53 protein-coding genes, 1 tRNA gene and 1 riboswitch (2 of these 55 running past the window's edge) are annotated in these 56,779 nt (G+C 71.1%); of the genes, 29 read left to right on the top strand and 25 right to left on the bottom strand.

Going from position 1 to position 56,779, the window contains the following annotated elements; translation table 11 throughout:
* From CRM89_RS22595 to CRM89_RS22610, 4 genes are all read right to left on the bottom strand, one after another.
* On the bottom strand, positions 1-351 hold the 5' portion of the coding sequence (locus CRM89_RS22595) for a ferritin (protein WP_011206657.1). The gene continues 198 nt to the left of window position 1, outside the view; the window shows 351 of its 549 coding nt (coding positions 1-351); its start codon is at positions 349-351; its stop codon lies off the left edge, out of view.
* 9 nt (positions 352-360) lie between these two features.
* Positions 361-1,689: an LCP family protein gene (locus tag CRM89_RS22600; RefSeq protein ID WP_172964560.1), complete on the bottom strand. Its 1,329-nt coding sequence runs from the start codon at positions 1,687-1,689 to the stop codon at positions 361-363.
* 62 nt (positions 1,690-1,751) lie between these two features.
* Positions 1,752-2,543 carry a CPBP family intramembrane glutamic endopeptidase gene (locus CRM89_RS22605; RefSeq protein WP_098086118.1) on the bottom strand — a complete coding sequence of 264 codons (792 nt, stop codon included), beginning with the start codon at positions 2,541-2,543 and terminating at the stop codon, positions 1,752-1,754.
* 69 nt (positions 2,544-2,612) lie between these two features.
* Positions 2,613-3,374, bottom strand: coding sequence for a DUF2470 domain-containing protein (locus tag CRM89_RS22610; RefSeq protein ID WP_060593874.1), 762 nt, complete (start codon positions 3,372-3,374; stop codon positions 2,613-2,615).
* A 135-nt stretch (positions 3,375-3,509) separates the two neighbouring features.
* On the opposite strand from CRM89_RS22610, the gene CRM89_RS22615 reads away from it, so the two are divergent.
* The 3 genes from CRM89_RS22615 to CRM89_RS22625 all read left to right on the top strand — a co-directional run bounded on the left by CRM89_RS22615 (position 3,510) and on the right by CRM89_RS22625 (position 5,612).
* Positions 3,510-3,935, top strand: a complete 426-nt coding sequence (locus CRM89_RS22615) for a hypothetical protein (protein WP_011206661.1) — start codon at positions 3,510-3,512, stop codon at positions 3,933-3,935.
* An 85-nt stretch (positions 3,936-4,020) separates the two neighbouring features.
* Positions 4,021-4,935: a prephenate dehydratase gene (gene pheA / locus CRM89_RS22620; RefSeq protein ID WP_011206662.1), complete on the top strand. Its 915-nt coding sequence runs from the start codon at positions 4,021-4,023 to the stop codon at positions 4,933-4,935.
* Complete coding sequence (locus CRM89_RS22625) at positions 4,932-5,612, top strand: histidine phosphatase family protein (protein WP_060593873.1); 681 nt, start codon at positions 4,932-4,934, stop codon at positions 5,610-5,612. Before pheA ends, CRM89_RS22625 begins: the two co-directional genes overlap by 4 nt.
* Positions 5,613-5,690: 78 nt before the next feature.
* On the opposite strand, the gene CRM89_RS22630 is transcribed toward CRM89_RS22625, so the two are convergent.
* From CRM89_RS22630 to CRM89_RS22650, 5 genes are all read right to left on the bottom strand, one after another.
* Entirely contained in the window at positions 5,691-6,524 is an 834-nt protein-coding gene (locus tag CRM89_RS22630; protein ID WP_060593872.1) for an ESX secretion-associated protein EspG, read from the bottom strand.
* Positions 6,521-7,678, bottom strand: coding sequence for a PPE domain-containing protein (locus tag CRM89_RS22635; RefSeq protein ID WP_060593871.1), 1,158 nt, complete (start codon positions 7,676-7,678; stop codon positions 6,521-6,523). Before CRM89_RS22635 ends, CRM89_RS22630 begins: the two co-directional genes overlap by 4 nt.
* 40 nt (positions 7,679-7,718) lie before the next feature.
* Positions 7,719-8,042, bottom strand: a complete 324-nt coding sequence (locus CRM89_RS22640; protein WP_011206666.1) for a PE domain-containing protein — start codon at positions 8,040-8,042, stop codon at positions 7,719-7,721.
* A 101-nt stretch (positions 8,043-8,143) separates the two neighbouring features.
* Positions 8,144-8,494, bottom strand: coding sequence for a metallopeptidase family protein (locus CRM89_RS22645; protein WP_011206667.1), 351 nt, complete (start codon positions 8,492-8,494; stop codon positions 8,144-8,146).
* 12 nt (positions 8,495-8,506) lie between these two features.
* Positions 8,507-9,646: a septum formation family protein gene (locus CRM89_RS22650; protein WP_371392070.1), complete on the bottom strand. Its 1,140-nt coding sequence runs from the start codon at positions 9,644-9,646 to the stop codon at positions 8,507-8,509.
* A gap of 110 nt (positions 9,647-9,756) precedes the next feature.
* Here CRM89_RS22650 and serS point away from each other — a divergent pair, with 110 nt between their 5' ends.
* The 5 genes from serS to CRM89_RS22675 all read left to right on the top strand — a co-directional run bounded on the left by serS (position 9,757) and on the right by CRM89_RS22675 (position 15,981).
* The gene (gene serS / locus CRM89_RS22655) at positions 9,757-11,019 is read left to right on the top strand and encodes a serine--tRNA ligase (protein WP_098086121.1); all 1,263 of its coding nucleotides are present in this window, start codon (positions 9,757-9,759) and stop codon (positions 11,017-11,019) included.
* A gap of 220 nt (positions 11,020-11,239) precedes the next feature.
* Positions 11,240-13,003: a bifunctional diguanylate cyclase/phosphodiesterase gene (locus tag CRM89_RS22660; RefSeq protein WP_228786790.1), complete on the top strand. Its 1,764-nt coding sequence runs from the start codon at positions 11,240-11,242 to the stop codon at positions 13,001-13,003.
* A gap of 156 nt (positions 13,004-13,159) precedes the next feature.
* Positions 13,160-14,539 (top strand): MFS transporter, encoded by a 1,380-nt coding sequence (locus tag CRM89_RS22665; protein ID WP_098086123.1) that lies wholly within the window; start codon positions 13,160-13,162, stop codon positions 14,537-14,539.
* A 49-nt stretch (positions 14,540-14,588) separates the two neighbouring features.
* Positions 14,589-15,548, top strand: coding sequence for a DMT family transporter (locus CRM89_RS22670; protein WP_229434810.1), 960 nt, complete (start codon positions 14,589-14,591; stop codon positions 15,546-15,548).
* 41 nt (positions 15,549-15,589) lie between these two features.
* Positions 15,590-15,656, top strand: a riboswitch (guanidine-III (ykkC-III) riboswitch).
* 10 nt (positions 15,657-15,666) lie between these two features.
* Entirely contained in the window at positions 15,667-15,981 is a 315-nt protein-coding gene (locus CRM89_RS22675) for a multidrug efflux SMR transporter (RefSeq protein ID WP_011206673.1), read from the top strand.
* Here the strand turns inward: CRM89_RS22675 and CRM89_RS22680 are convergent, their stop codons facing one another.
* The gene (locus tag CRM89_RS22680; protein WP_011206674.1) at positions 15,982-16,593 is read right to left on the bottom strand and encodes a LysE/ArgO family amino acid transporter; all 612 of its coding nucleotides are present in this window, start codon (positions 16,591-16,593) and stop codon (positions 15,982-15,984) included.
* Between the two features lie 82 nt (positions 16,594-16,675).
* Here CRM89_RS22680 and CRM89_RS22685 point away from each other — a divergent pair, with 82 nt between their 5' ends.
* Positions 16,676-17,578, top strand: coding sequence for a LysR family transcriptional regulator ArgP (locus CRM89_RS22685; protein ID WP_098086126.1), 903 nt, complete (start codon positions 16,676-16,678; stop codon positions 17,576-17,578).
* A gap of 24 nt (positions 17,579-17,602) precedes the next feature.
* Here the strand turns inward: CRM89_RS22685 and CRM89_RS22690 are convergent, their stop codons facing one another.
* Together CRM89_RS22690 and CRM89_RS22695 are read right to left on the bottom strand one after the other, a co-directional pair.
* Complete coding sequence (locus tag CRM89_RS22690) at positions 17,603-19,138, bottom strand: MBL fold metallo-hydrolase (RefSeq protein ID WP_011206676.1); 1,536 nt, start codon at positions 19,136-19,138, stop codon at positions 17,603-17,605.
* Between the two features lie 86 nt (positions 19,139-19,224).
* Entirely contained in the window at positions 19,225-20,049 is an 825-nt protein-coding gene (locus CRM89_RS22695) for a hypothetical protein (RefSeq protein WP_229434812.1), read from the bottom strand.
* 217 nt (positions 20,050-20,266) lie between these two features.
* On the opposite strand from CRM89_RS22695, the gene CRM89_RS22700 reads away from it, so the two are divergent.
* The 3 genes from CRM89_RS22700 to CRM89_RS22710 all read left to right on the top strand — a co-directional run bounded on the left by CRM89_RS22700 (position 20,267) and on the right by CRM89_RS22710 (position 21,920).
* On the top strand, positions 20,267-21,019 hold the full coding sequence (locus CRM89_RS22700) for a 1-acyl-sn-glycerol-3-phosphate acyltransferase (RefSeq protein ID WP_098086131.1): 753 nt from the start codon (positions 20,267-20,269) through the stop codon (positions 21,017-21,019).
* A gap of 17 nt (positions 21,020-21,036) precedes the next feature.
* Positions 21,037-21,777 (top strand): 1-acyl-sn-glycerol-3-phosphate acyltransferase, encoded by a 741-nt coding sequence (locus tag CRM89_RS22705; RefSeq protein WP_098086133.1) that lies wholly within the window; start codon positions 21,037-21,039, stop codon positions 21,775-21,777.
* 67 nt (positions 21,778-21,844) lie between these two features.
* Positions 21,845-21,920 (top strand) — tRNA-Gly (locus CRM89_RS22710).
* A 9-nt stretch (positions 21,921-21,929) separates the two neighbouring features.
* Here CRM89_RS22710 and CRM89_RS22715 read toward each other — a convergent pair.
* Entirely contained in the window at positions 21,930-23,711 is a 1,782-nt protein-coding gene (locus CRM89_RS22715) for a thiamine pyrophosphate-requiring protein (RefSeq protein WP_060593864.1), read from the bottom strand.
* Between the two features lie 243 nt (positions 23,712-23,954).
* On the opposite strand from CRM89_RS22715, the gene CRM89_RS22720 reads away from it, so the two are divergent.
* Genes CRM89_RS22720 through CRM89_RS22730 form a run of 3 tightly spaced genes read left to right on the top strand, consistent with a single transcriptional unit; the run spans position 23,955 to position 27,252 of the window.
* Complete coding sequence (locus tag CRM89_RS22720) at positions 23,955-25,190, top strand: PP2C family protein-serine/threonine phosphatase (RefSeq protein ID WP_170916142.1); 1,236 nt, start codon at positions 23,955-23,957, stop codon at positions 25,188-25,190.
* Complete coding sequence (locus CRM89_RS22725) at positions 25,187-26,812, top strand: CHASE3 domain-containing protein (protein ID WP_098086135.1); 1,626 nt, start codon at positions 25,187-25,189, stop codon at positions 26,810-26,812. The genes CRM89_RS22720 and CRM89_RS22725 overlap by 4 nt, the downstream gene beginning before the upstream one ends.
* The gene (locus CRM89_RS22730; protein WP_011206683.1) at positions 26,809-27,252 is read left to right on the top strand and encodes a response regulator; all 444 of its coding nucleotides are present in this window, start codon (positions 26,809-26,811) and stop codon (positions 27,250-27,252) included. The genes CRM89_RS22725 and CRM89_RS22730 overlap by 4 nt, the downstream gene beginning before the upstream one ends.
* Before the next feature lie 18 nt (positions 27,253-27,270).
* Here CRM89_RS22730 and CRM89_RS22735 read toward each other — a convergent pair whose 3' ends face one another.
* Positions 27,271-27,636 (bottom strand): STAS domain-containing protein, encoded by a 366-nt coding sequence (locus tag CRM89_RS22735; protein ID WP_011206684.1) that lies wholly within the window; start codon positions 27,634-27,636, stop codon positions 27,271-27,273.
* A gap of 224 nt (positions 27,637-27,860) precedes the next feature.
* Between CRM89_RS22735 and CRM89_RS22740 the strand changes: the two genes are divergently transcribed.
* The 4 genes from CRM89_RS22740 to CRM89_RS22755 all read left to right on the top strand — a co-directional run bounded on the left by CRM89_RS22740 (position 27,861) and on the right by CRM89_RS22755 (position 30,442).
* Positions 27,861-28,298: an anti-sigma factor gene (locus CRM89_RS22740; RefSeq protein ID WP_011206685.1), complete on the top strand. Its 438-nt coding sequence runs from the start codon at positions 27,861-27,863 to the stop codon at positions 28,296-28,298.
* Complete coding sequence (locus CRM89_RS22745) at positions 28,291-29,091, top strand: RNA polymerase sigma factor SigF (protein ID WP_011206686.1); 801 nt, start codon at positions 28,291-28,293, stop codon at positions 29,089-29,091. Before CRM89_RS22740 ends, CRM89_RS22745 begins: the two co-directional genes overlap by 8 nt.
* A gap of 146 nt (positions 29,092-29,237) precedes the next feature.
* Positions 29,238-29,672 carry an ATP-binding protein gene (locus CRM89_RS22750; RefSeq protein ID WP_172964561.1) on the top strand — a complete coding sequence of 145 codons (435 nt, stop codon included), beginning with the start codon at positions 29,238-29,240 and terminating at the stop codon, positions 29,670-29,672.
* Between the two features lie 59 nt (positions 29,673-29,731).
* Complete coding sequence (locus CRM89_RS22755; protein ID WP_011206688.1) at positions 29,732-30,442, top strand: PAS and ANTAR domain-containing protein; 711 nt, start codon at positions 29,732-29,734, stop codon at positions 30,440-30,442.
* Positions 30,443-30,469: 27 nt separating this feature from the next.
* Here the strand turns inward: CRM89_RS22755 and CRM89_RS22760 are convergent, their stop codons facing one another.
* The 10 genes from CRM89_RS22760 to CRM89_RS22805 all read right to left on the bottom strand — a co-directional run bounded on the left by CRM89_RS22760 (position 30,470) and on the right by CRM89_RS22805 (position 43,137).
* On the bottom strand, positions 30,470-32,722 hold the full coding sequence (locus tag CRM89_RS22760) for a cation-translocating P-type ATPase (RefSeq protein ID WP_098086141.1): 2,253 nt from the start codon (positions 32,720-32,722) through the stop codon (positions 30,470-30,472).
* A 38-nt stretch (positions 32,723-32,760) separates the two neighbouring features.
* Positions 32,761-33,687, bottom strand: coding sequence for a hypothetical protein (locus CRM89_RS22765; protein WP_098086144.1), 927 nt, complete (start codon positions 33,685-33,687; stop codon positions 32,761-32,763).
* A 52-nt stretch (positions 33,688-33,739) separates the two neighbouring features.
* Positions 33,740-34,396 (bottom strand): sterol desaturase family protein, encoded by a 657-nt coding sequence (locus tag CRM89_RS22770; RefSeq protein WP_098086147.1) that lies wholly within the window; start codon positions 34,394-34,396, stop codon positions 33,740-33,742.
* A complete protein-coding gene (locus tag CRM89_RS22775; protein WP_098086150.1) occupies positions 34,393-35,160 on the bottom strand; it encodes a FadR/GntR family transcriptional regulator in 768 nt (255 codons plus the stop codon). Before CRM89_RS22775 ends, CRM89_RS22770 begins: the two co-directional genes overlap by 4 nt.
* Positions 35,161-35,243: 83 nt before the next feature.
* On the bottom strand, positions 35,244-35,996 hold the full coding sequence (locus CRM89_RS22780; protein WP_229434814.1) for a hypothetical protein: 753 nt from the start codon (positions 35,994-35,996) through the stop codon (positions 35,244-35,246).
* Complete coding sequence (locus CRM89_RS22785; RefSeq protein WP_098086153.1) at positions 35,993-37,657, bottom strand: ABC transporter family substrate-binding protein; 1,665 nt, start codon at positions 37,655-37,657, stop codon at positions 35,993-35,995. The genes CRM89_RS22780 and CRM89_RS22785 overlap by 4 nt, the downstream gene beginning before the upstream one ends.
* 22 nt (positions 37,658-37,679) lie before the next feature.
* The gene (locus CRM89_RS22790; protein ID WP_098086156.1) at positions 37,680-39,350 is read right to left on the bottom strand and encodes an ABC transporter family substrate-binding protein; all 1,671 of its coding nucleotides are present in this window, start codon (positions 39,348-39,350) and stop codon (positions 37,680-37,682) included.
* 10 nt (positions 39,351-39,360) lie between these two features.
* A complete protein-coding gene (locus CRM89_RS22795) occupies positions 39,361-41,226 on the bottom strand; it encodes an ABC transporter ATP-binding protein (protein WP_098086159.1) in 1,866 nt (621 codons plus the stop codon).
* A complete protein-coding gene (locus CRM89_RS22800) occupies positions 41,223-42,140 on the bottom strand; it encodes an ABC transporter permease (RefSeq protein ID WP_011206697.1) in 918 nt (305 codons plus the stop codon). Before CRM89_RS22800 ends, CRM89_RS22795 begins: the two co-directional genes overlap by 4 nt.
* A 19-nt stretch (positions 42,141-42,159) precedes the next feature.
* The gene (locus CRM89_RS22805; protein ID WP_011206698.1) at positions 42,160-43,137 is read right to left on the bottom strand and encodes an ABC transporter permease; all 978 of its coding nucleotides are present in this window, start codon (positions 43,135-43,137) and stop codon (positions 42,160-42,162) included.
* Between the two features lie 210 nt (positions 43,138-43,347).
* Here CRM89_RS22805 and CRM89_RS22810 point away from each other — a divergent pair, with 210 nt between their 5' ends.
* The gene (locus CRM89_RS22810) at positions 43,348-44,148 is read left to right on the top strand and encodes an HAD family hydrolase (protein WP_371392071.1); all 801 of its coding nucleotides are present in this window, start codon (positions 43,348-43,350) and stop codon (positions 44,146-44,148) included.
* Between the two features lie 74 nt (positions 44,149-44,222).
* On the opposite strand, the gene CRM89_RS22815 is transcribed toward CRM89_RS22810, so the two are convergent.
* Positions 44,223-46,496 (bottom strand): N-acetylmuramoyl-L-alanine amidase, encoded by a 2,274-nt coding sequence (locus CRM89_RS22815; protein WP_098086161.1) that lies wholly within the window; start codon positions 46,494-46,496, stop codon positions 44,223-44,225.
* A 186-nt stretch (positions 46,497-46,682) separates the two neighbouring features.
* Between CRM89_RS22815 and CRM89_RS22820 the strand changes: the two genes are divergently transcribed.
* The 9 genes from CRM89_RS22820 to zomB all read left to right on the top strand — a co-directional run.
* The gene (locus tag CRM89_RS22820) at positions 46,683-48,164 is read left to right on the top strand and encodes a SpoIID/LytB domain-containing protein (RefSeq protein ID WP_098086163.1); all 1,482 of its coding nucleotides are present in this window, start codon (positions 46,683-46,685) and stop codon (positions 48,162-48,164) included.
* 99 nt (positions 48,165-48,263) lie between these two features.
* Complete coding sequence (locus CRM89_RS22825) at positions 48,264-49,037, top strand: TipAS antibiotic-recognition domain-containing protein (protein WP_060593850.1); 774 nt, start codon at positions 48,264-48,266, stop codon at positions 49,035-49,037.
* Positions 49,038-49,147: 110 nt separating this feature from the next.
* On the top strand, positions 49,148-49,687 hold the full coding sequence (locus tag CRM89_RS22830) for a hypothetical protein (RefSeq protein WP_086838562.1): 540 nt from the start codon (positions 49,148-49,150) through the stop codon (positions 49,685-49,687).
* 126 nt (positions 49,688-49,813) lie between these two features.
* The gene (locus tag CRM89_RS22835; protein ID WP_098086165.1) at positions 49,814-50,413 is read left to right on the top strand and encodes a hypothetical protein; all 600 of its coding nucleotides are present in this window, start codon (positions 49,814-49,816) and stop codon (positions 50,411-50,413) included.
* Between the two features lie 127 nt (positions 50,414-50,540).
* Positions 50,541-51,770, top strand: coding sequence for a UDP-galactopyranose mutase (gene glf, locus CRM89_RS22840; RefSeq protein WP_011206705.1), 1,230 nt, complete (start codon positions 50,541-50,543; stop codon positions 51,768-51,770).
* Positions 51,771-51,807: 37 nt separating this feature from the next.
* Positions 51,808-53,742: a glycosyltransferase gene (locus CRM89_RS22845; protein WP_060593847.1), complete on the top strand. Its 1,935-nt coding sequence runs from the start codon at positions 51,808-51,810 to the stop codon at positions 53,740-53,742.
* Between the two features lie 56 nt (positions 53,743-53,798).
* Positions 53,799-54,302, top strand: a complete 504-nt coding sequence (locus tag CRM89_RS22850) for a phosphatase PAP2 family protein (protein ID WP_371392072.1) — start codon at positions 53,799-53,801, stop codon at positions 54,300-54,302.
* 76 nt (positions 54,303-54,378) lie between these two features.
* Entirely contained in the window at positions 54,379-55,311 is a 933-nt protein-coding gene (locus CRM89_RS22855; RefSeq protein WP_060593846.1) for a decaprenyl-phosphate phosphoribosyltransferase, read from the top strand.
* Between the two features lie 7 nt (positions 55,312-55,318).
* Positions 55,319-56,779, top strand: the 5' portion of a protein-coding gene (gene zomB / locus CRM89_RS22860) for a flagellar motor control protein ZomB (protein WP_098086168.1). Its footprint extends 483 nt past the window's final position; only the first 1,461 of its 1,944 coding nucleotides appear in the window; its start codon is at positions 55,319-55,321; its stop codon lies beyond the right edge, outside the window.

Below are 56,779 nucleotides of genomic sequence, written 5' to 3' on the forward strand. Positions count from 1 at the left end.
GTCCGCCGAATCCCGGGCGGCGGCGGTCAGCGCGGTCACCTCGTCGGTGTAGGCGCGCTCGGCGGCGAGCAGCAGCGCGACCGCCTCCCGCTCGGAGTCGAAGTCGGACTGCACACCGTCGAGCCCGCCGACCCGGACGGGCAGGTCGCGGTCGAGCAGGTACTGGACCATCCGCAGGGCGTGCCCGCGGTGGTGTTCGTGGCGCAGATAACAGTGGCCGGCCAGCCGGGGCAGTCGGCGGACGTCGAAGTAGACCGCGCCCGCCAGGTACTGCTGCGCGACGGTGAAACCGCGCCGGATCTGTGCGTTCAACAATGCCGGAAACGCCTCGGCGACTTCACTTCCGCTCATGCTCCGACGCTACCGCGTGAGCAGGTCGTCCGGAATCTGCCTGTCGTCGGCGAGTGCCTCGAAGAACGCCCCGGCCCGGTTCTTGTCCCACAACACCACGTTGCCGCTGCCGGAGACGTCGTCGAAGCCGCCGACGGGCACGGTGGTCGCCACGGTGTCGCCCCGCATCGCCCAGCCGAGCCTGCCCAGATCCCACAGGTGATCGCCCTCGTCGACCTTCAACGACCGCGCGATGTCCGACGCCAACGGCCACAGCGTGAACGGGTTGGCCAGGGTCGAGGCGCTGGTGGCCTTCTCCAGCAGGGCGGACATGAACAGGCGCTGGTTGTTCATCCGGTCGATGTCGGCCAGCGCGGTGGCGCGGGTGCGCACGAAGCCGAGCGCCTGCGGCCCGTCGAGCTCCTGGCAGCCCGCAGGCAGATCGATGCCCGCCAGCGGATCGTCGATCGCCTGCGGCAGGCACACCTCGATGCCGCCGAGGGTGTCGACCACGTTCGCGAAACCGGCGAAGCCGATCTGCGCGTAGTGGTCGATGCGCAATCCGGTCGCGATTTCGACGGTCTGCACCAGCAGCTGCGGGCCACCGAGCGCGAACGAGGCGTTGAGCTTGTCGCGGCCGTGGCCCGGGATGCTCACGTAGGAGTCGCGCGGCAGGCTGACCAGGGTGGTCTTCCCGGAGCGGGGGATGTGCACCAGCATAATCGTGTCGGTGCGCTCCGGGCCCACCTCGCCACCGGTGGCCAGCTCCTGTTCCTGTTCGGCGGTCAGTCCGCCGCGGCCGTCGGAGCCGACCAGCAACCAGTTCGTGCCGGGGGTGTCGCCGACCCGATCGGCATACCCGGCGAGCGCGTCGATCCTGGTGAGTTTGCCGTCCAGGTGGATGACACCGGCCACGGAACCGATCACCAGCACCAGCAGGAAGATCAGGAACCAACGGAACGGGTGCCGCTTGCGGCGCGGGCGCGGCGGGCGCGGCGCCGGGTCACGCCTGCGCGGCGGGGCGGCCGGCGGTGGCGGCGGGACGGGCCTGCGCGGCGGCCGGTGCGCGCGGGGATCCTCGAAGGGCTCCGGCGTCTGCGTGGGCGCGTGGTCGGTCCGGCGCAGCCGGGGCGGCGGTTCCTGGGGTACCTGCGAGTACGCCAGCGGTTGGTGCGGCGCGGCGTCGCGGTACAGCTTCTTCGTCGGCTCGACGGGGCGCGGCGGGGGAGCGGGCCGGTGGCTGGGCGCGCCGTGGCCCGGGTCGGCCGCGCGCGGATCACGCTGGTGCGGCATGCCGGGGCGGCCCTGCGGCGGCGGCACCCGGCGCGTCCGCGCGTTGCGGGGGTCGTCGCCGTTCATCACCCGTCGACTCTACTGTCCGGCGGTGCGGAAAGGGGACTGGTCGCAGACCGCCCGCCCGCTCACGGCAGCCAGCCCACACGTCCGCGCAACGCCACGTATCCGAGGTAGGCCACCGCGTCGATGGTGGCGTGCGCGATCACCAGCGGCCACAGCTTGTTCGTCCGCTGCCAGTAGCGGCCGAAGATCAGGCCCATCACCAGGTTCCCCAGCCCGCCGCCGAGCCCCTGGTAGAGGTGGTAGCTGCCGCGCAGCAGTGCCGAGGCCAGCACAGCCGAGTTGGCCGACCAGCCCAGCTGCCGCAGCCGGGTCAGCAGATAGCCGACGACCAGCACCTCCTCGGCGACCGAATTCGCGCAGGCCGACAGCAGCAGCACCGGCAGCCGCCACCAGTGCTCGTCCAGGGAACTCGGCACGATGGTCACGCTGACCCCCATCGCGTGCGCGACCAGGTACAGCCCGAGCCCGGGCAGCCCGATGACCGCCGCCAGCACCAGCCCCGGCGGCAGATCGACGCGCGGTCGCGGGCGGCCGAGCCCGATCAGCTTGGGTCCGATCCCGCTGCGCCACAGCAGATACAGCCCGAGCGCCGCCCACGCGGCCAGCCGCAGCACGCCGACGAGCTGGAAGAGCAGGTCCAGCAGGGAATTGCTCGAGCGAGAGGCATTGAGCGCCACCGTCCGGCCGCCGAGGCCCTCCGGGGAGAGGGCGCTGTCCAGCAGCGCGAGCGCCGCGCCGAATCCGCTCAGCCCGAAGGTGACCACCAGGACGATCGCGATTTCCAGGCGGATCGCCGACCGCTCCCGATCGGTGGGCTCGGACTCCTCGCGGCGGGCGGGCGACTCGGCTGGCATGCCCCCGAATCTAGGCGGCGCGGAATCCGGGCGGCGCGGCAAGTCGGGGCCGCGTGCCCGGTGCGATGGTCAGATCCGGCGCAATCCGTTGAGGAAGGGGCAGCCGGCCAGCGCCCGCACCGCCCGGCTCAGCGCCTCGACGTCGTCGACGGGCGCGGTGAACGGCAACCGCACGTCGTGGTCGCCGTCGTGGCCTTCGACGCGCAGGGTCAGGCCGTAGCGGTCGATGGCCAGCGGGTGCACGGCGCCGGTCTGCAGCCGCGGCGGCAGGTGCCGGGCCAGTTGCTCGAGGATGTCGGGGTGGTCGGCGTCGAGGTGTTGCAGCCAGGCCGACTCCATCTGGCAGAACGGATCCGGCTGGGCCGAGCGGAGTTCCTCCACGCGCACCGATTCCGCGCCGGTCGCGTCGGCCATCACCGCGGTGTCGATCACCAGCCGCAGCAGGGTGGCGCCGTGGCCGACGTCGAGCAGTTCCGGGTGCGGGAACTCCTTGGCGACCTCGCCGGCCAACGCCCGCTGCGCCGACTGCGGCACCGTGCGCACCGCACCGCGCAGCCAGACCAGCGCCCGCACCGGCTCGCGCAGCGGCAGCGGCGCGTGATCGGTGAGCTCGAGCACCGCCGCGGCGCCACCCGGCCCCGAGTTCGCCGTCAGCACGGCGGCCACCGACCCCGCGGGCACGGCGATCACCACGTCGCCGCACTGGCGCAGGTGATGCACCGAGGTCGGCGTGGGGTCGATGCCGGGCAGGGCGAGCACGGCCTGTTCCGCGTGTGCGCAGGCGCTGCGCACCCGTTCGGCAGTGCTCGGCGCGAGGACGGGATTCGGCATGCGGACCTCCGGAAGGATGCGGCGGCGATTTAGGTAAACCTAAGCTAAGTGAGGAAGGTGTGATCTGCAACCCTTACGCGCGGCCGCGTCCGCACCGCCGCCGAGCGGCGACGCCGCGGGGGATACCGTGGCCGGGTGGCCGATGCACCGACTCCCGCAGGTAACCCGCCGCACGAGCCCGTCCTCGTCACCCTCAGCACCCCGGCCCGTCGCAGCCTCGTGGCGGGACTGGTCCGCCCGGTGACGCCGCGACCGGAGGCTCCCGTTCTGCACGCCGACGGCAGCGACGCCGAGGTCGCCGACTTCCTCGCCGCCATCGCTCACGCCGAGACCGGCTACCTCGCCCGCACCGACAGCGGCCCGCGCGCGCTGGCCGTGGTCGCCGCCACCGCCGCCGCACTGTGCGGAGAGGACATCCGCGCCGCCCTCGCCGCGCCGGACCTCGCCTTCCTGACCGCCCTGAAACCGCCCGCGATCGAGGCGGTCCGCGGCGTGTTGCTGGCGGTGGAGACCGAGCAGCCCGAGGCGGTCCGCGCCGCACTCGCGGTCCTGGAACCCTGACCGGAAGCGCGCGAACGCGGCCGTTCGCGGCCCGGTCGCGGAAAGCGGGGGCGCGCGGTCACAGAAATTCAATACAGTCGTAGTCGTGCCGCGTATCGCCTACTTCGGACCCACCGGAACGTTCACCGAGATGGCCCTGGCCGAGCTCGAATCCTCCGGCCATTTCGATGGCCCCGTCGAGCGGGTCGCCGCCCCGTCGCAACCGGCGGCGCTGGATCTGATCCGATCCGGCGCCGTCGAGGGCGCCGTGGTGCCGATCGAGAGCTCGATCGAGGGCTCCATCTCGGCCACCCTCGATTCGCTGGCGATCGGCCCGCGGCTGCAGATCGTGGCCGAGACCGAGCTGGAGGTCAGTTTCGAGATCCTGGCCAGGCCGGGCACCACGCTGGCCGACGTACGCACGCTGGCGGCGTTCCCGGTGGCGGCGGCGCAGGTGCGGATGTGGGTCGAGCGCACGCTGCCGCAGGTGCGGATGTACACCTCGGCGTCCAACGCGGCGGCGGCCGAGGACGTGGTGGCCGGGCACGCGGAGGCGGCGGTGTCGACGGCGTTGGCCGGCCAGCGGCTCGGCCTGGTGGCGCTGGCTTCGAAAGTGGTCGACTACGAGCAGGCGGTGACCCGCTTCGTGCTGGTGCGCCGCCCCTGCGTGGCACCGCCCGCCACCGGCGCCGACCGCACCTCGATCGTGCTGGAACTGCCGAACGTGCCCGGCTCGCTGATGCGGGCGTTCGCCGAGTTCGCCACCCGGGGCATCGACCTCACCCGCATCGAATCGCGGCCGACCCGAACGGGTCTGGGCACCTATCGGTTCTATCTGGATTGCGTCGGCCACATCGACGACGCCGCGGTCGCCGAGGCATTGAAGGCGCTGCACCGGACCGCTCGCATCCGGTTCCTCGGCTCGTGGCCCGCGACCTCCGCGACCGGCACGCCACCACCCTCGGACGAGGAGGCGGCGCAGTGGCTGACGCAGCTACGGAAGGGAGTGGCGGACCTATGACGGGGGCGGGTTCCGCGGGCAGGCTGATCCTGGTCCGGCACGGCGAGACCGAGGGCAACGTGGCCAAGCTGCTGGACACCAGGGTGCCCGGCCTGCCGTTGACCGAACGCGGTGCGGCGCAGGCGAAGACGTTCGGCTCGACGCTGCTGACGCCGCCGCGGGTGCTGTTCACCTCGGAGGCGCTGCGAGCCAGGCAGACCGCGAGTTTCATCGAGGCCGCGACCGGAGTGGCCGCGTCGGTGCTCGAGGGTGTGCACGAGGTGCAGGCCGGTGACCTGGAGGGCCTCAACGACGAAGAGGCGCACCGTACCTTCCAGCGCATCTACCGGGCCTGGCACGAAGGCGATCTGAAGGTGGCGGTGCCCGGCGGCGAATCCGGCGCGGACGTACTGGACCGGTTCCTGCCCGTGATCGAGGACCTGCGGCAGCGTTTCCTCGATCCGGAGGCCAACACCGGCGATGTGCTGCTGGTGAACCACGGCGCGGCCATGCGCCTGGTCGCGCGCACGCTGACCGGGGTCGGCCCGCCGTTCACCACGAACAACCACCTGGACAACACCGAGACCATCGAGCTGGTGCCGCGTCTGGACGGCGGCTGGGAATGCGTGCGGTGGGGCAGGTTCGTGCCACCGTTCGGGTACGAGGTGTCGCCGACCGCCGATGATCCGATGGGCTGAGCAGTTCCGACGGGCTGAGCGGTTCCGACGGGCCGAGCAGATCCGACGGGCTGATCGGCCGCGGCAGTGGGCCGCGGCTCAGATCGGTTCGGTGACGACCGGCGGGAACTTCTCGCGCTCGGGCAACGAGTCGATGAGATCTTGGATCGCGGTCCGCAGCCGGGCCGTGGTGCCGCTGCTGATCGAGGTCCATTTGGTGCCGTCGTCGGCGACGCTGGCGGTCAACACGATCCGGCCGCCCCTGGTGTCGAACACGGCGACGTGGCTGTCGGCGATCTCGCGGGTGCCGTCGCCGTAGACCACCCCGGAAATCTGGGTGTGCGAACGGATCTCGACCAGCGCGGAGGCCAGGGTCTGCACGTCCCGGGCGGGCTGGCAGACCTTGGCGAGCCGATTCGCGGTGGCCGCGGAGTCCCCGGCGTCGCCGAAAATCGGGGCGAGCAACTCGGTTTGGGCGTTCATGCTCTCCAGTTCGAGCGGCTCGGCCGAACCGAGCGCGGCGACGAGCGGACCCGGCAGGTCCTCGTCCACCTCGTCGACCACGTAGGACTGCGGCCCGCGCAGGGCGACGACGGCCATGTCGTCGCCCTGCGCCAGGCACATCCTGCTGACCTGCCCCTCGACGACCAGGCGCAACGCCAGCACCCAGTGCGGGCGGTAGAGCGTGCGCAACCGGTCCTCGAGTTCCCGGTGCACCACCCCGTCGATCAGGAGATCCCGCTCGACGAGGGAGTTCTCGGCGACCTGCATCGCCGCGTCGTGGTCGGCCTGGTTGTCGTAGCGGCCGACCGCCTGCAGCACGACCGGTAGTTCGTCGAACTCCAGCTTCTCCAGAAGGAACTGCATCTCGTCCAGCGCCAGGGTGACGCCGCCGAGCATCGACGGACCGCGGCCCGCACCGAGGATCGTCACCGAGCCGTCCCGGCGGGATCGGCGCCGATCACCCCGTCCGCGGCGTAGCGGCCGTCGCCGAAGTGATCGCCACGCAGGTAGTCCGCGGCCTTGTGCTCGGTCTCCTCGTCCTCGGCCGACTGGGTGCGGCCGAGCAGCGGGCTGCCCGGTGCGTTGGCGGCGCGCGCGGGCGCGGTCTCCACCCGGGCGACCACCTCGGTGGCCGGCGTCGCCGCCGGTGCGGCGGACTGCAGGCCCGAGCCCCAGCCCTCCGGCAGCTTGAGCGAACCGTTCTGCAGGTTGACCGAACCGCCCAGGCCGACCGTGGCCGACCGGGTGGCCGCCGCACCCGCACCGCCCGCGGCCGGACCCGCCCCCATGACGGCGGCCGGGGCCGCGGCGACCGGGGCCGCCGGTGCGGCGCCGGTGGCGGCGGCGATGGCGCTCGCGCCGAGGTTGCCGACCGTGCTGACGCCGGAGGTCGCGACGGTGCCCGCGACGTTGGCCGCCTGGGTGGCGGCGCTGACCACGGCCGGGTTGTTCACCACGGACGCGGCGGTCGCGAGCGCGGTCTGCACCGGATCGCCCTGGAACGAGGTCTCGGCGGACTGCGCCGGGGACGCGGTGCCCGCGCCGTCGGCGATCGGCGGCGGCGCCTGGAACTCGCCGGGCGTGGTGACGACGGCGGTGGTGGCCGCCTCGTAGGTCTCCATCACCAGGGCCGCGCGCAGGTCCATCGCGTGCTTGGCCAGCTCGGCGGCCTCGAACGCGCCGGACACCGCGCCCGCCGGGTTGGCCGAGGCGACCACGGCGGCGTTGGTGGCGAGGATCTCGGGCAGGCTGGGCATCGCCAGCGACGCCACGGTGTAGGCGGTGGCGTTGGCGGCGGCCTTGGAGCCCATCGCGGCGGCCATGACGCCCTGCTGCTCGGCCCAGCCGGTGAACCCGACCAGCCGCGAAAGCGCCGCGATACCGTTGACACCCTGCATGCCGACGCCGAGCTCGGCCATCACCCGCGTGACGGTGGCGGTCGCGTCCACCCAGGCCGCGGTGAGCGCACCCCAGGCGGTGGCCGCCGCCGAGATCGGGACGGCGTGCGCGCCCGCGTTCAGCGCGATGGAATTGGCTTCGGCCATGCGGGGCAGCCAGAACACCCCGGTGATACCTGCGGTCATGTTTTCTCCCCTGTTCGTCGATCACGCGCGATGGCGCGGATCAGGCCCCGATGGTTCCGGCGACGCTGTTCATGACACCCGCCTTGACGACGTCCTCCGCGACGTGCGTGGCCAGCTGCATGCGCAGGACGTTGGCCGCGTGGTGCAGTTCGAGGATGCCCTGGGCGATCGAATGATCGTGGGTGGCGGCCGCCTTGTTGAAGTGCTGGGCGGCCAGGAGCGAGACCTCTTCCGCACCGGAGGGCAGCACGTGGGTGGCGGGGCCGCTCAGCGTGGCGGCCGCGGCCAGCCGCTCGGCGAGCAGGTCCAGCTCGGCGGCGGCGGCGAGAATGAGCTCGGGCGAGATCGATACGTGGCCAACCATGACTCGACTCCTTCTAGTGGCGGCTATGGGCGGAACCACAAGAATTCCCCCTACGAGTGATAGGACGCGACAGCCACGCGATCGGTTCCATCGAATCCCCTCTAACCCCATCCCAACTGATGCAGCCGCTCTTCGTCAATCCCGAAGTAGTGCGCGATCTCGTGGATCACGGTCACCGCGACCTCCTCGACCACCTCGGCCTCGTCGGCACAGATCTCCAGGATCGCGTCGCGATAGATGGTCACGGTGTCGGGAAGCGCACCGCCGTAATGACTGTCGCGCTCGGTCAGCGCGATGCCGCGGTAGAGCCCGAGCAGGTGCGGGTCGTCGGGGTCGCGTGGCTCGATCAGCACCACGACATTGTCGATGGCGCCGGTCAATTCGGGCGGGATGAGGTCGAGCGCATCGGAGACCAGCTCCTCGAACCGGTCCTCGGACATGGAGACCGCCATGTGCCGATGCGCCTACCGCGGCTGCGGCTGCGGCGGCAGCGGGGCGGCGCCGGGCAGCGGGGTGGGGGTGGACCGGCCCGAATTCGGCGGTGGCACAGGGGCTTGCCCGTTGATCAGGATGTCGCCGCGGGCGGAGCCGATGATGGGGGCGAAGCCCTCCCGGTCGGTGCCCTTGCCGATCATGCAGTCCAGCTTGCGGCTGCCCGCCAGCCAGCTGCGCGCGTCGACGTAGTCGAAGAACAGCGTCAGCGTCTTGTTGCGGATGGCGTCGGGCGAGCCGAGATAGTCGTTGACCGCCGTGGTGCACTGCTCCTCGACGAACTTGTCCTGATCGGCCTTGGCGGGCGGGCCGCCGGTGAAGTGCGTGCCCAGATCGACCGTGGACACGATCTCCACCGCGTGCTCCTGCGCGCAGTCCACCGGATCGGTGGGCAGGTTCTGGTTGATGCCGAGGCAGGTGCCCGCCGCGAAGACCTTGGACTGGTCCTGCGTGGCCGCGCTGCCGGTGGTGGGCAGCGGCGCGCCGGTGCTGGCCGAGAACTGCAGGCCGCAGCGCAGCGTGCGGTCGCCGTTCTTCCAGCCCTCCGGGCTCGGATACATCAGACCGACCACGTAGCGGCCGCGCGGGTCGAACTTGCCGTTCATGTACCGCTGCACCGCGGGCACGCAGTGCTCCTCCTTGAGTTCGGTCAGGCGCAGCGAATCCGGGAAGCGGGAGCCCGGGCCGAACTCCACTCCGGGGTAACGGCTCATGTCGATATCGGCGGCCACCTCGAACAGGTGCCGGTTGTCGCAGGCGACCTTCATCAGGTCGCTGCGGTCGGGCTTGCTCCAGGTCAGGCAGTCGCCGGCGGAGGCGGTGCCGAACTCCTTGTCCAGCACGGTGTGCGCGGGTGCGGCGGGATTGTGGGCCTCCAGCCCCTTCTCGTTCTCGAAGCCCGTCACGAACAGCGTCACCAGCGCGGCGACCACCGCGCCGGCGGCCGCGGCGAGCAGCCCCCAGCGCAGTTTCGGCGCCGACAGGCGCACCTCGCGCACCCGGGCCAGGGCGGAATCGTTCCCCGAGCCTGCGCGGGACCGACGTGCGCGCGCCGGCCTGCCCGCCCCCGGCCGGGGCTGCTGCGGTGTCTGGGACACATCATCCTGGGACACATCATCGGAGGACATCGCGCTCCATCATGGCAGCAGCTCCCATGCGGTGCCACGACCTGGCGGAATATCGGTGTGACTGGCTCACGCGGCGCCGACTAGGCTGACTGCCCATGATCGACCTCCGACTCCTGCGGGAGGACCCCGACGCGGTGCGCGCCTCGCAGCGTGCCCGCGGCGAAGACCCCGCCCTCGTCGACGCACTGCTCGAGGCGGACGCGGCCCGGCGTGCGGCGGTCGCCACCGCCGACAATCTGCGCGCCGAGCAGAAGGCGATGAGCAAACAGATCGGGAAGGCGCCCAAGGAGGAGCGATCCGCGCTGCTGGCGCGCGCGCAGGAGCTGTCGGTCAAGGTCAAGGAGGCCGAAGCCGCCCAGCACGCGGCCGACGCCGATCTCGACGCCGCCCATCGCGCGCTGTCGAACGTGGTGCTGCCCGCCGTTCCGGCCGGCGGTGAGGACGACTACGTCGTGCTCGAGACCGTGGGCACCCCGCCGGAGTTCGACTTCGAGCCCAAGGACCACCTCGAACTCGGCGAGGCGCTCGGCCTGATGGACATGGAGCGCGGCGCCAAGGTCTCCGGCTCGCGCTTCTACTTCCTCACCGGCCACGGCGCGCTGCTGCAACTGGGCCTGCTGCAACTGGCCGCGCAGAAGGCGGTCGCCAACGGCTTCACCATGATGATCCCGCCGGTGCTGGTGCGCCCGGAGGTGATGGCGGGCACCGGCTTCCTCGGCAGGCACGCCGCGGAGGTCTACCACCTCGCCGACGACGACATGTACCTGGTCGGCACCTCGGAGGTGCCGCTGGCCGGCTACCACGCCGACGAGATCCTCGACCTCAGCGCCGGTCCCAAGCGCTACGCGGGCTGGTCGTCGTGCTTCCGTCGCGAGGCGGGCAGCTACGGCAAGGACACCCGCGGCATCATCCGGGTGCATCAGTTCGACAAGGTCGAGATGTTTGTCTACACCACGCCCGACCAGGCCGAGGCCGAGCACGAACGGCTGCTGGCCTGGGAGCGGGAAATGCTGGCCGCGATCGAGGTGCCCTACCGCATCATCGACGTCGCGGCGGGCGATCTGGGCAGCTCGGCGGCGCGCAAGTTCGACTGCGAAGCCTGGGTGCCGAGCCAGCAGACCTACCGGGAACTGACCTCGACCTCCAACTGCACCACCTTCCAGGCCCGCAGGCTGTCGGTGCGCTACCGCGACGAGAACGGGAAACCCCAGATCGCGGCGACCCTGAACGGCACGCTGGCCACCACCCGGTGGATCGTGGCCATCCTGGAGAACCATCAGCGGGCCGACGGGTCGGTGCGGGTGCCCGCCGCGCTGGTGCCGTTCGTCGGCACCGGTGTGCTGCGGCCACCGGCCTGACCGGCGGACACCCGAGCGGCGGACACTCGAGCGGCGGACACTCGAGCGACGGACACTCGAGCGGCGGACAATAGCCGAGCGTTCGCCCTGCCCGAATTGCGGGATGTGGCAACTCCGGTGATGCGCAGTGTCTAGGCTGTTCTCCGTGCGAGGAATCGGGGCGCGCGGCGATACCCGAACCCGGGTGCGGGCGGCATCGGCGCTGGCGACGGCAATGGTCATGGCGAGGACCACCGGGGCGTTCTACGTCATGGGTGGCGTGCTCGGCCTGGTGATCACCGCGGTCGCTCCGGGCGACGAGGGTAATCGGCCGCTGGTCGGTACGGCGGCGGCGATCGCGCTGGCGCTGGGCCTGACGCTGCTCGCCTGGGGTCCGCGGTTGCCGCACGGGATCCATCACGGGTACGTCGCCATCGCGACCGTGTTGATCACCATCGCGGTCTACGCGTTCCCGAACACCGTCGGCGCCATCAGCCTGGCCGCCTTCTACGTCTTCATCGCCTGCGACGCCGCACTGTTCTTCCGCTGGCCGCAAGCCGCCGCGCACATCGCCTTCGCGGTGGTGCTGTGCCTGTGGTCGCTGCCGACCAGGGACCTGCCGTGGTGGTCGGGGATCATCCCGGCGGGCGTGACGTTCGGCGTCGGTGTCGTGGTCGGCATCCTCACGCGCATGGCCTCCGAGGCGGACATCGACGTGCTCACCGGCCTGCTCAACCGCCGCGGCTTCGACCGCGCGCTGAACACCGCCATCGAGCACGCCACCCGCAGCGGGCAGGGCCTGGCGCTGGTGCTGGTCGACCTGGACCGCTTCCAGAAGATCAACGACCATCTCGGCCACCGCGCCGGTGACGCGGTGCTGCAACGGGTCGCCGACACCTGGTCGAAACTGCTCGCCCCGGACCAGCGGCTGGCCCGCTACGGCGGCGACGCCTTCGCGCTGCTGCTGCCCAACACCACCGAACAGGCCGCGATCCTGCTCACCGAGCAGCTGCGCGCGGCGGTCACCACCGGCTGCTCGGCGGGCGTCACCTCGTGGCAGCCGGGCGAGTCCGGATCGCTGCTGGTCAGTCGCGCCGACGTCGGCCTGTACCGGGCCAAGCAGGCGGGCCGGAACCGGACCGTGCTGGAGTCCTCGCGGCAGCTGCCGCTGGCGGTGGAACTGCGTGAGGCCATCGACCGCGGCGCGCTGGACGTGCACTACCAGCCGATCGTCAGCCTCACCGAGGGCGGCGGCAAGGCGGTCGGCGTGGAGGCACTGCTGCGCTGGTCGTCGAGCGCGCAGCCCGACGTCACCACCGAGGGCCTGATCCGGGTGGCCGAGGAGTACGACCTCATCGCCGACCTCGACGAGCTGGTGCTGCGCCGCGCCTGCGCCGACGCGGCCCGGTTGCAGGAGACCTTCGCCCAGCTCGACCTGACGCTCAATGTCAACGTCAGCGGACTGGAACTGGCGGAGGCCGGGTACGCCGACCGGGTCTCGGACATCCTGTCCGCCACCGGCTGGCCCGCCGACCAGCTGGTGCTCGAGGTGACCGAGAGCGAGCTGGCCGCCGAATCCCAGACCGCCATCGCCAACCTGCACACCCTGCGCGAGCGCGGCGTGCGGATCGCCATCGACGACTTCGGCACCGGCTACTCCTCGCTCAGCCGACTGGCCACCCTGCCCAGCGACATCCTCAAGGTGGACCAGTCCTTCGTCGCCGCGATCCGCTCCGACTCGCCCGCTCCGCCGCTGCTCGGCGTCATCGCCGCGCTGAGCAACGCGCTCGATCTCCAGGTGATCGCCGAGGGTGTGGAGACCGAGTACCAGGCCGCGGTGCTCACCGAACTCGGGTTCGCGCTGGCGCAGGGCTATCACTACAGCGATTCGCATCCGGTGTCGGAGTTGATCAACGACCTCAACTACGGCCAGGGCCGGGTCGGTTCCGGCCAGTCCGAGCGCGCGGACACGGTGGCATCCAACGGCTGGGTACCGCTCAGCTGACCACGATCCGGGCGGACCACGGCCCGGCCGGAAATGCTCTTGACGGCGCGGGGCGGCTCGGACCAGTCTGGTCGCATGGCGATACTCTTCAGTGGCTATTGATTCTCGCCCGGCGTCCGCCTACCGCGTGATGTCCGGGGGCTGGCGTGGCGCGCGGTGCTCTTCAAGGGCTCGCGCGAATTCGTTCCGCTCTACGCGCTCTACGCGCTGCTGTTCGCCGACCACGGCCTGACCACCGCGCAGATCTCTTCGCTGTTCGCGCTCTGGTCGATCACGTCGTTCGTGCTGGAGGTGCCCTCCGGCGCCTGGGCGGACACGGTGTCCCGGCGCGGGCTGCTCGTGCTCAGCGGTGCCTTGGTCGCGGCGGCGTTCACGGTCTGGACCGCCGCGCCGTCCTACCTCGGTTTCGCTCTCGGCTTCGTGCTGTGGGGTGTGGCGGGGGCGTTGGAATCGGGCACCTTCGAGGCGCTGATCTACGACGACCTGGCCGCGCGCGAGCGGGCGGGGGAGTACGCGCGGGTGATGGGATACGCCCGCGCCGCCGCGGAAGGCGCGGTGGTGGTGGCGATCCTCGCCGCCGCGCCGCTGTACGCGCTCGGCGGATACGGGCTGGTCGGATGGTTGAGCGTGGCAATCGCGCTGGCCCACACGGCCCTCGCGTGCGGGCTGCCGAGCGTGCCGAAGGCCGGATCGGTAGCCGAGATCGACGCGGCACCCGAGCCGGTGGTGCCCGGTCACCCGCCGGTGCCCGGTGAACCGCGCGCCACCGAGCACAGCGTGGGCGAGCGGCGGGTACGTCCCGTGGCCGACGCGGATTCGGGGCCGCCCGCGCGGGCGGTGGCTGCCGGCGGCGCCGCGACGACGGTAGCGGGCGGTGACGGAGTGGCCGCGCGGTACCTGCGGATGCTGCGGGCGGGGGTGGGCGAGACGGTGCGGACACCCCGGATCCGCCGTGCCGTCCTGTTGGGTTCGATGCTGTTCGGCATCACCGCCTACGACGAGTACTTCGCCCTGCTCGCGCAGTCGGTGGGTGTGCCGACGGCGGTGGTGCCGGTGCTGATCGGGGTGACCGTGGTGGGTTCGATGACCGGCACGCTGCTGGCCGGGCGCACCAGCGGGTGGCCGGGGCCCAGGCTGGCGGTGATGGTGGCCGTGGGCGGCCTGTTGTTCGTCGCCGGCGCCCTCGTCGCTGGGCTGGCCGCCGGCCGCCCGGGCTGGGTGTATCCGCTCACCGCGGCCGGTTTCATCGCCCTCGGCGTCGGCTACGGCGCCGTGCTCAACGCCGAGATCGTCGCCGATGCCCGCCTCCAGGACGCCATCGAAGGCCCGGCCCGTGCCACCGTCACCTCGGTGTCCGGACTGCTCGCCGAAGTCGTCGCCCTCGCGGTCTTCGGGCTCGCCGCACTCGCCGCGACCTGGCTGTCGATGGCGGTGACCCTCGCCGTGCTCGGCGCGCTCATGCTCGGCGTCGCCGCACTGACCCCGTCGTGGTTGCCGCGCCCCGCCGCCGATCCGGCCACCGTCGACGGGCGGTGAGCCAGCGCGCTTCGATCGCCCACCTCGCCGCGGGCGGTACCGTGCGGACGTGACCGCGCGGATGAGGCTGGGGCTGGTGTTCGGGTTCTGCATCGGCGCGGGGGTGGCGGTGCAGGCCAGGATCAACGGCGCGCTGGGGATGCGGTTGCACGACGGAATCGCCGCCGCCACCGTCAGTTTCGGCACCGGGTTGGTGGTGTTGGCGGCGGCGTTCGCGGCGAGCGGGCGGCTGCGGGCCGGCCTGGCGGCGGTGCGGCGGGCGCTGGGCGAAGGGCAGCTGCGTGGCTGGCAGCTGCTCGGCGGGTTGTTCGGCGCGTTCTTCGTCGCGAGCCAGGGGCTGACCGTGGCGGCGATCGGTGTCACGGCCTTCACCGTTGCGGCCGTCGCGGGACAGTTGCTGAGCAGCCTCGCGGTCGACCGCGCCGGGCTCGCCCCGAGCGGGCGGACCCCGGTGACCCCGCGACGCGCCGGTGGCGCGGTGCTCGCGATCGGCGCGGTGGTGCTGGCCACGAGCACCCGGACCGACGCCGGACAGGCCGGGCTCGCGCTGCCGGAATCGGTGCGCGAGGTGCCGCACCCGGTGCTGATCGCCTTGCCCGCCCTGGCGGGTATCGGCTTGGCCTGGCAGCAGGCGGTCAACGGACGGGTCGGGGCGGTCGGCGGGGCCGGCTCGGCGGCGTTGGTGAACTTCGCCGTCGGGTTCGCGGTCCTGCTCGGCGTGGAATCCGTGGTGGTGCTGACGTTGCGCGGGCTCGGGGCGTTCCCCACCGAGCCGTGGCTGTACCTGGGCGGGGTGATCGGGGTGGCGTTCATCGCGCTGGCCGCGCTGACGGTGCGCTGGATCGGCGTGCTGCTGCTCGGACTCACCTCGGTGGCCGGGCAGCTGGTCGCCTCGGTGGCGCTCGACACGCTCGTCCCCGCCGGCCCGGGTCTCTCCCCGTGGTCGCTGCTCGGCTGTCTGCTCACGCTCGTCGCGATCGCCCTGGCCACCGGGCCGAACCGTGCCTGATCAGGTGGTTTGCCGCACCGTAGCCGATGTGCGACCGTGGAGACGAGCCCGGTGCGCGGGCTCCCGGACGAGGGGTGCCGTACCCGGAGTGCGACAAGACGGCCCGAGGAGGGCTGACATGTCGTGGCTGCTGCTGGTCATCTCCGGGGTGCTGGAGGCGGTCTGGGCGACCGCGCTGGGCCGGAGCGAGGGTTTCACCCGGCTCGTCCCGTCGGTGGTGTTCTTCGTCGCGCTGGCCGGGAGCATGGCGGGGCTCGCGTGGGCGATGCGGGATCTACCGGTCGGCACCGCGTACGCGGTCTGGGTGGGCATCGGGGCGGTCGGGACCGTCGCCTACGCCATGGCCACCGGCACCGAGCCGATCGCCTGGACCAAGATCCTGTTCCTGACGATGATCATCGGCGGCGTGGTCGGGTTGAAGATGGTGGGCTGATCAGAAGGTGCGCGCGAGCAGCGATACCCCGATCGCGACCATGGTGACGGCGACCAGGGCGTCCAGCACCCGCCACGCGGCGGGCCGGGCGAGCACCGGGCTCAGCAACCGCGCACCGTAGCCGAGCCCGGTGAACCACACCGTGCTCGCCAGCATCGCGCCGAGGCCGAAGATCCAGCGCAGCGAGCCGCGATCGGCGGCGATCGAGCCGAGCAACAGCACGGTGTCGAGGTAGACGTGCGGGTTGAGCCAGGTCAGCGCCAAACTGGTGACCACGGCGGCCCGCACCGAGCCCGCCGCGGCGCCGGAATCGCCGAGCGCGGCGGCGTCCGGTCGCAGCGCGCGACGCGCGGCCAGCACGCCGTAGCCGAGCAGGAAGACGCCGCCGGCCAGCCCGACCGCGGTGAGCGCGCCGGGCCAGGCCGCCACGACGGCGCCGAGCCCCGCGACGCCCAGGCCGATGAGCACGATGTCGGAGGCCGCGCAGATGCCGACCACCGCGAGCACCGCCTGTCCGCGCACGCCCTGGCGCAGTACGAAGGCGTTCTGCGCGCCGATCGCCACGATCAGCGACAGTCCCGCACCGAATCCCGCCACCGCGGCGGTGAGCATCTGCGTGGTCACGGCTCCCGACGGTAGGCACGGCCGCGTATTCAGTACAGCTAATGTTTCTTACCTACCATTAGCGGTCGTGATGATCGACGTGCCGCTCGACCAGGTGCGCACGCTGCTCGCCGTCGTCGACACCGGCACCTTCGACGCGGCCGCCGCCGCCCTGCACGTGACGCCGTCCGCGGTGAGTCAGCGCATCAAGGCGCTCGAGCAGCGGACCGGGCGGGTGCTGGTGCTGCGCACCAAGCCGGTCCGTCCCACCGAATCCGGGCAGGTGCTCGTGCGATTCGCGCGGCAACTGGCCGCGCTGGAGCGCGACACCCAGCGGGAACTGGGCATCGCCGCTGGCTCGGATGCCACCTACCTGCCCATCGCCGTCAACGCGGACTCGCTGGCCACCTGGTTCCTGCCCGCGCTCACCCGCGTCCCGCAGGATCCACCGATCTGCTTCGACCTGCACCGCGAGGACGAATCACACACCGCCATGCTGCTGCGCGAAGGCCGGGTGATGGCGGCGGTGACCTCCGCGGCCGAGCCGGTGCCCGGCTGTACCGCCCGCCCGCTCGGTGCGGCGCGCTATCTGCCGGTCGCGAGTCCCGCCTTCGCCGAGCGCCACCTGCGCGGGGAGCCGGATCGTCGCCTGCCCGACGCCCCGGTCGTGGTCTTCGACCGCCGCGACGAACTCCAGGACCGCTTCGTGCGCACCCTCACCGCGGGCCGGGCGGCCGCGGGCGCACTGCGCCACCACATTCCCACCTCCGAAGGCTTCTGCGACGCCGTCACCGCGGGCCTCGGCTGGGGGCTGATCCCCGAACCCCAGGCGGCGCCGCTGCTGCGCAGCGGGCAGCTCACCACGGCGGTGCCGGGGCGCTGGGCGGATGTTCCGCTGTACTGGCAACAGTGGAAGCTCGACGTGCCCGCGCTCGCGCTGGTCGCCGAGACGGTCGCCACCGCCGCCGCGGAGTCGCTGCACCCCTGGCGATGACCGGCGGCGCTCCGACGGTGCGCGTCAGAGCTTGCGTGAGCGGAGCTCGTGGCCCTTGGAGGTCTTGCAGCGGCCCGACTCCAGATCCCACTGCCAGCCGTGCAGGTTGCAGGTGAGGGTGGTGCCCTCGACCACGCCGAACTTCGACAGATCGGCCTTGAGATGTGGGCAGCGGCGCTGGATCTCCCAGCCCGCGATCTCGGTGGAGGCCGAATCGTCGTGCGCCTCGGCGAACCAGCCGTCGGCGTAGGCGATGCGTTCGTCGGTCAGGCACTTGAAGAAGGTGTAGAGGAATTCGTTGTAGCCGCCGATGCGCCAGGCCTGGAAACGCGTGGACAGGAAGATGGTGTTCACCCAGTCGGGCTCGTTGTCGCGCAGCACCGTGCGCACCAGCTCGGGCGCGATGCGGAAGCCGTAGCGGTAGCGGCCCTCGCCCTCGATCGGCGCGCGCACCACCCGCTTGGGGAAGTCGAGCACCACCGTCTCCTCGCCGAGTACCAGGCCGACGGGGTAGCCGATGCCGTCGCAGATCAGGTCGCTCTGCGCCATGATCGGCTCGAACAGCTCTTTGAGCGGCTCGAGCAACGAGCCCTCGCCGTGCGCCCAGGTCGCCTTCTCCGCGGCCAGCACCGGCGCCATCCGCTGGGCCATGTCCTCGATGTAGGCGGCCTTGTCGCCGTAGATGCGGTCCGGGTCGAACGGATGGGTGAGGTCGAGTTCCTTGCCGCGCACGTCGGCGACCGAGCCCGGGATCATCAGGATCCCGCCCTCGTTGCCGTGGATGCGCATCTGCTCGAGGAACACCATCTGGTCGGGGAAGATGTTGCCCTCGTCGCCGCGGTCGTCGTTGAGGTAGCGCAGTTCGGGGTCGAGGAACACCGGCGGGCCCGCCGACGGCACCACCCAGGTGGCCCCGACCTGCTCGATGTAGCTGCGCGCCCGGTCCATGCCGCGTTGCCGCTTCTGCTTGCCGAAGTTGGACTTCGTGCGGGCCGGGATGTCGTAGACCATCGGGTACCAGATGGCGCCCGAGTACTGCAGCAGGTGGATGTCGATGTGGCCGAACGCCTCGTGCAGCACGTCCATGTCCACCGGCCGGGCGTCGTTCATGTTGAAGCAGGTGGTCTCACCGTCGGAGACCACCAGGCCCGAGTCGCCGATCGGGCCGTCGGCGGGGGCGCGCAGGGCGATGATCATGATGTCCAGGTCGCCGCCCGGCCCGGTCACCGTGTGCTTGACCGAGTCCTCGGTCTCGAAGAACTTGTGGAAGCCCAGCTTCTCCAGCTCGCGGCGCAGGTCCGGCACCGGGTAGTCCGGCAGCAGCACGGTCGCGTCCTTGTTGACGTGCTCGGCCAGGTTCTTGGCGTCGAAGTGGTCGCGGTGCAGGTGCGAGACGTAGAGGAAGTCGCAGTTGCCCAGCTCGTCCCAGTCCAGGCCGGTGTTGTCGGGGAACGGGAACCACGACCCGAAGTAGGCGGGGTTGACCCAGGGATCGCAAAGGATCGACCCGGCCGCGGTGCGGATGTGGAATCCGGCGTGTCCGACGCTGGTGATCTGCACGAGCTGTTCCTCCTGACCGTTACCAGCCAACCAGGGTAGTGGCTGGCCGGTGAGCGCTGTTCGCTGCCCGGGCGGGCCGCGGGTGGCTAGCGCGTGACATCGCCGAGGCAGTAGCCCTCCTCACCCTCGGCGAGGGTGAAGGTGCGGGTCGTCGTGGTGCCCGCGGCGGTCGTGACCGGAACGTCGACGGTGATGTAGCCGGCCGAGAGCCACTGCGAGGTGAGCTCGTCGCCGTCGAAGGCGGTGACGCCGGTGAGCTTGCCCGGGTTCGCGGCCAGCGGAGCGGGAACCTTGCGGCCGCTGCCGGTCGGGTCCCAGGTCGCGGGGGAGGCCGCGCACAGCAGCGGGTGGGCGTCCTCGGTGTCGGCCGGATCCAACGGCTCGCCGACCAGGCGGGACAGGTAGCGGCGGACGGTGTGCCTGGCGTCGGCGTCGTCGTATCCGATGGTCTCGCCAGGGCCGTACACCCGCGGGCAGGCGTATCCGGTGGCGATGGCCGCGCGCTCGACGGTCACGGTCGCGGCGGCGCTCTTCCAGGTGACGGTGTCGGCGGTGGCGGTGCCGGGGCGGGCCAGCGCGGCCAGGATGGTCTGCGGCTGGGCGTACATGTCTGCGACCGTGCCCGGCGGGAGCGTCCAGCACTTGTCCTGGAGTTCGGCGATCGTGTCGGTCTCCAGGTCGGCGGCCCACCGGCGCACCGCGGTCGCCGCCTCGGGCACGCCGGGCACCGCGCCGACCTCGGGGGCGTCGGCGGGCGGCGGGGGCAGGGTGCTGGTCGGGGGCGGCGCGGGTGCGGTGGTGGCCGAGGACGGCACCGGCTCGGTGACCACCGGCTCGGCGGCGGCCACCGGCTCGTCGCCCGGGATACCCGACACCGAGTCGCAGCCCGCGAGCAGGACCGCGGCCGTCACCGCGACGCCGGCGGCCAGCGCCCGGGCGCCGGGGGCACCCCGCCCGCGGCTCGATGCTCTCCGGTCGCGTGCACTCTCGTGCGGGCGGGCGCGTTCCACTTCGACGATCCTCTTTCCTGGATGGACGGGCGGGGGCCGGTGCGGATCCGGCGTGCGGGCGCGGGGCTGCCGCGCGGCACTGCCGGACGGGCGATGCTGCGACTACGCTAGCGGAATTGTGGAACCCGTCTACCGGACGATCATCGGCTTGGCCCGGACCGTCTTCTTCGTACAAGGCCTGAAGTTCACCGTCACCGGTGCCGAACACATTCCGGCCAGGGGTGGTGCCGTGCTCGCGGTCAACCACACCGGCTACATGGACTTCACCTACGCGGGCCTGCCGGTGCGGCGCGTGAAGCGCTATATCCGCTTCATGGCCAAGAAGGAGGTCTTCGACGACAAGATCTCCGGCCCGATCATGCGCGCCCTCAAACACATTCCGGTGGATCGTGCCGCGGGCGCGGACTCCTACCAGGCCGCGGTGGACTTTCTGCGGCGCGGCGAACTGGTCGGGGTGTATCCCGAGGCGACCATCAGCCGCAGCTTCGAGATCAAGGAGTTCAAGTCCGGCGCCGCGCGCATGGCCATCGAGGCGGACGTGCCGATCATCCCGATCGTGATCTGGGGCGCGCAGCGCGTGTGGACGAAGGGCTACCCGAAGCGGCTGGGCCGCACCAACACTCCGATCTCGATCGCCGTGGGCGAGCCGATCGCGCCGTACGAGCCCGCCGCCGACCTCACCGCGCAGTTGCGGTCGACGATGCAGCGCATGCTCGAGGAGGTGCAGCGCGACTACGAGCACGAGCCCGGCGCCTACTGGGTGCCCGCGCGGCTCGGCGGCAGCGCGCCCACACTGGCGGAGGCCGACGCGATGGACGCCGCGGAGGCCGCCGAGCGGGCCGCCAAACGAGCGGCGACACCGGAGGACTGATCAGGAGGGGGCCGCGGATGGCGCGCGAACCGGTCTACGACCTGCTCACCGGTCTGGTGCGCACACTGTTCTGGGCGCAGGGCCTGCGCATCGATATCGAGGGCCAGGAGCACATCCCCCGCGTCGGCGGGGCGGTGCTGGCCGTCAACCACACCGCGTACCTGGACTTCATGGAGGTCGGGCTGGTGGGCAGGCGCAGCGGCCGCAATGTGCGGTACATGATGAAGGCCGAGCTCGAACGCGGCATCGTCGGTTTCCTGATGAAGCAGTGCAAGGCCATCGGCGTGGATCGCTCCGCGGGCGCGGAGTCCTACGCCAAGGCCGTGGCGGCGCTGCGCGCGGGCGAGCTGGTCGTGGTCTACCCGGAGGCGACCATCAGCCGCAGCTTCGAGCTGAAGGAGTTCAAGTCCGGCGCGGCGCGGATGGCGCTGGAGGCGGACGTGCCGATCATCCCGGTCGCCATCTGGGGCGCCCAGCGGATCTGGACCAAGGACATCCCCAAACAGCTGGGCAGGCACCGTTTTCCGATCCACATCCGGGTCGGCGCGCCCATCCTCCCGGCGGGCAGCCCCGCCGAGCTCACCGCCCGCCTGCGCGCCGAGCTCGGCGCGCGTCTGGCCGCCGCGCAGCAGAACTACCCGGCCCCGCCCGGCGCCCGCTGGCTGCCCGCCCGCCTCGGCGGCACCGCGCCCACCCTGGAACAGGCCGCCGACCTCGAGCGCGCCGAACTCGAAGCCCGCCGGGCCAAGGCCCGCTGACCAGCAATTTTGGTCCGGGCCGCCCGGCCAGCTAGAGTTTCCGTTCGCACGGCCAGGCGCCGGGCACGCGGATGTAGCGCAGCTGGTAGCGCATCACCTTGCCAAGGTGAGGGTCGCGGGTTCGAATCCCGTCATCCGCTCCACGAGTCCCCTCAGCGGCGGAATTCCTTGGCTTTGCTCTTGACGCCTTGGACCAGGAGGTGCCACGCGTTCGGGTCACCCTGGAGGATCGATTTACCCAGGTCTTTGACCATGTCGTATTCCGCGTGGGGTGGGATCGGCGGTACCTCCGGGTCGCAGTGCACGTCGAGGAGGACGGGGCCGTCGGCGGTCAGGGCGCGTTCCCAGGCGGGAGCCAGCTCGGCGGGATCACGGATCTCGACGGCCTGTAGGCCCATCACGCGGGCCAGCTCGGCGTAGGAGACGTCCGGAAGCGCTTGCGACTCCTCGAATTTCGGCGAGCCGCCCATCGCCCGCAGCTCCCAGGTGACCTGGTTGAGGTCGTTGTTGTGGAACACGCACACCACCAGTCGCGGATCGGACCACAGCTCCCGGTAGCGGGCGATGGTCAGCAGCTCGGCCTGGCCGTTCATCTGCATGGCGCCGTCACCGACCAGGGCGACGACGGGCCGGTCGGGGTGGGCGAACTTCGCGCCGAGTGCGTAGGGGACGCCGCAGCCCATGGTCGCGAGCGTGCCCGACAGCGAACCACGCATCTGCCCGCGCATCCGCAGGCAGCGCGCGTACCAGTTGGTCGACGAGCCGGAATCGGCGGTGACGACGGCGTTCTCGGGCAGAACCCGGGAGAGTTCCCACACCACCCGCATCGGATTCACCGGCTCGGCGTCCACCATCGCCTGTGCCTCGGTGATCTCCCACGAGCGCCGCACCTGTTCGGTGATCGATTCCCGCCACGCCCGGTCGGTCTTGCGTTCCACCAGCGGAAGCAGCTCGCGCAGCGTGGCTTTCGCATCGCCGACGAGGTCCACCTCGGTGGGGTACCGCATGCCGATCAGGGTGGCGTCGCGGTCGATCTGGACCGCTCGCGCCTGGTCGAACTCGGGCAGGAACTGCGAATACGGGAAGTTGGAGCCGACGATCACCAGGGTGTCGCAGTCCTGCATCAACTCCCAGCTGGCCTTGGTGCCCAGCAGGCCGATCGATCCGGTGACATAAGGCAATTCGTCGGAGAGCACGTCCTTTCCCAGCAGGGCCTTCGCCACGCCCGCGCCGGTGAGTTCGGCCAGTTGCTCGACCTCGGCCGCGGCCCCGCGGGCGCCCTGGCCGATCAGGATCGCCACTTTGTCGCCGGCGTTCACCACCTCGGCGGCTCGGCGCAGGTGCTCGGCGGGGGGTACCGCGGTGCTGGTCAGGTCGTGCGGCGGGCTGGAGGGCACCTGCTTGAACGCGTGCGCGGGCGGCTCGTAGTCCTCCTCCTGGAGGTCGGCCGGGATGATCAGCGCCGTGGGCGCGCGCCGGGTGAGCGCGGTGCGCATCGCCCGGTCCAGTGCGTTGGGCAGTTGACTGGCCACGTTCACCTCGACCAGATAGTCCGAGGCGACGTCCTTGAACAATGCCTGCAGGTCGACCTCCTGCTGGTAGCTGCCGCCCATCGCGCTGCGGGCGGTCTGGCCGACGATCGCGACCACCGGCACATGGTCGAGCTTGGCGTCGTAGAGCCCGTTGAGCAGATGGATCGCGCCGGGCCCGGACGTGGCGGTGCACACACCGACCCGGTCCCCGAACTTGGCGTAGGCGACCGCGGCGAAGGCGGCCATCTCCTCGTGCCTGGTCTGTACGAACCGGGGCGTGTTGCCGGCCCGCCCGAAGGCCGCGACCAGCCCGTTGATGCCGTCGCCGGGATAGCCGAAGACCTGGTCGACACCCCATTCCCGCAGTCGGGCCAGCACCTGGTCGGCCACCTGGGTCGCCATCGTCGCTCCTTCCGTCGAACCGTCTCCCCGGCCGTGCTACCCGGTCCGCGCCCACCCAATCGCGGGCGTGCCGCCCGCTCCGGGCGTGGTGCGCGGCGTTGTCCGAATCCGCTAACATCACTGCTGCCTCTCGGTCCAGCAACCGGCCGCTGAGTCAGTTGGCGTGCGCCACGGGCGCCGCCGCTTCCTTGTGTGATCGGAGGCCGATGTCGGTGGATACCGGCGAAATGGTCGGCGGTGGCCGTGCGCAGTGACGCTTTCGACGCGGATATCGGGCTGGCCGCGGATGCCGGCTGGTTCGAACGTGAGCCCTTCGTCCTGCTCGTCGAGGACGACCCGGGCGACGCCCTGCTGGTCGAGGAACTGGTCGCCGACGCCGCACCGGGCCTGCGGCTGGAGTGGGTGCGCACCGTCGCCGAGGCCGCCGAGCGGCTGCGGGTAGCCGTACCCGACTGTGTGCTGCTCGACCTGCACCTGCCCGACGCGCAGGGCCTCGAGGCGCTGGCCAGGATCCGGGCCCGCAACGATCAGGTCGCCGTGGTCGTGATGACCGGGCTGGACCAGGAGCGCGCCGGCCTGGCCGCGCTCGCCTCGGGCGCGCAGGACTACCTGGTCAAAGGCCGCGTCGAGCCGGAGCTGTTCGCCCGCGCGGTGCGCTACGCCATCCAGCGCAAGCAGGCCGAGCGCACCAGCGCGGCGCTGCAGGCCAGCCAGATGCGCGCTCAGGAGAACGCACGGCTCGAACGGGGGCTGTTGCCGACCCCGCTGCTCGGCGCCGACGCCCCCGTGGATGTGGTGGCGCGGTACCGGCCCGGCCGGGCGCACTCGCTGCTCGGCGGCGACTTCTACGACGTGGTGCAGGACGCCGACGGCACCGTGCACGCCATCATCGGCGATGTCTCCGGTCACGGTCCCGATGCCGCGGCCACCGGGGTCGCGCTGCGATTGGCTTGGCGCACATTGGTTCTCAGCGGCGTCACCGGGTCGCGTCAGCTGCGCCTGCTCGAGCAGGTGCTGCTGGCCGAACGCACCGACCGGCAGACCTTCGCCACCGCGACGAGCCTGCTGCTCGATCCCGCGACCCGCCGGGTGCGGGTGCGCCGCGCGGGCCATCCCGGCATGCTGCGCTACATCGACGGCGAGCCGCACTGGGTCGAGGTGCCCGGTGGCGCCGCGCTCGGCTTCCTGCCCGGTCGCGCGGAGTGGCCCGACGAGGAGATCGAACTGCCCGAGCACGCGGGCCTGATGCTGTTCACCGACGGCCTGTTCGAGGGCAAGGTGGGGCGCGACGGTGCCCGGCTCGGTGAGGGCGGCCTGCTGGAGGTGGCGCGTGCGGTGCCCGCCACCCGTCCGGAGATCTTCGTCGACGAGCTGATCGGACGGGTGGAGGATCTCGCCGCGGACGCGGGCGGCCTCGACGACGATCTCGCCATCATCTATCTGCGCTGGCATGCCGCGCACGGAAGTGACCATCGATGAAGAACACCGACTCCCCGCTGGTGGGCCGGTTCACCGCGCAGGTGTGGTTCCAGCTGGTCTTCGCGCTGATGATCCTGGTGGTGCTGCTCGGCGCCGTCGCGGGCGCGCAGGTGATCGGCAACACCAACCGGGTCACCGACCGCCTGCTGGAACAGACGCTGCCCGCCTCCGCGGAGGCGTACCGGTTGCAGAGTACGCTGGTGAACCAGGAGACCGGCTTGCGCGGCTACGCGATCGCCGCCGACCCCCAGTTCCTCGAGCCCTACGTGGAGGGCAGGCAGGAGCAGGAGCGTGCCGTGCAGCGGCTGCGCGAGCTGTTGGCCGACCGCCCGGACCTGCTCGCCGATCTCGACCTCGTCGAGCGCACGGCGCAGCAGTGGCGCACCGAGTACGCCGACCCACTCGCCGCGACGGCGTCTCCCGGCGCGGCCAGGGAGCTGGCCGCGAACACGACGGTGCGGGCCAAGGAGGTCTTCGACGAGCTGCGCGCGGCGTTCACCATCCAGAACGAGCGGCTCGCGGCGGCCGTCGCGGCGGACAACGAGGCGCTGGCGGACGCGCGTTTCCTGCGCAACGTGGTCCTCGTCGGCATGGTCGCGGTCTTCCTGTTGACCGGCACGGTGTTGACCGTGCTGTTGCGCAGGCTGGTGGTGCACCCGCTGGCCGCGCTGACCCAGTCGTCACGGCGGGTGGCCAACGGCGACTTCGACCATCACATCGACGGTCACGGCCCCGCCGACGTGGCCCAGGTCGCCGAGGCGGTCGAGGACATGCGCAGGCGCATCGTCACCGAGCTGGGGTCCTCGCGCTCGCAGGGCACTCTGCTGCAACAGCAGAAGGCCGACCTGGACCTGCAGGCCGAGGAGCTGCGCCGCTCCAACGCCGAGCTCGAGCAGTTCGCCTACGTCGCCTCCCACGACCTGCAGGAACCGCTGCGCAAGGTGGCCTCGTTCTGCCAGCTGCTGGAGAAGCGCTACGGCTCCCAGCTCGACGAACGCGGCAAGCAGTACATCGATTTCGCCGTCGACGGCGCCAAGCGCATGCAGGTGCTCATCAACGACCTGCTCACCTTCTCCCGGGTCGGACGCGTCAGTGAGGGCGCCGAGCCGGTGCGGTTGGATCAGCCGCTGGACAAGGCGCTGCACAACCTGTCGGCGATGATCGAGGAGAACGACGCCGAGATCGAGCGCCCCGAAGATCTGCCCGAGATCGTGGGCGAGCCCACGTTGCTGACGATGTTGTGGCAGAACCTGATCGGCAACGCCATCAAGTTCCGCAGGCCCGAGGCCGCGCCGGTCGTGCGGATCGAGAGCACCCGGGTGAGCGAGGCCGACGGGGTGCTGTTCTCGGTGAGCGACAACGGCATCGGCGTCGCGGCGGAATTCGCGGAGAAGGTGTTCGTCATCTTCCAGCGTCTGCACGCCCGCGACGAATACAGTGGCACCGGTATCGGATTGGCCGTGTGCAAGAAGATCGTCGAGTACCACGGCGGTCGCATCTGGATCGACACCGACTACACCGGCGGTACCAGGATCTGCTTCACCCTGCGCGGCGCCGGACTCACCCCCACCACCCAAACGCCCACCGCCGTGGTGGAATCCGCCGAAGGAGCCAACGCATGACCGTGCCGGGCCAGCCGATCGACATCCTGCTCGTGGAGGACGATCCGGGCGACGAGCTGATGACCAGGGAAGCGTTCGAGGACAACAAGATCGGCAACACGCTGCACGTCGCCCACGACGGGCAGGAGGCGCTGGACTTCCTCTACCGCCAGGGCGAGTACGCGCACGCCCCGCGCCCCGATCTGATCCTGCTCGATCTGAACCTGCCCAAGTACGACGGCAGGCAGGTGCTGGAGAAGATCAAGGCCGACCCCGACCTGTCGCACATTCCCGTGGTGGTGCTCACCACCTCGGCGGCCGAGGAGGACATCCTGCGCAGCTACCGGCTGCACGCCAACGCGTACGTGACCAAGCCGGTGGACCTCGACCAGTTCGTGGCCGCGATCAAGCAGATCGATGAGTTCTTCGTCCAGGTCGTCCGGCTGCCCCGCACCCGGTAGGCGCGGGGCGCGGGCGACTCAGTTGGCCGAGGTGCCGGTGCCCTCGGCCAACGCGGCGTCGAGGGTGTCGTACACCGCGAGCAGCTTGTCCAGCGCGGTCAGTTCGATGGGCCTGCGCACCGCGTCGGAGGCCACCACGCGCAGCCGCTGCGGCTGGGCGGCCTCGGAGACCACCAGCAGGGCACTCAGGCCGGCCGAGCCGAGGAAACCGACGTCGGACATGTCGACGACCAGTGGGTTTCCGCCGCGCTGGGCGTCCTCGAGGGCGGCCTGCAGCTGCGGCGCGGAGGCCATGTCGACCTCGCCGTGCACGGTGACGATCTCGGTACCGTTCTCGCTGCGCACCTGCACGTCGAGCACGCGGGACGCGCCTTCGCCGCTCACCGCTGACCTCCCAGCTCGCAATTCGCCACTTTCCACCTCTGCAGCATCGAGCCCCGCCCCGCGCACCGCGGTGCGAGGCTGTGAGCGATCTCCGCAGTCAACTTACCCGATCGGAGGATCGGTAATCATGGGCGTTCGGACCGGCCGCCCGGCCGCTGCGCCGGAACCGGGCCAGGTACGCTCGAGGTCCGGGCTTGACAGCATCGCACTCAGGAGCATTCGTAATGGGTAAGGGCGAGAACGTTTTCCCCTCGTCGTCGACGCGGACCAACACCATCGGGGTGCGCGTGCCCGCGGTCTACGAGCAGTTGATCATGCTCCGAGCGCTCGCCGAAACCGTGGCGTTGATCGCCGATTTCGGCATCGACGAGGTCGCCGACATCCGGCTGGCCCTCGACGAGGTCGCCACGGCGCTGCTGCAGGACGCGGTCCCCGGATCGGAGCTGGACTGTGCGTTCAGCTACGACGAGACCACGATGGACATCACCGTGTCCGCCGTCACCGTCTCCGAGACCGGCCCCGACCAGCGCAGCTTCGGCTGGCACATCGTCTCCACCCTCACCGACTCGGTGTCCACCTCGACCGGGCCCCGCGACGCCACCGCAGGCGGTCACCCCACCGTCGTGCAGTTCCGCTGGTCGCGCGGCGGCGCCGATGCGTGAGGAGGTGACGGGCGGTTCCACCAGAGCGGCGGCGGGCGGGTACCAGGATCTCGAGCCCCACTTCGTCGAACTGCGCGCGCTGGCCGAGGACGACCCGCGCAGACGCGCGCTGCGCGAGGAACTGATCGAACGCTGCCTGCCCCTGGCCGAGCACATCGCCCGCAAGTTCAGCGGCCGCGGGGAGAACTTCGAGGATCTGTTGCAGATCGCCCGCGTCGGCATGGTCGCGGCGGTCGACCGTTTCGACCCGACCCAGGGCGCGCCCTTCCTCGGCTTCGCGGTGCCCACCATCATGGGCGAGGTGCGCAGGCACTTCCGCGACCACACCTGGTCGGTGCGGGTGCCGCGCCGGCTCAAGGAACTGCAGGCCACCCTCAACCCGGCCATCGAGACGCTGACCCAGCGGCTGGGTCGCATGCCCAAGGCGCGCGAACTGGCCGAGGAACTCGGCGTCGACATCGCCGAGGTCACCCAGGCCCTGGTGGCCCGCAACGCCTACCAGACCTCCTCCATCGACGGTTCGAGCGGCGACGACGGTGAGTCGAGCGCGCCCGCGCTGGCCGACACCCTCGGCGCCGAGGACCCCGAGTTCGGGACCGTGGAGAACTACCTGGCGGTCAAGCCGCTCATCGCGGCACTGCCCGAGCGCGAACAACGGGTACTGGTGATGCGGTTCTTCCACTCGATGTCGCAGGAGCAGATCGCCCAGCAGATCGGCTGCTCCCAGATGCAGGTCTCGCGGATCCTGTCGCGAACGCTCAAGAGCCTGCGGGAACAGGCGCTGCGCGACTGACCGGCCGCGCCGGAAACGGCCGCCTGGGAATGATCACAGCCGGGAACCGGCATGTGGCGTGGTCGAATGGGTATGGCTATCGGCGAGCACGCAGCGTTGCGCGGTCTGCGTGTCGTTCGGTCCAGACCTACCGGGAGGCAGCTGAGGTGACGACGACCCGCCCGTCGGGGCTGGAAAGTCCGGCGAGTCGGTTGGAGCTGGACTTTCCGGCCACGCCCGACCAACTCGCCGAAGTACGTCACACGATGCAGCGCTGGCTCGCGCAGTGCCCGCTGGACGAACGCCAGGCGTACGACGTGCTGCTCGCGGTCGGTGAGGCGTGCACCAACGCCATCGAGCACGGACACCGCGGCGACGGCGGCACCATCCGGCTGCGGGCGGTGCGCGACGACGCCCACCTGAGCATCACCGTCGCCGATCACGGCCGGTGGAAGACCCCCGACCCGAGCCCGGACCCGATGCGCGGGCGGGGCATGGCCATCATCCGCGCGCTCATCCCCGAAGTCGAGGTGACCATCTCCGGCAGCGGCACCACCGTCGACATGCGCCTGCCGCTCGCGCACGGCCGCCCTACCGGCTAGGTCGGCCGGGCAAACCTCGGGTTGAGCGAACGTGAGCCCGGACACGGGCGGATACTGGCTTGGTGATCGAAGGCAGCAGACCGAGCCCGCAGGTGATCGACGCGCTGGGCAGCGTGATCGGCACCGACTCGTGCTCCAACGCGGGTGAGTTCCGCTTCCACTTCGCCGACCAGCGCTGGGAATGGTCCGACGAGGTCGCCCGCATGCACGGCTACGAGCCGGGGGAGGTGCAGCCGACCACCGAACTGCTGCTCTCGCACAAGCATCCCGAGGATCGCGAGCAGGTCGAGTCGGCGCTGTCACGAGTGGAGACGGGCGAGCCGTTCTGCAGCCGCCATCGCATCGTCGACACCGCCGGTGAGGTCCACGAGGTGATCGTCATCGGCGATTACCAGACCGACGAGGACGGCGCGGTCGTCGGCACGACCGGCTACTACATCGACCTCACCGACACCATCGAGGGCGAGCGCAAGGACGTCGTCGACGAGGTGCTCCCCGAACTCGTCGACGCCCGCGCGCCGATCGAACAGGCCAAGGGCGTGCTCACCGTCGTCTACGGCATCAGCGCCGACCAGGCGTTCTCGGTGCTGCGCTGGCGTTCGCAGGAGACGAACGTGAAACTGCGGGAGCTGGCCGCCCAGCTGGTGCGCGACGCCCGCGGGCTGGACGCGAACCGGGCCGGGCTGCGGACCCGCTTCGATCACGTCCTGCTGACCGTGCACGAACGGGCCGGACGACCCGCGGGGGCCGACGGGCACCGGCCCCGCTGATCGTCCGACCCGTTCGCCGACCGGACCTCAGCTCGCCGTCGCGGTGAACCGGCGCAGCCGCAGGCTGTTGCTCACCACGAACACCGAGGAGAACGCCATCGCGGCGCCCGCGAGCATCGGGTTGAGCAGTCCGGCCATCGCCAGCGGGATCGCGGCCACGTTGTAGGCGAAGGCCCAGAACAGGTTGGCCTTGATGGTGCCGAGCGTGCGGCGCGACAACCGGATCGCGTCGACGGCGGCGCGCAGATCGCCACGCACCAGCGTGAGGTCGCTGGCCTCGATGGCGACATCGGTGCCGGTGCCCATCGCCAGGCCCAGATCGGCCTGGGCCAGCGCCGCGGCGTCGTTGACGCCGTCACCGACCATCGCCACGACCCGCCCCTGCTCCTGCAGCCGCCGCACCGCGGCCACCTTCTCCTCGGGCATGACCTCCGCGATCACCTCGTCGATGCCGACCTGGTCGGCGACCGTACGGGCGGCCGCGGCATTGTCGCCGGTGACCATCACCGGGGTGAGGCCGAGCGCCTTGAACTGCGAGATGGCCTGCGCCGACGTGGGTTTCACCGCGTCCGCGACCACGAGCACGCCGCGGACCGCGCCGTCCCAACCCACCGCGACGGCGGTGCCGCCACGCTGTTCGGCCGCGTCGACCGCCTCGGCCAGGCCCGACGGCATCGGGTGACCCCGTTCGGCGAGCAGGCGCGGCCGGCCCACCAGCACCTCGTGCCCGTCGACGGTGCCCTGCACGCCGAGGCCGGCGAGATTGGCGAAGTCGCGCACCGGGGCGAGTTCGCCGCGCTCGCGGGCGGCCTCGGCGATGGCGCGGGCGATCGGGTGCTCGGAGGAGTGCTCCAGCGCGCCCGCCACCGCCAGCACCCGGTCGGCGTCCTCGCCCTCGGCGGCGTGCACGTCGAGCAGGCTCATCGTGCCGGTGGTGACCGTGCCGGTCTTGTCCAGCAGGATGGTGTCCACCCGCCGGGTCGACTCCAGGATCTCCGGGCCCTTGATGAGCACACCCAGCTGCGCGCCCCGCCCGGTGCCGACCATCAGCGCGGTCGGGGTGGCCAGGCCGAGTGCGCAGGGGCAGGCGATGATGAGCACGGCGACCGCCGCGGTGAACGCCGCCGCCACCGAACCGCCGGTGCCCAGCCAGAAGCCGAGGGTCGCCACCGCCAGCGCGATCACGATCGGCACGAAGATGCCCGAGATCCGGTCGGCCAGCCGCTGGGCCTGCGCCTTGCCGGTCTGCGCCTCCTCGACCAGCCGGGCCATCTGGGCCAGCTGGGTGTCGGAGCCGATGCGGGTCGCCCGCACCACGAGCCGGCCGCCGACGTTGACCGTGGCGCCGACCACCGCGTCGTTCTCCCCGACCTCCACCGGCACCGATTCGCCGGTCAGCATCGAGGCGTCCACCGCCGAGGAACCCTCGACGACCACACCGTCGGTGGCGATCTTCTCACCGGGACGCACCACGAACCGATCGCCGACGGCGAGCTGCTCGACCGGGATGCGCTGTTCGACACCCCCGCGCAGCACCGAGACCTCCTTGGCGCCGAGCTCGAGCAGCGCGCGCAACGCCGCGCCCGCCCGCCGCTTGGAGCGGGCCTCGAAATACCGCCCGGCCAGGATGAAGGTGGTCACGCCCGCGGCGGCCTCGAGGTAGATGTTGCCGGTGCCGTCGGTCCTGGCGATGGTGAGCTCGAACGGGTGGGTCATGCCCGGCGTGCCCGCGGTGCCCCAGAACAGCGCGTACAGCGACCAGCCCAGCGCGGCCAGGGTGCCCATCGAGACCAGGGTGTCCATCGTCGCGGTGCCGTGGCGCAGATTGGTCCAGGCCGCTCGGTGGAACGGCAGCGCGCCCCACACCACCACCGGCGCGGCCAGCGTCAGCGACAGCCACTGCCAGTTGGTGAACTGCAAGGCCGGGACCATCGCCATCGCGATCACCGGCACCGTCAACACCGCCGAGACGAGCAACCGGGTGCGCAGGGCGGCGGTGGGATCGACCTCGACCCGCGCGGATTGCGGTTCGCCGGTCGTGGCCGGCGCGGGCAGCGCGGCGGTGTAACCGGCCGCCTCGACGGTGGCGATCAGGTCCTCGGGGGCGATGTCGCCGGTGAAGTCGACGCGCGCCTTCTCGGTGGCGTAGTTGACCGTGGCGGTGACGCCGTCGAGCTTGTTGAGCTTCTTCTCGATGCGGTTGGCGCAGGATGCGCAGGTCATGCCGCCGATCTCGAGTTCGATCCGGCCGGCGACCGGCTGGTTCAGCGCGGTGGTCATGGGGTGCTCCGTTCTGTGCGGCCCGGGTGCGGTCGGCGTCAGTGGCCGTGGCCGTCGTCGTGTGGCGCGGGGGCGGGTGCGGTGGCGGCCGCCCCGTCGCGCGGCACCGTCACGGTGAATTCGGCGGTGCGGACCACGCCCTCGTGCTGGAAGTCCAGGAACAGGCGGTAGTCGCCGGGGCTGGGCGCGGTCATCGCGAAGGTGATGCCCGGTCCCGGTGCGGTCACGCCGTCACCCGGGTGGCCTTCGGGGTGCACGTGCAGGTAGGCCAGATCTGCCGAGCGTAGCGCGACGAGGTGGCCGTAGGCGCCCAGGTAGGGCTGCAGGTCGGTGACGGGCTGTCCGTTGCGGGCGACCGAGAGGGTCACCGTCGACGGCGCGCCCGCGGTGACGGTGCCCGTCAGGGTGACGGTGTAGTCGCCCACGACGGCGGTGCCGGCCGGGGCGGGCAGCGGCTGGGGATCGTAGCCGCCGGCGACCCGCAGGTCGGCGCCCAGCGTCAGGTTCTCGCCGCCCTCCGGGACGAAGTCGGCGTAGACGCGGTAGTCCCCGGCCCGGCTGAGATTCAGCGGCACGCTCCAGGTGCCGTCGGCGCCGAGCACCGGGTGCACGTGCTGGAAGGCGGTGAGATCGCGGCGGACCACGATCAGGTGCAGATCCTTGTCGTGGCTGGTGGTGTACCGGGTGACGGGCGCGCCGCTCGCGTCGAGGATGCGCAGCCGCAGCGGAACCTCCGGGGCCGCGCTGACCTGGGGGTCCGCCAGCTCGAGGGTGTAGCCCCGGTCGGTGACGAGCAGTCCGCCGGGCAGGTGGTCGGCCGCGGGGGCGTCGGCGGCGGTGTCGTGCTCGGCGTGCTCGGCGGGTGGGGAGTCGGTGGGGCCGACGAGCGCGCCGACGCCCAGCGCGATGCCGAAGATCGCGGCGAGCCCGACGGCGAAACCGGTGAACTTGGTGGCGGCGTTCATGCCACCTACCATACCCCCCTAGGGTACTTTGTCAACCGGCTCGCCTGCCCGCTCAGTGGGCGCCGTGGAGGTTGCGAGCCGTCGGGGACGTGGCCACCGTGGCCGGGTCGGGACAGGTGCCGAACAGGCGGTCGGCGGTGCCGGAGCTGGTGACGGTGAACCAGTAGTGCTCGTTCTTGTAATGGTGGTGGCGGTGGTTGCGCCACACCGCGCGGTACAGCGCGCGGCGCGGCTTGTAGTCGGTGTGGATGAGGTAGTGCGTCCACTCGTAGCCGAGGCCGAGCACCGTGACGGTGAGCAGGAAGGTCAGCCCCAGGCCCGGCCGGGGGAAGGCGAACGCGGCGATCAGCAGCAGCGTCACCAGCACGATCACCAGCGATCGCGTCGGGATGAAGATGAGCGGGATCTCGCGCGGGTCGATGTGGTGTTCGCGGTGCTTACGGGCCAGTTCGCTGTCCAGGGTCAGCCGCCCGAGCCGCTTCGGCCGCCAGTGCAGCACGAGCACGTGCACCACCCATTCGAAAACCGGGAACACCGCCACCATCACCAGCGGCACCAGCGCGTCGGTCGGTTGCCAGTCGCCGACGGCCAGCCGGGCGGCCAGCACGCACACCAGGGTGGTGGCGATCATCCACGGCGAGGGATGGCGCAGGAATTCGCGGAAGGCATCGCCGAGGGTCATTCCGCGGCGGACGGTGGATCGGGTCATGATGGTTCCTCGGTGTTCGGTGTCGCCCCGGCGGTGTTCGATGTCGCCGCGGCCGCGTCGAGGGCGGCGATCAAGGCGGTGGTGGCGGGTTCGAGCAGGGCCCGGGCCGCGGCGGTCGCGGCCGGCGGATCGGCGGCGTGTACGGCCTCGGCGATGGCACGATATCCCGCGACGTTGCCGACCTCGGCGGTCATCAGCGGGGCCAGCGCCTCCAGCGCCGGTTCGTAGGCGGCGCGCAGCATGTTGTTCATCAGCCGGAAGACGATGGAGTCGGCGGCGTCGACCAGGTGGTCCCAGAACGCGAGCGCGTGTCGTTGCAGGGCGACGGGCTCGGTCTCGCGGGCCAGCGCGTCGAGGCAGCGGTCCAGCTCGTGGCGCAGCGCCTCCCGATCGCCCGCCCGGGCCGCGGCCAGCTCGGCCACCTTCGGTCCGTTGTGCAATCGGGCCTCGAGAATGCTGCGGGCCACGGTCGGGTCGAGGGTGCCCTGGCGGATCAGCAGGCGCGGCAGGATCTCCAAGCCCGCGCCACGGCGGTAGTCCAGCACGGTGGTGGTGTCGCCCTGGCGCACCGCGACCAGTCCCGCCGCCGCGAGGCGTTGCAGTGCCTCGCGCACGGCGGGCCGGGAGACCCCGAGTGCTTCGGCGAGCTGACGCTCACTCGGCAAGGCCGAGCCGGGTGCGCGTTCACCGCTGAGCACCTCCGCGGCGATCTGCTCGAACACGTCCGCCGATACCGACCGTTTGACCACAGGTTGCAACGCCATGGGTACTACTGTGCGCCGGGTTGGTCAGCTGGTCAAGTGGTAAGACCAATTCTCGGCGAACTTTCCGGCCGCCGGACCTGCCCTCAACTGGGGTCCGACCCCCGCACCGCCGTCAGCCAGACCGCAGCCGCCGCCCCGACCACGAGGGCCCCGGTGAAGGCGGGCAGGCCGCCGCCGTCGAGGTAGACCCACAGCAGCGCCGCGACCGGCGCGGCCACGGCGGGCTGGGCGTCGAGCAGCAGGCGCCGGGGCACCCGGGCGGCGACCCGGGCCCGCTCGTCGGCGTCCGGGGCCGAGCGCACCGGATTGTCGATCAGGCGACCCGGCGGCTCGCTCGTGCGCGCCCGCCCGGAGGGATACACCCGCAGCCGGACCGCGCCGGTCGCCGCCCCGCCGGTTGCGCCGGTCTCGAACTCGCGGAGCGACAACCGGTTCCCGGCGAACCGCAACCGAGAACGTCCCTCCGGCCCCGGCTGCGCGCAGTGCACCTCGGCGACCGTGAGCCCCACCAGCTCGGGCGCGAAATACACCGGCACCCACCACCGCCGATCACCCGCGGTGATCTCCAGCCACGAGCGGCTCACCAGCCGATGCTGCTGGCGCACCCGCCGCGCCGACAGCCGCTCGCCCGCGGGCACCCCGGTCGACACCACCCCGAGCGCCCGCGCCGCCCGCACGCCGCTGTACCCGACGATCACCAGCATCACGGTCGCGAGCGCGGCCAGCTGGTCGGCGTCGGCCAACGGCAGCAGCACCGCGCACACGGCGAGCGCGCCCACCGTCACCGCGCCCGGGTAGACGAGCGGCCGGAACCGGTCGCCCGGCCCGGAACTCACTTCAGGAAGCCAACTTTCGTGTAGTCCGCCGACTGCAATCCGAACGCGCCCCAGTTGGCCAGGTCCTCGCGCTGGGCGACGATGCCCGCCGACTGGTAGAGCGGCAGCGAGAAGCCCAGTTCGAAGATCATCCGATCGGCCTCGTTGGCCATCTCGATGGCCTTGTCCGGATCGAGTTCGGAGATGGTCCGCTCGATGAGGTCGTTGAGTTCCGGCGAGCCGATGCGGCCCTTGTTGCTCAGCGGATTAGCCGGGTCGTAGGCGTAGATCTGCGGCAGCGCGCCGAGCGGGAAGATGCTCTTCATCCACACGAAGTTGGCGATGTCGAAGTTACCCGGATCGATGACGTCGGTGAACAGGCCGTTGCCCGGGTAGGTTTCGATCTTCAACCGCACACCCACCTGCGCGAGATTCTGCTGGGCGATCTGGGCGATCTGCACCCAGTTCTGCTGCTGGTACATCACATTGCGGATCTCGAGCGGGCGCCCGGCCTTCTCCCGCACGTCCCCGTTGAGCTTCCAGCCGAGCGCGTCGAGTTCGGCGGCGGCCTGCTCGGGGTCGTAGGCCACGGCCTGCGCGTTGTCCTGGTAGCCCTTCTGCCCCTCCAGGTAGAGGTGGTTGTTCAGCGGCTTCGGATCGGCGACCAGGCCGTTGAGCAGCGCCGAGGCGATGGCCTGGCGATCGATCGCCTTGGAGATCGCCACCCGCAACCGCGGGTCTTCCAGGATGGAACCGGGTGCGCCGTTGAACGTCATGTGCGAGAAGCGCAGCGCGGGGGCACGGCGCACGACGAGTCCGGGCGTCTGCGAGGCCGCCTGCACCTCGTCGAGGCCGGAGACGTCCGCGGAGTCGAGTTCGTTGTTCTGCAGCGCGTTCAGCCGGGCCGTGTAATCCAGCACGCTGTAGGTGATCGTCTCCAGCTTCGGCGTCTCGCCCCACCAGCGGGGATTGCGGCTCAACACGATCCGCTGCTGGGCCCGGTCGATCTCGGTGACCATGAACGGCCCGCCCGAGACCCGCGGCGCTTCGCGATCGAGGTTCTCGAACGCCTCCGGTGTCTCGTTCGTGGCCTTCGGGTACAGCGGGTTGAACAACCCCTGCCATTCGGCGTAGTGCTGCGCCATCGTCACGATGGCCTGCCGGTCGTCGACGCCGCGTTCGACCTTCTCGATCCGGCTGTAGCCCTGGGTCGCGGCCGCCTGGTAGGCGGTGTCGCGACCGCTCAGCGCCGTCGCTTGCGCGCGCAGATCCTCCCAGGTGATGGGCGTGCCGTCGGACCAGACCGCCGCGGGATTGATGGTGTAGGTGATCTGCTGCGGATTCGTTCCGGTGAGCTGGACGTCGGTGAAGTAGTCGTGGTCGACGGTGAGTTCACCGGCGGCGTCGGATTCCAGCGTGCCGGGCAGCGTCGCCGCCAGCACCTCGGAGACCCCGCCGTCGGAGTCGACGTGGTGGGTGTTGAAGGTGGCCGGGAACGACGTCAGCGCCAGGCGCAGATTGCCGCCGTCGCGCAGCTCGCCCGGCTCGCGCGGGTTGATGTCGCTGCTCGCGCCGATGGTGTTCTCCCCGGTCAGCTGCCCGCTGTCGCCGCCGCATGCCGCCAGCACCATGCCCAGCGCGAGCACCGGAGCCGCGATGCGCGTGGCCGCCCGAATCCTCATCGTCGTTCCCTCCTGGTCGCGCTCACTGCACGAATCCGATCGCGGTGTAGTCGTAGGAGGCCAGCCCCGGCGAGCCGAAGTTGGCGAGGTCCGCGCGCACACCGTAACTGCCGTCCCACTGGAACAGCGGCAGCGAATGACCCTCCTCGAACACGGCTCGGTCCACCTGATTGGCCAGCTCGATCGCCCGCTGGGGATCGAGTTCGGACAGCGTACGCTCGATCAGCTCGTTCAGTTCCGGTGAACCGATCCGGCCGAAGTTGCCCTGCAGGTCGTCGGGGTAGTAGCCGTAGACCTGCGGGATGCTACTCAGCGGGAACGCATCCCCTTGGAAGATGAACTGCGCGGCGTCGAAATCGCCGGGCTGGATGACGTCGGTGAAGAAGCCCGCGCCCGGCCGGGTGTCGATCTGCATGCCCACCCCGACGTCGGCCAGATTGCGCTGAATGATCTGGGCGATCTGCACCCAGGTCCGGTCGTCGTACATGACATCGCGGATCACCAGCCTGCGCCCGTCCTTGACCCGCACATCGCCCTCGCGGCGCCAGCCGAGCGCGTCGAGTTCCCGCTCGGCGGCCGCCGGGTCGAAGGGCAGGCTGTTGTCCCGGTAACCCTCCTGGCCCTGCAGGAAGATGTGGTTGTTCAGCGGCTTCGGGTCCTCGACCAGGCCGTTCTGCAGCGCCGAGGCGATCGCCTGCCGGTCGATGGCCTTCGAGATCGCCACCCGCACCCCCGCGTCGGCGAGGATGGAGCCGGGCGCGCCGTTGAAGGTCAGATGCCGGAACCGGCTCCCCGGCGCACGCCGCACCTCGAGGCCCGCACTCTCCCGCACCGTGAGCACTTCGTCGATGCTGGTCAGCGGGGTGACATCGAGTTCGTCGTTCTGCAGTGCGGCGACCCGGGCGGCGCTGTCGAGCACGCTGAAGGTGATGGTGTCGAGTTTGGGTGGGGTACCCCACCACAGCGGATTGCGTTCGAGCACGATCCGGCCCTGGGCGCGGTCGGTGGACTGCACCCGGAACGGGCCCGCGGTCGGCCCCATCGCGTCCACGAGCCCGCTGTTGAACGAATCGGGGTCACCGGTCACCGATTTCGGGAACAGGGCGGCGTTGCCCGCGAACTGGCCGCGCCACTCCGCGTACGGACGCTCGAAGGTGAGCACCGCCTGCCGGTCGTCGACGCCGCGGTCCACCCGCGCGACCCGGTCGAAGCCGTTGGTCATCGCGATCTGGTAGCGGGTGTCGCGCCCGCTCAGCGCCGCGGCCTGGGCGGCGATGTCCGCCCAGGTGACAGGGGTGCCGTCGGACCAGACGGCCTTCGGGTTGATCGTGTAGGTGACCTGCTGGGGGTTGGTGTTCGTCAGCGCCACATCGGTGAAGAAGTCGGTGTCGACGGTGAGCTTGCCCGCGGCGTCGATGCGGAAGGCGCGCGGCATCATCGGCCGCTCGATATCGGCGATGTCGCCCTCGTTGCCGTCGATCGACAGGGTGTTCCAGTTCGCCGGGAAAGCCGACACCGACAGCCGCAGGTTGCCGCCCTCGCGGACCTGCTCGCGCGGCACCGGGTTGATGTCGCTGCTGGTGCCGAGCGCATCGGACAGGCCATCGGCCGAGCGGTCCGCCGCCGAGCAGCCGACCAGCGCGCACACGAGCAACCCGATCACCAGTCGCGCTGTGGCCGAACGGATCCGCATGGCTTTCCTCCTACCGCGAGAGCGCCGGCATCGGCACCGCGTCGATCAGCGCCCGCGTGTACGGGTGCCGCGGGTCGCCGAGCACCTGCTCGGCGGGCCCCGACTCCACGATTCGGCCGCGGTGCATCACCGCGATGTCGTGGGCGAGGTTGCGCACCACCGAAAGATCGTGCGAGACGAACAGATACGACAGCCCGCGCTCGTCCTGCAGTTCGCGCAGCAGGTTCAGCACGCCGGCCTGGATGGAGACGTCCAGCGAGGACACCGGCTCGTCGAGCACCAGCAGTTCCGGGTCGAGCGCCAGCGCCCGCGCGATACTGATGCGCTGCTTCTGGCCGCCGGAGAAATCGGCCGGATAGCGTTCGGCGTGCTCGGGCCGCAACCCGACCAGTTCCAGCAGCTCCGGCACCCGGCGGGCGATCTCGGCGCGCGGGCGCCCGTCGATGCGCAAGGGCTGGGCCAGCACGTCGGAGATCGGCAGCCGGGGGTCCAGCGCGGCGGTCGGGTCCTGGAAGACGATCTGCATCTTCCTGCGCAGCTGCCTGGCCTGCGCCCGGGTGAGCGTGGCGACGTCGTGTCCGAGCACCTCGATGCGGCCGCCCTGCGGCGGTACCAGGTCGAGGATCTGGGTGAGCGTGGTGGACTTGCCCGACCCGGATTCGCCGACCAGCGCCAGCGTGCGCCCGGCGCGCACCTCGAAACCGATGCCGTCCACCGCGCGCACCTCGCCGGTGCGCCTGCGCAGGATCACCCCGGAGGTGATCGGGAAGGTCTTCACCAGGTCGGTGACCCGCAGTACCACCGGCGGTTCGGCGGCGCTCGCGGGGCCGGCGGGGGCGGCGGCGGATTCGACCTCGCGACGGTAGGCGGCGAACAGGTCCGCCGACCCCAGCTCCTCGGTGCGGATACAGGCCGCGGCCCGCGCCGGCCCGGTCGGTGCCAAGGGCGGTTCGGCGGCGCGGCAGGCGTCGACGGCCACCGGGCAGCGCGGGGCGAACGAACAACCCTGCGGCAGGGCGTGCATGGCGGGCGGGGCGCCCGCGATCGGGATCAGCGGGGCGCGGGCCGGGCCGTCCAGCCGCGGGATGGAGCCGAGCAGGCCGACCGTGTAGGGCATCCGAGGTTCGGCGAACAGTTCCGCCGCGGTCGCGGTCTCCACCACCCGGCCCGCGTACATCACCGCCACCCGGTCGGCGAGCGTGGCCGCGATGCCCATGTCGTGGGTGATCATCACCACGCCCGCACCGGTGATGTCGCGCGCCTGCCGCAGCAGATCCAGGATCTGCTTCTGCACGGTCACGTCCAGCGCGGTGGTCGGTTCGTCGCAGATGATCAGGGCCGGATCGTTGGCGATGGCCATCGCGATCACCACCCGCTGGCGCATACCGCCGGAGAACTCGTGCGGAAACGCCTTGGCGCGCACCGCAGCGTCCGGGATACCGACCAGCTCGAGCAGCTCCACCGCGCGCGCGGCCGCCTCCTTGCGGCCCATCCTGCCGTGCGCGAGCAGGGCCTCGGCCACCTGGTCACCCACCCGGTACACCGGGGTCAGCGCCGAGAGCGGATCCTGGAACACCATGCTGATCGAGCGGCCGCGCAGCTTGGACAGCTGCCGGTCGCCCAGGCCGAGCAGCTCGCGTCCGCGCAGCCGGATCGAACCGGAGATCCGCGCCTGCTCCGGCAGCAGCCCCATCACCGCCAGCGCCGACACCGATTTGCCCGAACCGGATTCGCCGACGATGGCCAGCACCTCGCCCTCGGCGACGGTGTAGTCCACCCCGCGCACCGCCTCGATGCGGCCCTCCTCGCTCGGAAAGGTCACCGTCAGCCCGGCGACCTCGAGCAGCGGCTCGCCCGTCGTCCGCCCGTCCGTCATGCCTTCCCCCGCTTCCGCTTCCGCGCACCCTTGGCGCCGGGGTCGAACGCGTCGCGCAACCCGTCGCCGATCAGGTTGGCGCACAGCACCACCGTGATCAGGAATCCGCCGGAGAACAGGAACAGCCAGGGGTAGGTGAGCGCCGAGGCGGTGCCGTCGCGGATCAGCGTCCCCAGCGAGACGTCCGGCGGCTGCACCCCGAAACCCAGGAAGCTCAGCCCGGTTTCGGCCATGATCGCCGCACCCACGGTGAGGGTGGTGTCGATGATGAGGATCGAGGCGATGTTGGGCATGATGTGCGTCGCGATCACGGTGCGCGTCGGCGCGCCCATATAGCGTGCGGCGCGCACGAATTCGCGTTCGCGCAGGCTCATCGTCAACCCGCGCACGATGCGCGCGCTGATCATCCAGCCGAAGGCGCTCAGCAACACCACCAGCAGCACGATGCCGCCGCCGCCCTTGACCCGCGGTGCGAACAGCATGATGACGATCGTGCTCGGCACGACCAGCAGCAGGTCGACCAGCCACATGATCGCCCGGTCGGTCCAGCCGCCGAGCAGGCCCGCCACCGACCCCGCGATCGCGGCGATCGCGGTGCTGAAGATCGCGACGCAGAAGCCGATGATCAGTGATTTCTGTGCCCCGCGCAGGGTTTGGGCGAGCACGTCGTGCCCGATCGGGTCGGTCCCGAACGGGTGACGCGGGCTCGGTGGCTGGCGCAGGGCGGTGCGGTCCTGGTCCAGGTAGTCGAAGGCCAGGAAGTGCGGCAGCACGAAACTGGCCAGCACGAGCAGCAGCAACACCACGGCCGCCACCACCGCGGGCTTGTTGCGCAGGAACCGCCGCCACACCAGCGCGCGCCTGCCCGTCGCGGACTCCGGTGCGCCCGCGACGATGATCTCGGCTTCGGTCATGACCGCCTCCCCCCGCGCCTCATCCGACCCGCACCCGCGGGTCCAGGATCGCGTAGACGATGTCGGAGAGCAGGCCCGAGACCAGCACCACGAGACCGGTGAACACGGTCACCGTCACCACCACGTAGATGTCCTGCGCGTTCACCGCGTCGACCAGCCACTCGCCCACACCGTGCCAGCCGAAGATCTTCTCGGTGAAGGTGGCGCCGGTGATCAGACCACCGAGGCTGTAGGCGAACAGCGTCGCCATCGGGATCAGGGCGGTGCGCAACCCGTGCTTGTACAGTGCCCGGCCGCGGGTGAGTCCTTTGGCGCGGGCGGTGCGGATGAAATCGCTCTGCAGCACGTCCAGCATCGCGTTGCGCTGGTAGCGGCTGTAGCCCGCCATGCCGCCCAGCGCCAGCGCCAGGGTCGGCAGCACCAGATGTTGCAGCCGGTCGAGCAACTGCGGCCACAGCCCCTCGATCCGGTGCGCCGAGGTCTCCCCGGTGTAGAGGAAAATCCGTTGACCGGTGAGCGAATTGATCTCCAGCGCACCGTATTTCAGTAACGTCGCGAGCAGGAAGATCGGCGTGCTCAGCAGCACCAGCGACACGATCGTGGTGAAGTAGTCGCTGAAGCGGTACTGCCGGATCGCCCCTGCCGCACCGATCAGCACGCCGAGCACGGTGCCGAGCACGGAACCGATCACCAGCAGCCGCAGGCTCACCCCGATCCGGCGGCCCAGTTCCTCGCTCACCGGCTGGCCCGCCAGTGTCGTGCCGAAATCGCCGCGCACCGCGCCGCTCACCCAGGTCAGGTAGCGCTGCGGGATCGGTTCGTCCAGGTGCAGTTGCTCGGCCTTGGCGTCGATCACCGCCTGCGGCGGCCGCGGGTTGCGCTGCTCGAGGCTGTCCAGCGGCCGGAAGGTGAGTCCGGCGACGGCGAAGGTCAGGAACGAGGCCAGCAGCAACAGCACGACGTAGTTCGCGGCGCGTCGTAGCAGGAAGCCGATCATCAGTCCTCAGGTCCTCCGGCGGGGGCCGGGCATACGGGTATCGGACCCTGATCATAGGGAGGCGGGCGCGGGCGCGTGCGGCACTCGTCCGGGCTCGGCATGTCCCCGCTGCGGGGGTTCCCGGCCGCGGCTGCGTCACTTCCCGACCGCGGCGGGCCGGTCATCCGGCAGGATGGATAGGTGACACGCCTGCACCTGCCCAAGCCGAAGATGGTCGCCACCGATGTGGACGGCACGCTCATCGACCACGACGAGCGCGTCAGTGCCCGTACCCGCGCGGCCGTCGCCGCCCTGGTCGCCGATGGCGTGCCGTTCGTGCTGGCGACCGGCAGGCCGCCGCGCTGGGTCGACCCGGTCGTGGAGGGGCTCGGGTACGCGCCGCTGTGCGTGTGCGCCAACGGCGCGGTCATCTACGACAGCGCGGCCGACAAGATCCTCGCCGGGCACGTGCTCGACGTGGCGACTCTGGAGTGGCTGGCCGAGATCGCCGAACACGCCCTGCCCGGCTGCGGGCTGGCCGCCGAGCGGGTCGGCGAGTCCGCGCACGACGCGGCCACGCCCCAGTTCGTCAGCTCGCCGGAGTACGAACACGCCTGGCTCAACCCCGACGACACCGCCGTCGCCCGGCACGAGGTGGTCGACGCGCCCGCGATCAAGATGCTCATCCGACTACCCGGGGCGCACAGCGGCGACATGCGCGACGCCCTGGCCCCGCTGGTCGGGGATCGCGCCGACATCACCTACTCCACCGATCACGGGCTCGTCGAACTGTCCGCGCCCGGGGTGACCAAGGCGTCCGGCCTGCGGACCGTGGCGCAGCGGCTCGGCGTCGAACCGGACACCCTCATCACCTTCGGCGACATGCCCAACGACGTGCCCATGCTCGAACTGGCGGGGCACGGCGTCGCCATGGCCAACGCGCACGCCGAAGCCATCGCGGCCGCCAACGAGGTCACCACCACCAACTCCGAGGACGGCGTGGCGCGCGTGCTCGAGCGCTGGTGGGGGTGAGGGCTCGGCCGGTGCTGTGGGGCGGTCGCCTCGGCTGCGGCGCCCGGACATCCCGTGGGGTGCCGGGCGGGTGATCAGGCCGGTACCGGTGCCGGGGCGGCAGGCTCGTCCGGAGCCGGAGCCGGAGCCGGAGCCGGAGCCGGAGCCGGAGCCGGAGCAGGGGAGGCCGGTGCCGCGGGATCGGCCGGGGCGTTCGGCGCGGGAGATGCGGGTCCGGCCGCGCCCGGAGCGCCCGGCGCGGGCGGCAGGGCTTGCGGGTCCGCGGGCGCTCCCGGCACCTGACCGGGCGCCGCCACCTCGTTGCGGCGCATCTCCTCCTGATAGGTGTCGTTGTAGGTCTTCCAGACGGTGGTGACGATGCCGGTGAGGTTGTTGAGGATCAGCGATCCGTTCTGGAAGTCCGAACGCAGGCCGTCCGGCACCGGGTAGGGGCTGCTCAGCGGCAGGCCGAGGATGCCGGCGTCGGCGCCGAGCTGCAGGAACCGTTCGAGGATGGCGCCCACCACCTCCACGGCCTGGCCCTGCGGAGAGGTGTAGACGTAGCCGTTGACGAACTTGGCGTACTGCTGGCCTTGAGCGGCGGGCAGCGGCTCGGACTGGGCGGCGCCCAGCGGGCCCTCGGGTCCACCGGTCGCGGCGTAGTGCTTGGCGATCAGGTTGTCGTTGACCATGCTCAGCAGGCGCGCGGTGAGTTCGGCCAGCGCGGCCAGGTCCGACTGGGTGCGGCGCGGCGCCTCGGAGCCGGAGCTACCCGGCGCGCCCGCGGCGATGTCGCGGATGCGGTCCATCATCGAGTACGCGGCGTCGCCGGGGCAGCTGGTGTTGCCGACATCGCGGTGCGCGAAGACGATCGGCAACCGCACCTCCTCACCCTCGGCGTACGGGGTGAACTCGGTGCCTTCGGAGTACATGGTGGTGTAGCCCTTGGGATCGAGTCCGGCGATCCGGGTGCGCCAGCCGATGAATCGGCCGATCGCGTCGATGGCGGCGTCGGTCGGCGCCTCGGACTCGTGGTTGCCCATCAGCGCCACGCCGGAGGTGTTCTCGTTGAACCCGCCCGCGTGCGCGCCCTGCACCGGCCGGTCCAGGCCGCCGCGGCGGCCCTCGAAGATCTGGCCGTACTTGTCGACCAGGGCGTTGTAGCCGATGTCGCACCAGCCCAGGGTCTGCGAGTGGTAGGTGTAGATGGCGCGCACGATGCCCGCCGACTCGGCCTTGCTGTAATCGTTGCGGCCCGCGGTGTGGTGCACGGTGACGCCGCCGAGGCCGTCGTCGTAGGTCGGTTCCTGGCAGTTGATGGATTCGTCGGCGCCCCACTGCGCCCGGGTGATGACGTTCGGGCCGCCGCCGGGCAGCGCGGTGGCGATGTCGGACAGCGCGCCGTCCAACGGTCCACGGCCCGGATCGATCAGCACCGCGGTGAGGTCGGGCGTGTGCGCGGGGTCCTCGGCGATGGCCGCGATCCCGCCGGATTGCGCTGCGGCGCTTGGTGTTTGCGGCTGCGTAGCGGCCGGTTTGCGGGTCACCAGGATCTGGACCGCGGTGGTCTCGCCGACGTAGATCGGCTCGGTGCCGTTGGTCGGGCCCGCGGGCGTGCGGTCGTCGCGGCGGGTGTCCAGCGCGGCGGCTTCGTACCAGGGACCCCAGCTGCCGTCGGGTTGGCGGGCCCGCACCATCGCGGTGGTGTTCGCCAGATCCGCCGCGGTGAGCGCGACCATGCTGAACGGCGTGTCCCGCGACAGCTCCTTGACCTGCGCGCCGACCTGATCCAGCAGTTCCTGCGGCAGCGCGCCGGGTGCCAGCGCCGGTGTGTCGGGTGTCGTGCCGGGCGGCAACGCGCCGGGGTCGGCGATGAACTTCGTCGACGCGGGGGAGGGGACCGGGCTCGCCGTCGCGGGCGCGGGCACCGGCTGGCCGGGCACCGGCGCAGGCATGGCCGGCGCGGTGGTGGTCGGGGCCGCGCCCGGGGTGGGCGCGGGGGTGGTGGTCGGGGTGCCGGAATCGAATCGCGGCAGCGGGATCTCGGTGGGCAGCTGGATGCCGGGCGGCACCGGCAACCCCTCCGGAATGTGGATCGAGGGCGGGATCGGCAGCTTGCGCAGATCGGAAAGGCGCAGGTCGGGCAGGTTGAGCCCGGTCAGTTCGCGCAGCGGCAGGGTGATGTCGGGTGCCTGGGTGAGCACCACCTCGGCGAGCTGTGCGGGCACGGCGGCCAGGGCCGACTCGTTGGTCGAGCGGACATCGGCCGAGTCGCTCATCGTCAACGCCGCGAGGGGAGCCGCAACCGCGAGGGTGGTCACCATCGGTAGGACGAACGAACGTTTCGGCTTGCGCTGCGGCACGAGCATCTCCCATCAGGTCGAACGGTGATCAGGTGCGCAGATCAGGCTTGCTTCCTGATGCAACAGCCATCACACTAGTTCACATCCATCACAAATATAAACCTCTGGTTTAGGGTTAGACCTGTGATTGCTCGAATGTAGCCCTCGGAGCGCGGCCGGTCCGGGAGACATGCCGACAAGTGGGAGTGAGCCATGCAACGCAAGCGCCAGCTCGACGACAGCGACAACGCCGGCCTACGCCGGACCCGGCGCCGGATCCGGCTGCGGATCAGGAACCGGGTCGGCCCACCGACGGTCCGGCTGCGCCCCGTCCTCGCCACCGGCGGCACCGTCCTGCTGGTCGGCGGCGCCCTGGCCTACACCCAGTGGCCCGTCGACCGGGCATACGAACCCCTGGCAGGCCCGGGTCACGGACGCGGCATGAGCCAGGTCGGCGCGTTCGACAGCGCCCAGGAGGGCTGGCTGGCCGAACGCATCCTCGCCCACTACTACCCGGGCGCCACCCTGGGGACGGTCCCGCCGACCACCCTCGCAGTGCGGTTGATGGATCAGGACGACGCGGTGCTGGACGCCTACGCCGACGCGGGCGCGCGGGTGGCAGGCCGCACCCTCGAACCCGGCCAGGTCGCGCATCTGACCCCGCTCGCCGACGGCGGCGCCAACGTCGTGGTCACCCTGGGCTGCGACGGCGACGTGCTGTGGCAGACCTCGACCGCCGACCCGTGGATCTATCCCCTCGACCCCAATCCCGGCAGGCCGGCCGAGGAACACCTCACGCTGTGCAACGGCCGCGCCTACCGCGGCTCGCTCGGCGTCGCCACCGAGGACGGCGCCTTCCGGACGGTGAACCGCGTGGACGTCGAGGACTACCTGCTCGGCGTGGTGCCCGCCGAGGTGCAGGCCAACTGGGCCGACAAGGGCGCCGGCGAGGCATTGCGCGCGCAGGCGGTCGCCGCGCGCTCCTACGCGCTCGCCGAACAGCGCTACCCCTACGCCCAGACCTGCGACACCACCGACTGCCAGGTGTATCCGGGCACCGAGAAGGAGGACCCGCGCACCGCGGCCGCCGTCGCCTCGACCGCCGGGCAGGTGCTGCTGCGCGACGGGCACATCCTGCGCTCGGAATACTCCGCGGCCCCCGACGGCGGCGCGCCCGCCGACATCCAGACCTTCGAGGTCGGCCCGCGCCCGGCCGACCTGGAGGTGGCCCGTCCGCCCGCCGATCCGCGCACCCGGGCCGCCGAGACGCCCTCGGCGATCGACGTCGAATACGAGCGGATCGGCGGGGCGAACAGCACGCTCGGTACCCCGCTCGGCCCGGAGTGGGGGCTGCCGCAGAACGCGGGCACCTACCGGCTGTTCACCAACGGCGTCATCATCGCCACGCCGACGCTGGGCGCGCAGGTCGTCGATTTCACGACACTGATGGAATTGATCCCGGGCACAGACGGATTGGACACCCTGCCCACGGAGACGGTGCCCTCAGAGACCGTGCCCTCGGAGACGGCGCCTTCGGAGTCCGTGCCCCCGGGAACCGTGCCGCCCGGCGGGGCGCCGCCGGTGGAGGCGCTGCCACGGCACCCGGCCGGCCTTCCCATGCCGCCGCTCGCGGATCCGGTGGTGCCGGCGGACGTGCCCGCCCCCGTCCCGCCGCCCGGGGCCGCGCCCGCCTGATCACCCCGCCCGAAACCGCGGAAAAAGACTGTTGACCTTGACGTAACGTCAACTTGCAGACTGGTCTCACCGATGAGAAACGCGGAAGGAGAACCGGTCATGACGTCGGGTACCCGCACCGGCGAATGGTCCATCCAGGATCTGGCCAGGGCGGCCGGTACCACCAGCCGGACGCTGCGCCACTACGGCCAGCTCGGGCTGTTGCCACCCAGCCGGATCGGCGCCAACGGGTACCGATACTACGACCAGGACTCCCTCCTGCGCCTGCAACGGATCCTGCTGCTGCGCGAACTCGGCCTCGGCCTCCCGGTCATCGCCGAGGTCCTCGCGGGCGAGCAGGACACCGCGGCAGCGCTGCGCACGCACCTGGACCTGCTGACGCAGGAACAGGACCGGATCCGGCGGCTGATCGAGTCGGTACGAACCACGCTGCAGAAGACGGAAAGAGGTGAACAGCTCGTGGCAGCAGAAGTTTTCGACGGCTTCGATCACTCCCAGTACAAGGACGAGGTGATCGAGCGCTGGGGCAAGGACGCCTACGACAGGGGCGACAAGTGGTGGCGCTCGCTGTCGGAGGAGCAGAAGAAGGAGTTCGGGCAGACCCACCTGGACATCGCGGCCGACTACGGCCGGGCGCACGCGGCGGGCCTGCCCGTCGACAGCGACGAGGTGCAGGCCATCGCGGCCCGGCACCGCGACTGGATCGCGCTCGGCTGGCAGGGCAAGCCCGTCACCGCCGACGCCTTCGTCAACCTCGGTGAGATGTACGTCGCCGACCCGCGTTTCGCGGCCAACTACGACGTGCACGGCGAGGGCACCGCGGCCTACGTCCGCGACGCGATGAAGGTCTACGCCGAGGCGAACCTCCGGTAGGCCGATCTCGGACAGGCGCCCGCGTGGAGCGATCCGCGCGGGCGCCGTCGCGCATCCGGCGTCGGCGCTGCGCATACTTGGCGTGTCGTTCGCGCGCACGAGGAGGAACCATGAGCGCCCCCGAGGTCAGGGCAGGCAGTGCCAGCACCACCGCGAGCGTCACCGCCACGGTGAGCGCGGGGTTCGCCGCCGTCGGTGCGGCGGCCAACGTGCTGGGGCTGCTCATCCTGGCTGCGTCGTTCGTGTCCGACCCGGGCCGCTACGACAACTCACTGGCCGTCGCCACGGCGCTCGGGGCCGCGCTGCTGGCGGTCGCGCTGGGATACGGTGCGCTGCAGATGCTCCGGCGCGCGGACGAGGGGCGCTGGATGGTGCTGCTCGCGTCGGGCGCCTGGCTCGCCTTCGCCGCCCTCGGCCTGCTCGCCGCCCTGACCGGGTACCGATCCGACTACGGCATCCGCTGGTCCGCCGAAGGCGGCACCGGGGTGGACATCGCGACCGCGACCACCGGCCTGCCCGGCGTGGTCACCGCCTTCGTGCACGGCGACTGGCTGCCGTGCCTGGTGGGTTCGGTTGTGCCACTGGTGATCGCGGCCGTCGCCGCCGTCCCGGCCACAGCCCGCTGGTTCGCCACCGCGCCCACCTCCTGACGCGCTGGAGCCTCGACTGCGGTGTACCCGCCTGGTCATCAGCCTCCGTGGGCAGCGCCGCAGTACGGCCGCCCGAACAACCCACCCGCACCCCTGCCGAGCGGCGCGACCGCGCGGACCGCGGCCGTGCTGGCGATGGTCCTGGCGGTGCTGGCAGGCACCGCGGCCGGGTTCGCCCTGCACGCGGCGGTCGAGCTGGACAACGCCGGGCACGGCCGGGCAGGGGCGGCCGCGCGCGAGAGTGCTCAATGGCTCTGGCTGCTCGGCTGGGCACAGCTGATCGGCGCGGGCACGTGGTTCCTCGGCGGTGCGATGCTGGCCGCCCGTGTCAACGCGGGCCGGGTGATCCTGATCGTGGTCTCCTTCTTCGGCGTGATCGGCAGCGCGACCGGGCTCGCCGTCGGGCTCGGTAGCGGCACGCCGGTCGCCGTCGGGAGCGGTGCCGTCGGCCTCGGCCTGGCGACACTGGTGCTGTCCCTGGCCGCGGCCCGCTCCACGATGCGCTGGGTCGATGCGGGGCGGAACCGCACGTCGGCTCGGTATCCGGGGCCTGCCCCCGCGGGCCCGCCACCGTATGGATGGCGCGGCCCGGCCCATCCGTCCGCCGCTCCCGGTCCGGTGGTTCCCGGGTGGGGTGCGGGGACCGTTCATCCCCCGCACCCCGCTCATCCACAGCCCGGCCCGGGCGTGCCGCACGGGTACGGCGGAAACCCGTATCCACGGTGACCCCGGCCGTGCCCGGAACCAGCCCCGATCCGCTCACCAGCGGGAAAACCGGAGCTGTCGGGGGCGGCCGGGCCGAGGGTATGACTGCACCCTGCCCCGGTCGGGACTTCCGATACTCTGGGCTCCCGTGACCGTCGCATCGTCCTCCGGTAACTCCGCCAACGTCAACGCACAGTTCGATCTGATCGTCGTCGGCTCCGGCTTCTTCGGGCTGACCATCGCCGAGCGCACGGCCAATGTGCTGGGCAAACGGGTGCTGGTGCTGGACCGGCGCCACCACATCGGCGGCAACGCCTACTCGGAGCCGGAACCGGAGACCGGGATCGAGATCCACAAGTACGGTGCCCACCTGTTCCACACCTCCAACAAGCGGGTGTGGGACTACGTCAACCAGTTCACCGAGTTCACCGGCTACCAGCACCGGGTGTTCGCGATGCACAAGGGGCAGGCCTACCAGTTCCCGATGGGCCTCGGCCTGATCTCGCAGTTCTTCGGTCGCTACTTCACCCCGGACGAGGCGCGCAAGCTCATCGCCGAGCAGGCCGCCGAGATCGACACCAAGGACGCCCAGAACCTCGAGGAGAAGGCCATCTCGCTGATCGGCCGCCCGCTCTACGAGGCGTTCATCCGCGACTACACCGCCAAGCAGTGGCAGACCGACCCCAAGGAACTGCCTGCGGGCAACATCACCCGCCTGCCGGTGCGCTACACCTTCGACAACCGCTACTTCAACGACACCTACGAGGGCCTGCCCAAGGAGGGGTACACGAAGTGGCTGGAGAACATGGCGGCCTCCGAGCTCATCGAGGTGCGGCTGAACACCGACTGGTTCGAGGTGCGTGCGGAGATCCGGGCCGCCAATCCGGACGCGCCGGTGGTCTACACCGGCCCGCTGGACCGCTACTTCGACTACAGCGAGGGCGAACTCGGCTGGCGCACCATCGATTTCGAGACCGAAGTGGTGCAGACCGGTGACTACCAGGGCACCTCGGTGATGAACTACAACGACGCCGACGTGCCGTTCACCCGCATCATCGAGCCGCGCCACTTCCACCCCGAGCGCGAGTACTACCCGAACGACAAGACGGTCATCATGCGGGAGTACTCCCGCTTCGCCCAGACCGGCGACGAGCCGTACTACCCGATCAACACCCCCGAAGACCGCGCCAAGCTGCTGGCCTACCGGGAGCGCGCCAAGCGGGAGACCGCCGAGGCCAAGGTGCTCTTCGGCGGCAGGCTCGGCACCTACCAGTACCTGGACATGCACATGGCGATCGGTTCGGCGCTGAGCATGTTCGACAACGTGCTGCGTCCGCACCTGGAAGCGGGCGCGGCGCTCGTCGACGAACAGGACTGAGGCCCTTGACCAGGCGCGCCAACACCGAAAGCCGACGATGACCCAGTCGATAGTGGAAGACATGACGACCCAGACCCGCGCGACCTCGCTGTTGCAGCGCATCATCCTGCCCCGGCCGGGTGAACCGCTCGACGTGCGCACGCTCTATCTGGAGGAATCGGCGACCAACGCCCGCCGCGCGCACGCGGCCACCCGCACCTCGCTCTCGATCGGCGCGGAGTCGGAGGTGTCGTTCTGCACCTACTTCAACGCGCTGCCCGCCAGCTACTGGCGGCGCTGGACGGTCCTGACCTCCGTGGTGCTGCGGCTGGAGCTGGCCGGCCACGGGCGGGTGGACGTCTACCGCTCCAAGGCCGACGGCTCGCGAATCCACGTGCAGGGCAAGGAGTTCTCCGTGCCCGCCGGTGCGGAGTCCACGACGGTGGAGTTCGAGACCGAGCTGGCGCCGTTCGAGGACGGCGGCTGGATCTGGTTCGACATCACCACCGACACCGCGGTGACGCTGCTCGCGGGCGGCTGGTACGCGCCGCTGGAAGCGCCGGGGGAGGGCAGCATCGCCGTCGGCATGCCCACCTTCAACCGGCCCACCGACGCGGTGAAGACGCTGGCCGCGCTCGGCGCCGACCCGCTGGTGCTGGAGAAGGTCGCGGCCGTCATCATCCCCGACCAGGGCACCCGCAAGGTCGTCGACGAACCCGGGTTCGCCGAGGCCGCGGCGGTGCTCGGTGACCGGCTCGCCATCCACGACCAGCCCAATCTGGGCGGGTCCGGCGGCTACAGCCGGGTGATGTACGAGGCGCTGAAGACCACCGACGCCGAGTACATCGTCTTCATGGACGACGACATCGAGATCGAGCCCGATTCGATCCTGCGCGCGCTCGCCTTCGCCCGCTTCGCGAAGTCGCCCGTGCTGGTCGGCGGGCAGATGCTCAACCTGCAGGAACGCTCGCACCTGCACGTCATGGGCGAGGTCGTCGACCGGTCGATCTTCATGTGGACCGCCGCGCCGAACGTGGAGTACGACCACGATTTCGCCAAGTACCCGCTGCGCGACCGCGACAACTCCAAGCTGCTGCACCGGCGCATCGACGTCGATTTCAACGGCTGGTGGACCTGCGTGATCCCGCGCCAGGTGGCCGAGCAGATCGGCCAGCCGCTGCCGCTGTTCCTCAAGTGGGACGACGTCGAGTACGGCCTGCGCGCCCGCGAAGCCGGCTACCCGACGGTGACGCTGCCCGGCGCCGCGGTGTGGCACATGGCCTGGAGCGACAAGGACGACGCGATCGACTGGCAGGCCTACTTCCACCTGCGCAATCGCCTGGTCGTCGCGGCGCTGCACCTGCCGGGCGAGGGCCGCGGCATGATCGTCAACACCGTCAAGGCGACCCTGAAACACCTGCTCTGCCTGGAGTATTCGACCGTCGCCATCCAGAACCTGGCGATCCGCGACTTCCTGGCCGGACCGGACCGGTTGTTCCAGCTGCTGCCCTCGGCGCTGGGCGCGGTGCACGCACTGCGCAAGCAGTACCCGGACGCGGTGATCCTGCCCTCCTCCACCGAACTGCCGCTGGCCAGCCACCTGGACGTGGGCGCGGTGGGCGAGCCCGCCAACCCGGTGTCCAAGATCGGCAGGCTGGCCAAGGGCATCGTGCACAACCTGCGCCCGGCCCGCCCCGAACACCACGAGACCCCGCAGCTGAACGTGCCGACCCTGGACGCGCGATGGTTCCTGCTCTCGCAGGTCGACGGCGTCACCGTCACCACCGCCGACGGGCGTGGCGTGGTGTACCGCAAGCGCGATCCGCGGCAGGCCTGGGGCCTGTTCAAGGAGGCGATGCGCCTGCGCAAGGAACTCGCCGCGCGCTTCCCCGAGCTGCGCGAACGCTACCGGGCCGCCCATCCGCGGCTCACCGGCGCCGCCGCCTGGGAGAACGCGTTCGGCATCGAACAGACCGGAAGCGAGCGCCCGTGAACGCCGTAAACCCGAGCCTGCGCGACACCGGTACCCGGCCGCCCGAGGTCGCCGTCATCAACGCCGTGCAGGGCAGCATCGGCGCCAACCCGGCGGTGATCTCGGCCGCACGCGGCATGTCGCATTTCGGTGAGCACGCGCTCGGCTGGGTCGGCATCGCCGCGGCGGGCTGGCTGGTCGACAAGCCGCGCAGGCGGCAATGGGCCGGGGTCGCGGTCGGCGCGGTCGGCGCGCACGCGGCCTCCATCGTGATCAAGCGTGTCGTGCGGCGCCCGCGCCCGAACGATCCGTCGGTGCAGGTCAACGTGGGAACGCCGAGCAAGCTGAGCTTCCCGTCCTCGCACGCCGCCTCCACCACGGCGGCGGCCGTGTTGCTCGGCAGACTCACCGGGCTACCCTTGCCTGCGGTGCTCGTCCCCCCGATGCTGCTCTCCCGGGTCGTGCTGGGGGTGCACTATCCCTCCGACGTGCTCGCCGGGTCGGCGCTCGGCGCGGCGTCCGCGAGCGTCGTGCTGGCCGCCGAGAAGCGGCGGGCCGCGCGGCGGGCCCGGAGGCGATAGCGTGCCCAACCACGTCGGGGACCGGGCGCACCGCACCGCAGAGACAGTGACCGCAGAAGAAAAGGCCTTGGGTGAGATGAGTGAAGAGCCGACCGGCGCCGATCTGGCCGAAGCCGTCGTCAAGGGGCCGCCCAAGACCCTGGCCGGCGGGCTGATCAAGGCGGTCCGGCCGCGCCAATGGGTCAAGAACGTCCTCGTGCTCGCGGCGCCGCTGGCCGCGGGCCCGGAGACCGTCAGCGACCTGACCGTGCTCAGCCACGTGGCCATCGCCTTCGTGGTGTTCTGCATGGCTGCCTCGGGCATCTACCTGGTCAACGACGCGCTCGACGTGGAGGCCGACCGCGCCCATCCCACCAAGCGGTTCCGGCCCATCGCGGCGGGCGTGGTGCCGGTCAACCTGGCCTACGTGCTCGCGACCGTGCTGCTGGTCGGTTCGGTGCTCGTCTCCTTCCTCGCCTCGTGGAACCTGGCCGTGGTGATGGCGGTCTACATCGGCATCCAGCTGGCCTACTGCCTGGGGCTCAAGCACCAGGCGGTGCTCGACATCTGCATCGTCTCCTCGGGCTTCCTGCTGCGCGCGGTCGCCGGCGGTGCGGCGGCCGACATCTCGCTGTCGCAGTGGTTCCTGCTGATCATGGCGTTCGGCTCGCTGTTCATGGCCGCGGGCAAGCGCTACGCCGAGTTGCAGATCGCGCTGGGCACCGGCGCCAAGATCCGCAAGTCGCTCGAGTACTACACACCGACCTACCTGCGCTTCATCTGGACGCTGGCGGCCACCGCCGTCGTGGTCTTCTACGGCCTGTGGGCGTTCGAGCAGGATCGCGACAACGACACGACCTGGTTCGCGATCTCGATGATTCCGTTTACCATCGCAATCCTGCGATACGCGGTCGACGTCGATGGCGGCGAGGCCGGTGAACCCGAAGAGATCGCCCTGGGGGACCGCGTGCTGCAGTTCCTCGCAATCGCCTGGATCGGAGCGGTAGGTGTCGCTGTCTATCTCACCTGAGGAAGCGTTGGTCGATACAGCGGAGCGAACTGAAGACGAGGCGGACCGCCCTGCCGAGCGGGCGCGGTCCGCCTCGTCGTCGCTACGGCTGTCCTCGGCCACGTTCGTCGGTGGGATCGTGCTCACCGTCGTGCTGTTCGCGATCGGCGCCTGGCAGCGGCGCTGGATCGCCGACGACGGCCTGATCGTGCTGCGCACCGTGCGCAACCTGCTCGCGGGCAACGGCCCGGTGTTCAACATGGACGAGCGGGTCGAGACCAACACCAGCGCCGCCTGGACCTACATCGTCTGGTTCTTCAGCTGGCTCACCCAGATGCGCCTCGAGTACGTGGTGCTGGCGGTGGCGCTGACCCTCTCGCTGATCGCGATGGTCTTCGCGATGCTCGGCGCGGCGCGGCTGTGGGGCGGGCCGCGGACCGCGCTGCTGCTGCCCGCCGGTGTGCTGGTCTACATCGCGGTGCCGCCCGCGCGGGACTACGCGACCTCGGGGCTGGAGAGCGGGCTGGTCATCTGCTGGCTCGCGGTCCTGTGGTGGTCGCTGATGCGCTGGGCGCGGGCCGAGCGGGTGCGGCCGGGCGCGCTGGCCGGGCTGGTCTTCCTGGCCGGGCTCGCGCCGCTGATCCGGCCGGAGATGACGCTGGTCGGCGGCCTCGCGCTGGTGATGATCTTCTTCGCCCCGATGCCGCAGTGGCGGCTCGGCCCGGTCGCGACCCGCGCGCTGATCGTGGCGGTCGCGGGCCTGGTGCCGCTGGGCTACCAGATCTGGCGGATGGGCTACTACGGCCTGCCCTACCCGAACACCGCCGTGGCCAAGGACGCCGGCGGGGCGAAGTGGAGCCAGGGCTTCACGTATCTGTGGGACCTGGTCGGTCCCTACCTGCTGTGGCTGCCGCTGCTGATCCTGCTGGCCGCCGCGATCGTCGCGGTGCGTGGCGGCGGTCTGCCCGCCTGGTCGCCCGCGGGCGACGGTAGCGAAGCGCCCGGCGGTGCCGGGGAGTCGCGGCTGCTGCGGGTGCGGCGGTGGCTGCGCTCGCCGGCCGCCGTGGTCGCGCTGGTGCTCGTCAGCGGTCTGCTGCTGACGGTCTACGCGCTGCGCGTCGGCGGCGACTTCATGCACGGGCGGATGCTGCTGCCCCAGTTGTTCCTGCTGTTGCTGCCGGTCGCCGTGCTGCCGGTGCGGTTGCCGGTGCCGCGCTCGGTGGCCGGGCAGCGCACCCTGGCCGCCGTGCTGCTGGCCTGGGCCGGGGCGATGGGCTGGGCGCTGTTCGCCGCCGACACCACCGCGATCAAGACCGGCACCAAGATCAGCGAGTCGGGCATCGTCGACGAGCGGGTCTACTACGTGCTCAACACCGGCCACGACCACCCGATCCGGGCCGAGGACTACCTCGACTACCCGCGGATGCGGGCGATGGTGAACAACATCGCCGAGAACCCCAACGGCGGCCTGCTGCTGAACTCGCCGTCG

This window comes from Nocardia sp. FDAARGOS_372, from assembly GCF_002554515.1.
Taxonomy (GTDB): domain Bacteria; phylum Actinomycetota; class Actinomycetes; order Mycobacteriales; family Mycobacteriaceae; genus Nocardia; species Nocardia farcinica.

Bases quoted from the DNA above. Each gene is read 5' to 3' on its own strand.
- CRM89_RS22600 (WP_172964560.1), bottom strand. From the start codon at position 1,689: ATGAACGGCGACGACCCCCGCAACGCGCGGACGCGCCGGGTGCCGCCG.
- CRM89_RS22605 (WP_098086118.1), bottom strand. From the start codon at position 2,543: ATGCCAGCCGAGTCGCCCGCCCGCCGCGAGGAGTCCGAGCCCACCGAT.
- CRM89_RS22610 (WP_060593874.1), bottom strand. From the start codon at position 3,374: ATGCCGAATCCCGTCCTCGCGCCGAGCACTGCCGAACGGGTGCGCAGC.
- CRM89_RS22625 (WP_060593873.1), top strand. From the start codon at position 4,932: ATGACGGGGGCGGGTTCCGCGGGCAGGCTGATCCTGGTCCGGCACGGC.
- CRM89_RS22635 (WP_060593871.1), bottom strand. From the start codon at position 7,678: ATGACCGCAGGTATCACCGGGGTGTTCTGGCTGCCCCGCATGGCCGAA.
- CRM89_RS22640 (WP_011206666.1), bottom strand. From the start codon at position 8,042: ATGGTTGGCCACGTATCGATCTCGCCCGAGCTCATTCTCGCCGCCGCC.
- CRM89_RS22645 (WP_011206667.1), bottom strand. From the start codon at position 8,494: ATGGCGGTCTCCATGTCCGAGGACCGGTTCGAGGAGCTGGTCTCCGAT.
- serS (WP_098086121.1), top strand. From the start codon at position 9,757: ATGATCGACCTCCGACTCCTGCGGGAGGACCCCGACGCGGTGCGCGCC.
- CRM89_RS22660 (WP_228786790.1), top strand. From the start codon at position 11,240: ATGGCGAGGACCACCGGGGCGTTCTACGTCATGGGTGGCGTGCTCGGC.
- CRM89_RS22675 (WP_011206673.1), top strand. From the start codon at position 15,667: ATGTCGTGGCTGCTGCTGGTCATCTCCGGGGTGCTGGAGGCGGTCTGG.
- CRM89_RS22680 (WP_011206674.1), bottom strand. From the start codon at position 16,593: ATGCTCACCGCCGCGGTGGCGGGATTCGGTGCGGGACTGTCGCTGATC.
- CRM89_RS22685 (WP_098086126.1), top strand. From the start codon at position 16,676: ATGATCGACGTGCCGCTCGACCAGGTGCGCACGCTGCTCGCCGTCGTC.
- CRM89_RS22705 (WP_098086133.1), top strand. From the start codon at position 21,037: ATGGCGCGCGAACCGGTCTACGACCTGCTCACCGGTCTGGTGCGCACA.
- CRM89_RS22715 (WP_060593864.1), bottom strand. From the start codon at position 23,711: ATGGCGACCCAGGTGGCCGACCAGGTGCTGGCCCGACTGCGGGAATGG.
- CRM89_RS22725 (WP_098086135.1), top strand. From the start codon at position 25,187: ATGAAGAACACCGACTCCCCGCTGGTGGGCCGGTTCACCGCGCAGGTG.
- CRM89_RS22730 (WP_011206683.1), top strand. From the start codon at position 26,809: ATGACCGTGCCGGGCCAGCCGATCGACATCCTGCTCGTGGAGGACGAT.
- CRM89_RS22740 (WP_011206685.1), top strand. From the start codon at position 27,861: ATGGGTAAGGGCGAGAACGTTTTCCCCTCGTCGTCGACGCGGACCAAC.
- CRM89_RS22745 (WP_011206686.1), top strand. From the start codon at position 28,291: ATGCGTGAGGAGGTGACGGGCGGTTCCACCAGAGCGGCGGCGGGCGGG.
- CRM89_RS22760 (WP_098086141.1), bottom strand. From the start codon at position 32,722: ATGACCACCGCGCTGAACCAGCCGGTCGCCGGCCGGATCGAACTCGAG.
- CRM89_RS22765 (WP_098086144.1), bottom strand. From the start codon at position 33,687: ATGAACGCCGCCACCAAGTTCACCGGTTTCGCCGTCGGGCTCGCCGCG.
- CRM89_RS22770 (WP_098086147.1), bottom strand. From the start codon at position 34,396: ATGACCCGATCCACCGTCCGCCGCGGAATGACCCTCGGCGATGCCTTC.
- CRM89_RS22775 (WP_098086150.1), bottom strand. From the start codon at position 35,160: ATGGCGTTGCAACCTGTGGTCAAACGGTCGGTATCGGCGGACGTGTTC.
- CRM89_RS22785 (WP_098086153.1), bottom strand. From the start codon at position 37,657: ATGAGGATTCGGGCGGCCACGCGCATCGCGGCTCCGGTGCTCGCGCTG.
- CRM89_RS22790 (WP_098086156.1), bottom strand. From the start codon at position 39,350: ATGCGGATCCGTTCGGCCACAGCGCGACTGGTGATCGGGTTGCTCGTG.
- CRM89_RS22795 (WP_098086159.1), bottom strand. From the start codon at position 41,226: ATGACGGACGGGCGGACGACGGGCGAGCCGCTGCTCGAGGTCGCCGGG.
- CRM89_RS22800 (WP_011206697.1), bottom strand. From the start codon at position 42,140: ATGACCGAAGCCGAGATCATCGTCGCGGGCGCACCGGAGTCCGCGACG.
- CRM89_RS22805 (WP_011206698.1), bottom strand. From the start codon at position 43,137: ATGATCGGCTTCCTGCTACGACGCGCCGCGAACTACGTCGTGCTGTTG.
- CRM89_RS22810 (WP_371392071.1), top strand. From the start codon at position 43,348: ATGGTCGCCACCGATGTGGACGGCACGCTCATCGACCACGACGAGCGC.
- CRM89_RS22815 (WP_098086161.1), bottom strand. From the start codon at position 46,496: ATGCTCGTGCCGCAGCGCAAGCCGAAACGTTCGTTCGTCCTACCGATG.
- CRM89_RS22820 (WP_098086163.1), top strand. From the start codon at position 46,683: ATGCAACGCAAGCGCCAGCTCGACGACAGCGACAACGCCGGCCTACGC.
- CRM89_RS22825 (WP_060593850.1), top strand. From the start codon at position 48,264: ATGACGTCGGGTACCCGCACCGGCGAATGGTCCATCCAGGATCTGGCC.
- CRM89_RS22830 (WP_086838562.1), top strand. From the start codon at position 49,148: ATGAGCGCCCCCGAGGTCAGGGCAGGCAGTGCCAGCACCACCGCGAGC.
- CRM89_RS22845 (WP_060593847.1), top strand. From the start codon at position 51,808: ATGACCCAGTCGATAGTGGAAGACATGACGACCCAGACCCGCGCGACC.
- CRM89_RS22855 (WP_060593846.1), top strand. From the start codon at position 54,379: ATGAGTGAAGAGCCGACCGGCGCCGATCTGGCCGAAGCCGTCGTCAAG.